Here is a 55,668-nt window from a genome sequence, read left to right as displayed (position 1 = left end):
AGCGAACACGGTGAACGGGCCTGCGCCTTTCAGCGTCTCGACCAGGCCTGCGGCCTTCACGGCGGCAACCAGCGTGGTGTGATCGGCCGAGTTCACGGCGTTGTCGATGATGTCCTTGGTCTCGAGCATCGGTGCGCCGCCGACCATCGGGTTTTCTGCAAAGGCAGCGCCGGAAATAGCGGTGGCCGACAGCATGGCGGAGACGGCAACTACGCGGAGAGTGGAGAGCTTCATTATTTGGGTTCCTTCCCTGAGTGCCGTCGTCATTGTTGTTGCGACGGGACACGATGAGAGACGGATAGCGCTGTCATCTAGTTGCGGATCATTTTCGTGATTGGTGCGCTTTATTCGTGCGATCTTGCGAAACTATTTTGCGACCACTGCCGTACCGACTGGCTGCGAATTGCTGATCCGGCGCCGTGGAACGCTTCCTCGAGGCAAAGCTCGCCGAGTAGGCGATCGGGCCTCCGCAACCGGCGGATGCTAGCCAAGTTGTCTGTCGCAATGGAGGCCGCGATGGACACTCAGCTACGCAAGCATGAACAAGGACGTGGACGGCACGCTGACGCTCCATCGGAAATGACGTCGAAGGCGTGGAAGGACATCCTTTGGCGGACGTGGGGTGAAATTTCGGATGATCGGATCACCCTGATCGCGGCCGGCGCTACTTATTACCTGCTGCTGGCACTGTTTCCGACCGTGGTTGCCTTTGTCTCCCTTTACGGACTGTTCACTGACGCCTCGACTGTCAATCAGCACGTCGCCCTGCTTGCCGGGATCGTACCGGCAGGAGGAATTCAGATCATCGACGAGCAGCTGACGCGACTGACCCAGCAGGGTCCGGCTGCACTTGGCTGGGGCCTGGTGATCTCGGTGGCGCTCGCCTTGTGGAGTTCGAGTTCCGGCGTAAAGACCTTATTCGAGGCAATGAACATTGCCTATGACGAGCGTGAGAAGCGCTCCTTCCTGAAGCTCAACGCCTTGGCTCTGCTGTTCACACTCGGCGGTCTGGTCGCGGCGATCGTTATGATCGGCGTCGTCATACTGATGCCGGCGGTCCTTGGAGCACTGGGTTTGTCGCGCGGCTTTGAGTGGCTGGCACAGGGGCTCGGCTACGGGCTGGTGCTGATCTTGTTGTTTATCGGCGTTGCAGCTCTTTACCGACTGGGGCCCAGCCGGCAGCAGGCCAAGTGGAGATGGCTTACACCCGGCGCGATAATGGCGGTCGCCGTGATCATCGCCGCCTCACTATTGTTCTCCTGGTACAGCGCCAACTTTGCGAACTACGAAAAGACCTATGGCTCGCTGGGGGCGTTGATCGGTTTTCTCACCTGGATGTGGATTTCGGTGATGGTGGTGTTGGTCGGTGCCGAGCTCAATGCGGAAATCGAGCACCAGACCGCCGAAGATTCAACGGTTGGCGCAGACTCTCCCATGGGCAGTAGGCACGCAACCATGGCGGACACCATCGGCAAATCGACCGCTCAAGGCGGCGACACTTCAGACCAGGAAATGACCCCGGAGTGGCGTGCCGGTTATGCGGCTGCAAAGGACGAGAATCGCCGGCCCCGTCGGCCACTGAGCACCGGCGGTCTGCTACTTGCTCTCCCTATTGCTACTCTGCTCGCGATGCGAAGTCGGCCGCGTTCCCACAAGTGAGTTTACGGTTCAATGGTGCGTCCCCGATCGTAGGCCCTGGCTGCGGCTGCATTGAGTTAGTAGGCGGAGGGAGGTAACCGGGGCTGCGCTGGTTCGCGGCAGCGTCTTCATGATGGACTGCCCGCGCGGAGAACGGGCTCGATCACTGCGACTTAACCGGTTTTCTGCCCCATGCGATGGGGCAGAAGTTCGTCCAGTGTTTTGTGACCGTCGAGGTAGCTTCTCAGCACTTTGCCGGCGGCAAGCGCTTCCGCATCAGCGGGCCCGAGCTCCATCAGAGCACGCCGTGCCTCGGCGATCGACAGGTGATGGCGCCTGGCAAAATGCGGCACCAACAGCCAGGAAAGCGGCAAAGCGGGTGTGGGTCTCCTTCAACAACGATTTCGATGGCTACGCGATCAAGAATGCCACCATGCTTGAGAGGCTGTTGCGCGACTAAGCCGACGGGAAAGGTGAAAGGCGGCGGTCCGTTAGGCCCAGCCGCCTTTCCATCCTGGGAGCGACCCACAGGACATCAACCGAACCTCGTTCATGCATTTCAGTTGCACGGGTGGATGGCGAGAGCAGTGTCCTTAGCGCCTGCCCTTGCGGGATGCTCTGTTCGCCGGGTCGAGTACTCTGCTGATAGTTAGCCCACGACTAACTCAGCATTCTCTAGGAGATTAACCCAGGTTGGTGCCAACTGTCCGTTGACGACATACCAATGTCGGACCGGATGCGGGCACACCGCCAATGCGGGTGCGAGGCGTCTAGAGCACATCAGCCTAGCCTCCACTGCCGGTGGATGGTCTTCAGGCCCAGCCAAAAGAAGCGTCAGGTCCCGAGTCTGCACGCACGGCCGTGGCGGTCGCGGCAGACTATTCGATCGCTTCTGCAATCGAAGGCCACTTGAGCCTCAAATCGACGGAGATACTTCCTGTGCAAAGTCATGACCCGATGCGCCATCGCGCCTCTCAGCTAAGCGTTCTGGCGCGGCGGCAGGCCAACGAAACGCTGCGGCCGTTTATCGGGGCACTGCAAAGCTGGCATGTCAAGGCGGCGCGCCTGCGCGCCATCGCCGGTTCGTTCTACAGCAGCAACGAGGACAAGGCCCTCGCCCGTCTCGAAAGCGGAGCGCTTCTCGCCGAAGTCCGGCGCCGGCACACTGAACTGCATGCCGCGATGAAGGGTCAGCCATCGCACAGCCGTCTTGACGATGTCGACGCAGCCTTTCGCCGGCTGATCGATCAACTGAGCACGATCTCGGCCCGCGATACCGTCAGCGTAAGTGGAGCTGTGCCCCTAGTGACACGGGGTGTGCACCAGCAGGATGAGCAGCATTGACCCGAAGCGCACCCCTCTGGTGAAGACTTGTTGGTTTCTGGTGGTTAAGGCACGTGGCGAGTGGTGGGTAGACTGTGAAGGAAAGTCATACGGTCCGTTCGAAAGTGCCGATCTCGCCACTTCGAATGCTATCCGGTTCGGCGAGGTCTTTGGCGACGCAGGACGGCAGTCCCAGGTCTGGGCGCCGGACGATACCGGGCGAATGCAACATATCTGGAGCGGGGACGCTCCCGAGCGCGCGTCTTGAGATATCGCGCGCAATTGCACCAACCTTAGCCTGCCACCTGGTGCCGGAACCTCCTTGATGCAGGCAGGTTGGACACGGGCGGAGGAGCCTCCGCTTAAGGGGACTGCATGCCGCTCATTCTCATCCTGCGCTTTTTGTTCAGCCTGCTTTCCTTCGCCATCCTGGGCGCTGCCGGCTATTTCCTTTGGCGGTGGTACAATGGAACAGTGGTGATCGATGCCGATGGTGTGGTCCACCGGATCCGCGAAGATTGGACGCTATGGCTGGGTATCGCTGGCCTGGCATGGTCGTTCATAGGCGGCCTGCTGCTGAAGCCGGTGCTGGCGAAACGCGACGTGAGACTATTGAAGCCGGCGGAAACGTCAGAGGTTCGCACGCTTGAGAGCCCAACTGGGTCGAGCCTTCATGTCGAGGCGCATGGTCCTACCGGGGCTCCCGTCATCATCCTGACCCATGGCTGGGGGCTCGACAGTACGATCTGGGGCTATACCATCGAGGATCTCAGAACGCGTTTCCGCGTCATTGCCTGGGACCTTCCCGGCCTCGGCCGCTCCAAAGGCAAGATTGCGCTCGAAACGTTTGCCGCGGACCTACGGTCGGTCATCGGTGAGGCCGGCGGAAAGGTGGTTCTCGTGGGGCACAGCATCGGGGGCATGACCATTCAGACCCTGGTGCGCGACGATCCCGCCTTCGTCGAACGACGGGTCGCGGGTATCGTGCTGCTCAATACGACTTACACAAATCCGCTTCGCACCATGATCCTCAGTCCGCTCTTGCGTGCCCTTCGCTGGCCGTTGATCGAGCCGTTGCTGTGGTTGGTGATACCGCTGCAGCCGCTTGCATGGCTCAGCGCCTGGCAGAGCTACCTGAGTGGGTCTGCTCACGTCGCCAACCGGATCGGTTTTGGCAATCACGTGACGCGAAGCCAACTCAACGCTGTCACGCTTCTCGGCACGCGTAATTCCCCGGCGGCCCAAGCTCGCGGCAACCTTGCCATGTTCCGTTGGGACGCCACCGCTGCGCTTTCGCAGACTAAGGTTCCTGTGCTGGTGGTTGGCGGCCAGGTGGATATTGTCACCAAGCCCGAGGCTAGCCGGACGATCGGGGAGAGCGCCGTAGCTGCGCGTACCCTCATCGTAGACGAGGTAAACCACATGGGCTTTCTCGAGCGCTATGAAACCTACAACGCAGCAATCGACAAATTTGCCGTCGAGGTATTCGCGCCTGGCGTCCGTGGCGGCTAGCGTCGTGCAATGTTCCCGCGTTCACCGTCACCACCATGGACCAAGCCAGCGCCATGGCGAGCGTCAGTAAGTCTGCATCACTCGGTTGTAGACCTCTAGAGCTTCAGGGCCGTCCAAAATGTCGAGAAGCAGATCGAGCAACTCATCGCGGCTGATCCCGCTGTCCGGCGGCGTGGCCGCCTGCACGACTGCAATAGCCTGTGCCAGCACGTGCTCAGCCTTGGTGACCGGGCGCGCTTGAAACTGAAGCAGCCGTTCCATGCTACTTTTCCTCTAGCCATGGCGCTCGCGGAGCCGCTTCTTTAGCGACACCGGTAGATCGAGCTTCGCGATCATGTCCCTGACCACCTCTTGCTGCGACATGGGCCGCTCCTCCTTCGACAGAGCTCGTGCCCGGCCGATCGCATCGCCGATGGTCATCCGCACGCTGGGTGCCGGTGGCTTGGGACGGAACTTCGGCATGGGACGCGCCTCACTGCTGCAGAGGCGATTCAACCCCTTCCGCCCTGCCCGGTTCCGCGGAAACGAATCAGTGATCGCGAGTCGACTCGGATTCGTTCGGCACTCGCACTAAATTGCCCGCATGCTCCTGGAACGCCCAGCCCTACGCTACATCCAACCCATGAAGCCGCGCCTGGTCGAGACCGCGCTGACTGGCGACGGCTGGCTGCACGAGGTGAAGTTCGATGGGTATCGTACGCAGCTGCACGTCGAGGCCGGCAACGCCAAGGCGTTCAGCAGTTCAGGGGCAACCTGGACGAGCAAGTATCCGCAGATCGTCGCGGCGGCGGCCCAATTGCCATGCACCTCAGCCATCCTTGACGGCGAGGTCTACCTTCCCGACATCCATGGAGCCTCGGACTTCACCGGGCTGCCCTCAGCAATACGCTGGCACCCGGAACAGCTGATCTTCGTGGCCTTCGACCTGCTGCACCTGGATGGGGAGGACATCCGTGGCAGGCCGATAGAGAGCCGGCGCGCGATGCTCGCTGACCTCCTGCAGAGTGCGCCGGCTCACCCGATTGCCTTCAGCGCCGAGCTGGAGGCCGATGGCCCCGCAGCCTTCGCCGCGATCGACGCCATGGGCCTCGAGGGCATCGTCAGCAAGAAACGTGGTAGCCGCTACAAGAGCGGCGAGGCCGACACCTGGTTGAAGACCAAGACTTTCACGGTCAGTGAGCTTGAGGTGATCGGCGCCGACGTCACGCCATCGGGTGCACCGGTGGCGATCCTCGCGCGACGCGACGAGCATGGACTGCACTTTGTGGGGGATGCCTTCATCACGTTGAAGGCGGCCGACCGTGAGGACTTCTGGGCCTATGCCGAGGCCAACACAGCCGAAGCCCCTGCCCTGCCGCTGAAGCGCCGTGGCACCTGGTTGCGCCCGGGGCTGATCGCCAAGGTTCGGCACCTGCGCGGCGAAGGCATGCTGCGCCACGCGACACTGAAGGGGCTGCGCCATGACCACCGTTAAGATGCCGGTGGGCGATATGCCTGGACCCGGCATGCCCACGGTAGAGTTCCTCGAGCCCGACTTTGCCCGCTGGACCTTTCTCACCGACGATCCCGCTCTGCAGCGCGCCCAGTTCAACTACTGGCGCGGATGGTTCGGCTTCGAGGAGACAGACGAGCCGCACTCGATCGAGGGACGGGTTTGGCTCGTCCGCCGGAACGGCTCTTAATTGGAACTGCTCGGCGGGTCGTGAGTTTGAGGCGCCGAAAGGAGCCCCACGATGTACCAGGAAAACTCGCCACGATCGCGCGTAATGAGCCCGGAGATCACGCAACGGAAGCTGGCGAGAACCCGTGTGGCTCCGCACCTTTCCGACCTCAAAAAGTGGCAAAGCGAGGCTCTTCGGCTAAGTCCCCTGCACAGTTCTCGCCACCAGCCGGCGGAGGCGCTATTGGAGGGCGAACGTCAACTCGAAGCTTTACGGAAAGAGATCGAGATGGCGCGACAGGCCTTAATCCTGGAAATGGATGACATCCGCGACGCCCCTGCCGTCGTCCACTACCTTGCGGCGCTCGATAGCCTGCTTAAGCGCTATCCCCCGAACACGCGGGCCGCGTTGCCGACGAGATAGATGCCCGCTGCGAGAAGGCCGACGATTGCCAGCCACGCGAAGATCATCCACTTAATGCCGTAGCGCCCCCTCAGCATGATGCCCCTCCCGGGGGCCGGATCATCAGTTATCTGCTGGCCCCTATGCATCGGGCCGAACCATACCGCTCTTTTCCTCAGGTGCAAGAGTTCGTGTTCACCCTACGGAGGGCAAGTTTGCAACCATGCCTCTCGTGCCACGTATTCCGTGACTGGCGGAGGCTATCATGCGGTATTACTTCGACATTTTCGATGGCACCGGGTGGGCACGAGATGACATCGGCGTCGAGTGTGCCAGCGACCAACAAGCCCGGTACCAAGCCGTGCTCGCCCTAACAGAGCTCGCTCGGGATCTGCTGCCGCCTGATGGGTCCACCAAAGAGCTTAACATCCGGGTCCGGCTGCACGAGGAGCTGGCTTTTTCCGTACGGCTGAGCTTTGACACATCGGCTGGTCCGGCGCTGGTCGATCCCTCTGTTATGAGGTGACGCTGCGGGGGTTGGTCCGCTGCAAACGCCGCAATGACTTCTCGACGCCTTGTCCAAGCCCCGGCATCTCAACGTGCCGGGGCTTTTTCTCACCCCCGGAACGGCCAATTTGCCCGTCGTCATCGAGAGCCCACACCAACTGCGAGCACGAGGGCGATCGATCCGCGGCCTGACTCCGCATTCGAAGTTTGGTTTCGGCAATTCCGCTGACAGCTGCTGTCAGCGAGGTTTCAGACAGCAAAAAGCCTAGAAATTCAGGGAACTCAGCCCATTAAAGTACGTTCTCGAACAAATAGAACACGGAGCTGAAAATGGCCCACTTGGTTCTTCCTGCCCTCATGTTCGGGAGTGTCGCCATTCTGTCTGGCGTGGCAACTTACGCGGGAGCAACTTTCACTCTTCACAAGGTCGCCGAGGCAGCGGCTTCTGCACCGGTGAAGTCAAAACTGAAGCCGACGTATATCGCCGCACTGTCGGCGGCAGATGCTAAGGCACTCGATGTCGCCCGGTCAGTGAAAGTCGTCTGGCAGCCGCCCGAGGCGCTGCAGGAGACGCGAGTTGCACCAGCCTTTACCCACACCGTGGCGGTCGAGTCGCTCCGGGTTCGCGCCGGTCCCAAGAAGGCCGCACGACAGGTGTTCGCCCTCAAAGGCGGCTCGCGTGTAACGGTCATCCAGGAGGACCGCGGCTGGGTACTGATCGACGCTGGCGACGGTCGCAAGGGGTGGGCCTACTCAAAGCTGCTTCGTCCCGCCGAGAAGCTGGTCGCGTCGCAGGACTAAAACGGGCGCTGCCCGCCAATGCTCGCGAGAGCACCTCAATGGCGGCGGTTGGAACTCACTGGGTGGTGGGTCCGGTCGCTGTCGACTGCAGCAGAACAACAAAAGGAAAAAACATGAAACCGCTTCTGCTATCTGGCTTGTTACTGATGACCACCTTCGCGGCGGTTCCCGCCGTCACCGCCGCCGAAGCCATCGGGTCGGTCAATGTCCGCTCAGGGCCCGGCACTTCCTACCGCGTTGTCGACCGCCTTGCGCGGGGTGAGAACGTCAACGTTCAGCGCTGCCGCTCGAGCGGCTGGTGCTACATCACCCACCCGGGCCCGGATGGCTGGGTGTCTGCCAGGTATCTCGTTTCGAACGAGGTTCGCGACGACTATCCGTCCAGCAGCCGGGTACGCCCCAACCTCAGCTTCAGCATCATCATCGGCGGCGGCGGCTTCGGCGGCGGTGGCGGTGGTGGCGGTGGTCCGCGCGAAGAACTCGTTTGCCTGGTCACCTTCTTCGACCGAGACGATGTTGAAGCCGGTGCAGACGCCAATGTCGAACGTGCCAGGGTTCTGCCGCGCAGCGAGGCTGAGCGGCGCGACGGCCCGAACGACCGGCAGGGGATCTTTGATTATGGCACAGATCGCCAGACCCGCGAGACGTGCGAGTATTTGGACAACCTGAACTAGCGCGACCTTCCCGGGTCGGAGCTTTCATGCTCCGGCCCGCTCTCTTCAGACACTACCTTCAGGCACTACTTATGCTCAAAGCAATCACCTTCCCACCCGAGCAAGCGGAAGAGGCCCTCGCAACCCTCGGCAGTCTCGTGGACCTTTCCACTCAGCAACTCGAGATGTGCACTCAGGTGCTCGAAGAACTGGAGTTTTCCGGCGAGTTGCAGAAGGACTTTATGAGACGGCTGGTCCGCATCCAGAGCGACGTACGCAACGCGCGCGCCCGGCTGAAGGATCTGGCGACAGCGCCACCGAAGGCCGACCGGTGAAGACCTGTTGGTTCCTGGTCGTGAAGGTACGTAGTGAGTGGTGGGTGGATTGTGAGGGAAAATCCTACGGACCGTTCGATGATGCCAATCATGCTACGGCGAACGCTATTAGGTTCGGAGAAATCTTTGGTGACGCGGGGCGGCAGTCCCAAGTGTGGGCACCAGACACCGACGGACGAATGCGACAGGTTTGGAGCGGCAAGGCGCCTAAGCCCTGAGCATCAGCTGAAAGGGTAGCGTTCCCGCGTGCACAGAGGTGAAGGAGTAATGATCGGGGTCTCGATCTACCCGCTAGCAGTCGCTGTCGCCTTTTGAGGGATTATCCTCCTCGCTCTGCTATGCCTTCCCTGTTCCAAAAGCGCGCAGTTCCGGACTGGCTGTCTTGGCCACTGGAGCAGCTATCGTCCTTGTCGGAAGTGTTTTTCGATGGGCACCGGCCATTGCCCGTGGAGCTAGCCTGACCGCGAATAACGCTTTCTCGCGAATAAAGGAGGATCCGGAACAAAGGAAGTGCGGCGAGGTTAATGAAACATGAAAGACCTTTTGCCACCGCCCCTGTGGTCCCATCCAAACTGCAAGTCAGGCTCCTTCTTGGCACTTCGGGAGGTAAACCTCTGGCACTATCGTGAGACCCAGTTCGCTTCTCGACGCGCCACACTGGCGGCGGAGTATGCTCGGCGCCAACAGATATGGTGGACTAAAGAGGCAGGGCGGTTTGAACGCGACTACAACGAGGAAACCTCAGCACCACCGCCTCATTGACTAGCCGCGTCGTCTCTATGGCCGCGGCAGTTTCATCTCCAAAGAGGTGCCCAAGGTTGGTATCCGATAAAGGTGGCGTAAAAAACCGAAGCCGTGTTCCCGAAAGTGAAGACCGTCAGGTGAACGAATTCGCAAATAAACATGCGCTCGAGGTAATCGCCGAGGCCGCCGGAGATCGCGATCGGGCAGAGGCAATCATGGAGTCGGGTCGGGCGAGCCACGACGCGGGCGTCGCGCTTAACAAAGTGAATAGCACCAATCCCGAAGCTGGTTAGACTGGGTTTCTCTTGGGAGGAGAGCCCGTCGCGATGGCCTTGAGGCCACCCAAGTTGCCGTCGCGGCGGTGTAACTCGGATGCAAAGACGGGACATGTCATATTTGCAAACGGATCGTCACCAACTGGTGTATGGTGTCGATTGACTGGACGAGCAGATGCCCTGCGGGCACCCTTAGAATTGCTGTGTCCGGGCGTCTTAGCAAAACGCATTGAAGCTGCCGATCCATCAACCGATGGACGGTCCTCCTGCGTTCGAAACGTCCATGACATCCCACTCGACCAAACCCACGGCTCTCGTCGTGGAAACGAACTACCTCATTGCATCGGTGATAGAGGCTCCGCTACTCGACGCCGGCTACCAGGTGGTGATCGCAGCAAATCCTGATGAAGCGTTTGCGCTTCTGGAGGCACGCGAGATCAGTCTGGCGCTCATCGACTTCCGGCTCCAGCACGCTGAACCCGAGGGACTGGTTGCCCGCCTGAGACAACGCAGCGTCCCATTCGTCTTTTGTACTGCCGCAACCGTGGAGGAAGTAGCTGAGCACTTCCCGAACGCGAGAGTAATGCTGAAGCCCTTCAGCGACCAGGAATTGCTCGCAGCAGTAGCCGCCATCGTGGCGGCCAGCGATCCCTCCAAAGGCGCTTGAAGCCTAAACATGCCAAATGACCCGATACGACATCGCAACTCTCAGCTCAGCATTCTCGCGAAGCGACGGGCTAACCAGACCTTGGGGCCATTCATAGGCGACCTGCAGGGCTGGAACGCCAAGGCCGCCCGCCTCCGGGCTCTGGCAGACTCATCCTACAGCACCCCCGAGGACAAGGCACTCGCCCGCCTCGACTGTGGCGAGCTCCTCGCCGAGGTGCGTCGTCGGCACGCTGAACTGCAGCTTGCAATCAAGGGTGAGCCGCCACACAGCCGGTTTGACGATGTCGACGCATCCTTCCGGCGGCTCATCGATCAACTGAGCCTCAGCGAGGCCTCGGGGTACGCCGTCCCACCATCGACGCCATGAGGGGCCAGGCCGAACCCCGGTATCTGACACGACGCTGAGATACCATGTCAGGGGAACTGCAGTGCTAGAGGCGTATCGGGTGGGGGCTCGCGTTTCTTGCGAGTGAGGAGAAAAAAATGCGACTTTCAATAATCGCTCTCTTGGCACTTTCTGTGTCTGTCGTCCCGGCGCTTGCCGCAAAGCCCTCTGATCCGGGCGGGTTTGGCAAGGATCGCGCCGCTTACATCCATGACGTTGCGCAGACATCGGATACCGCTCCGGGTGCGTCCGAGATGGGCCATATCATGTCGGACCGAGCCGGCGAGAACGGCACCATCAATAACGACTACAAGTGCGCGGAGGGCCAGGTGCCGGCCAGCGCATCTTTCTGCTGATCGGCTGAAGAGCCACCCAGAACACGCGCGGGAACGAGTATCGGGCATGGTCCCGAATGCTTCCGGCCTCCCTTGGTCCGGAATGCACCAGAGCCGACGGGCATCGCTGAATGCAGGATGACCGTCGGGTCGCTTGGAATGGGTGCCATCGGGCAAACCGCTACGCCTAGCCTTGGTCGATGACGCTCAGGGTGCCGGTGGGTCCGCCGCACGGAGCCGCCGGCACTTCGCCACCTGCGCTCCCTTCACTTCCCTGTGGGAATAAGGCCACGGCGCTGCAACCAGCTTTTGCCACGTTGCGTGATGTGGCAGCGCTTTTTGTCCCCACCCATCACTAACCGCTCATCCCACAAGATCTGAAACTCAGGCCGATCCTCAATCGGGCTGCCTATTTCTTTGGCGAGGCGGATGAGTTCGTCGATCGCGATCTGAGGGAGGTCATAGTCCTGCATGGCCTCACGCCTAAACAGATTCCCGAAATGCAAAAAGCCCCGGCCTCAGGGTTCATCTGAGGCATGTGGGGCAGGCGCCGCAACTGCGGCCTCGGCGCCTGCCCGAGCGAGGGCCACCTCGCTCACCCACGTAATGCCTCCCGCCTGACAGCTGGCTGAGCGTTGACGGACCGGCGGACGGGCCGCCCATGATCAGCCGCTCGTCCCAAACGAGAATTCAGGTCGACCCTTTCGATTGGGTAGATCGTGGCGTTTTACAGAGTCGCGTAGACGAGCGTTCCGCGCAGCCTTGACATGAGGGCACACAGTGGCCCGGCGCTGCGACAAGTCTATTGCCGCCGCAATCGTTATTTGGTCTCTTGCTATTGAGTTTAGTGTTTGGGGGGCGTCATGGCCGATATTTTCATCTCGTACAAGTCTGACGAGCGCGCCGTTGCTGAGAAGGTCGCGCAACGGCTCAAAGACGCTGGGTATGATGTCTGGTGGGACGAGCATCTTTACGTTGCTGAGCAGTTCGGCGCGAAGATCAAGGCTGAGTTGAAGGCTGCGAAGGCAGTGGTTATCCTTTGGTCCCGAGCTTCGGTCAAATCGGTCTGGGTCCAGTCTGAGGCTCAGGACGCACTTCGAAGGCAGATTGCCGTAGGGGTGATCACAGATGATTTGCTCCACGAAGAACTCCCGATCCCTTTCGATCAGATCCAGGCGGCCAGTCTCCGTGGTTGGAATGGCAGGGCAGACGACCCGGGATTCAGACTTATCCTCAGTTCAATCGATAGGCTTATCCGCACCCCTAACGTTCCTGCCAAAGGGGGGCAAAACTCCACCGATGCCAGCGCGCCCGCCCCACGGCGGCCCAAAAAGATCGACCGGCGGTATTGGTATTCCGCCGCTATCGCGCTTGTCGTAGCCGCAGTAGGGCTATTCCTCTTGCAGCGACCGGATCAGCAATGCTCGGAGAAGTGGCTAGACAGAGATGCCTACTCGGATTGCTTCGAAAAGATGAAGGAGGACTTCGTGCCCTACGTTGTTGAGGGTCGCCGTTCTTGGTTCGGCGCCGGCGACAACGAGTTTCGCGCTGGCTGGATCCCGGAGTCGCCGGTACCCGAGTGTTGGGAAAGTCGGTCGGCTCTGAACCGAACACAATTTAGCGGGAGAAACAGTGAAATGGTGGCGGCCGGCTTCATTCCGGTTACCGTTCGTCGCTTCTTCGCAGCAAACAATACCGAGCTTTTTCAGGCCACATGGCTAAAGGAGAGAGATTCGACAGCGAATCCATGCAGCTATCCCGAATACACCCCACCGGCACTTTAACAGTCACCCTCACTTGACGAAGCCGCGTCTTTGCAGCCAGCTCTTGCTGCGCTGGGTGATGTGCACCCGCTCCTTGTAGCCGCCCATGATCAGGCGCTCGTCCCACAGGATCTGGTATTCGGGCCGATCCTAGATCGGCGTGCCGACCTCTTTGGCCAGGCGAATGAGCTCGTCGATCGCGATTTGTGGAAGGTCGTAGTCCTGCGTGGCCGCACGCCTAAACAGATTCCCGAAATGCAAAAAGCCCCGGCCTCCCGAAGGAAGCCGGGGCCGCACTCGCAGGGATGTTCGCTTACATGCGATCGTCTACGTAGACCGTGAACGAACCATCCGTCTCAGTCGTGACGGCGACGATCTTATCGATCGGACAGCTGCTGGTCTCGAGCTTGGTCTTGAGATCCGCATTGCCCTCGATAGAGGTCTTGAGGCTGGCGACCTGAGCAGAGTTCTTGGTCAAGGCGTTATCTAGAGCTGTGGCGTCGGCGGACGCGTCACCCTTCAGGGTCGACACCTTCACGCAGCTCACCTTCGATGTTGCGGTGTAGGTGCCGAGATCGGTCATCTTCCCCGCGTTGAGGCTCGAGATGAGCGACCCGTAGTTCATATTCCCGCCCGCCGTGGCGTCCGACGAGGTGGTCGCAGTCGTCGTCGCATTGGCATCCTGGGCAACGGCGACAAACGGTGTGCCCGCCAAGGCTGCTGCGATCATCAGAGTGGCAATGGCTTTCATCGTGTTTTTCTCCTCTTTTGCCCTCGGGTCCGACAACTTGCGTTGAAAAATCCGGTTCCGAACCAAACGCTAAAAAAGACCCGACATCGAAGGATGCCGGGCCAGGCGCCACAGAGAGGTATCACCAGGCGAACAACCTGTTGAGGTTCGGGTCTTTAGAGCAGGGGCGCCTGATCTGCGTCCACACTGCGACGGGGCTGGCAGGCCTCCGTTCGCGGTTCGAGACGCCCGCCACCAACCCGTATTGGCATGAATATAGAAGCTGAGGAGTCAGAGTTCGATCGGGTCGACCGAAATGCGCTGATCGACCTGACAGCGGCTCTGGAAACGCTCGCCAACCGGCATCCCGCTGGCTCCCAAGTCGCTCTATACCAAGCAGGACTACCTCAGGACGCTCACTGGCGTCGTTCTGGATCGTCTAGGGCCCCACGCATTAGGAGCTGCAGCCTCGAGCGCCACCGCTCACACCGCCAAGCTCTTCCCGGGCAGCGCTGACATCATCGCCATGTGCCACGCTCACTTTCTCGAGGAGCACATCAAATAGATGCGCGCGCCCTTAGCTCCGCGCGCCGCTCTATCATCGCGGTCTCGGGGAAATGCCGATGGTAAAGCGGCCGGCGCATCTCCAGGGGATGGACGCGCCAGCCGCTCTTTGTCCGCCGCAACAGGACGATCCCGCACCAACAATTTAGCGGTTGGCGGTGCAGTGGGGAGGTGAGGCCTCGCTGCCTGTCCCATTCGTGGGGCGTCACCTCCCACCCGCATCTCTCAGAATATCTGCATCTCCGTCAGCGTTTGCCCGCTTCCTGCGACCGGCGGTATGCCCGGACCTTACGGAGCCGGCGCCGTCGGCGATCAACGAGGCGCGCTGGCTGAACTAGCTTCGCCGCCACCTCCCAACGCCTCATCAAATTGGGTTTGCCACTCGGCCCGCAGGCTGGCTATCTCGCTCGGAGGCAGGACGCGTGCCTCGGCGACGCTGAAGGCCCAAGGCTCTTCATCAGGGCGATGATCTAACTGCCGGTATACAGCTTCGAAACCGTCTAGCGCGGAGTAGTAAAAGTCGCTGTGGCCAGGAGCCGCCTCCGTCGCGAAGTCTTCGGGGTAGGCCTGGCGGTTGCGCGGTAGCCAAACGATGGCAAGCTCAGATGACCAATTCATGCGTTGTCTCCTGCTTGTCACCAAACCCGGATGTCTGACTTTGGTTCGATCAAAAAGCTGCAACGCGCGTTAGCGACTTGCTACGGCGCATGAACCTTCGCTACAACTCTGAAATGACTGAAACTTCTCCCCCTCGTAGTTCCCCGCACTCTGCGATTGAGCGTAAACGGCTCAGGGAGGTCGCGCGTCCCTTCACCAGGGACACCATGAAGTGGCATGCCGGGCTCGCCTTCTACAGGACCAGCCGCGACGGAGCCAAGTCGTCCATCGAGGATGGTGTTCGGACCGGCGCCGGCTTGGGAGACTTGCTCGCCGAAGTGCAGGAAGCCCAGCAACTGTTCTCCACAGTCACTGCCGAAGAGCCGCTGGAGGGAGCGATTGAGGACGCGGCACGCGGCTTTGACCGCCTGATCGAACAGATCTCCGCGGAGCTGCGCTGACCCTTTGGCCTTCACCGTCTATGTGACCGACGACGGCTCCGCAGCGGGCTATGTGCCGGTGCTGATCGTGACCAACGATTGGCCTGCCGGACCACCCGCACGGCCAATCGTGGCGTTGGGCGGCTTTCACTTCGACAGAAGAGCCGCATAAAGCTCTCATCGGCCGCGAAGTGGTTCGTCGGTTGAAGGTGCCCGGTTGGGTCATTAAGCGCTCCCCGCTCGACCATTTGTTGCGTGTTCGGGCCGCGCCCGGCCCCTCGCCGCGTTACGACCGCTGAAAGCGGTGCGTCTCCCACTGCAGGTGGGTTTCCCATAGCGGGTGTCCTTGGGCGAGTCGCACCACTACGCGGAAGTCGCGACTCTGGCTGTTGCTCGCCAAGGTGTCTCGCGTAACCTCGGAAAGGATGGCTGCAGCTTCCCTGCGTGCAGCAGCCTCATCCCGCAGTGCCTTGCCCTGATTATCAACCGCGAGATGGGACCCATCATACAGGTCGAAGAAGTATTGAGGCATCGGCCCACCCTCCCCCGCAAGGGGCCCCCGTCGAAAGGGGCGGGCGACGGGGGCGCGATTCACAAGAAGACTGGAGTGAACGTCGCTAACCAGGCGACGATCAGTAGTCGAACCCCGAAGTCGAGCGTCGGTTCCCCGGAGGCCCGAGCCGCTGAAGCAACAATCATCGGCGGAAACGATAAAAGGCCCAACCTCCGCAAGGGAAGCCGGGCCAGTTGGAGTGTCAGGACGGGGGACCTTACGCCCTCCGCGCGCCTATGAACACAACTCATGCCGATAGCGGTGCCGCCCGCCATCCTAGCCGCGCAGCAAAAGGCCCTGGTCCTGAGGACGATAGCGATCGCAGCGGGCGACTCGGCCCCAGGCGCCCGCTTTCGGGAACCGTTGCGCGCGAGGCCGCAAAGTGTCAGGTGGCGAGATCAAGTGACAGCCAGCGTCAGAATCTGAATGCGGTCCGCCGCCCCGCACCACTCGACGCACACCTTCGCGATCCCCTGCACCGCACGCTTCATTTGATCTATCGCAAGGCTAGTGGATGTGACGCTGCAAATGTAGGGACATGGACATTCGGATCGAAGTGCTGAGATACCGAGGACTATGGGTCGTTACCCAAAGCGGCCCTGGATTTGATGTCCACAGCACACCGACCGAGGCAGTTGCGGCAGGCATCGAAGCTGCCGAAAGACATCACAGTGAGACTGGCGGCCGCGCCACCGTTCACATGTGGAGCGACGGCACCGAAACGCTCGTTTTCGACTCGGCTGGTGCGTCGGTGTCAGATGAAGCAGCACCACGACACTGACACCGCTCATCGGCTTAATTCCGGCGGATTGGGATGCGCGTGATCGGCGCCCCGTTTCCTATCCGAGAGTTGTTGTGTTGGACCGCCTTCTTCCTTCCGTCGGTCTGGTCGCCGTCCTCGTTCTGGGTGGTTGCGCGAGCACCAGTCGCCCGCCCGTTCACTCGCTGCCGGTTGTCGACTGCGGCGCGTCCGAGGTGAAGAAGTTCATCGGACAGCCGGTCAACGGCAAGTCCGCCTCCGATGTTAGGATCGGCAACAATCGCGTGCGGTCCAAGGGGGAGGTTCGCGTAATTGCGCCCGGGCCGATGTCGATGTTCAGCGCGCCCGGGTGCTGCCTCGCCGGGTGGCCGAACGGCAGGATGGACCGAACGATCGCCGTTCAATCTTTGACTATGGCTCAGACCGCCAGACCATCCGGACCTGCCGGTATCTCGACCGCGTGAACTAGCTTTGCAGCGGCGTCTGGAACCCGCTGTTGCTATCGGCATTATTAGAGTGCCCATGGGTGGTTCCCACATCACCTTGGACGTTTCCTCGGACCCCGGTGAAAGCCGGGGTCCGATCCATTTGCGAGCCGAAGCTACGGAATTCGAAAAGCTCCAATCGCGTTCCAACGTAGACGCAAGCCGCTAGGGATTGTGACCGGCAACGTATGCGGCATACTGGGCCGGCGACCGCGAGGGCGACCAATGTGCAATCTCTACAGCGTGACCACGAACCACGAAGCGATGGTGAGGCTTCGCGCCGAGTGGGAGAAGGCCATCCGTAACGTCCCGCCGCTCTATGGGGTCTATCCCGACTACTTCGCCCCGATCTGCGCAATGGCCGACGACCGACGCGTGATGAAGCTGGCACGCTGGGGACTTCCCTCGCTCAAGGATGAACCAGGCGACAAGGTCAACAAGGGGACGACGAACGTCCGACACTCGTGGTTCGACGACTGGAAAGGCTACCTCGGCGTCGAGCATCGGTGTCTAGTGCCGTGGAATCGCTTCTCTGAGCCTACCAAGCTCGAGGATGGCAAGACCGGTTGGGCTTGGTTCGCGCTGAACGAGGATGCGCCGGTCGCCTTCTTCGCGGGTCTGTGGACCCCATGGCATGGTGTCCGGCGGAAAGATGAAGGCGCGATGCAGCACGACGTTTTCGCCTTCTTCACCACCGCCCCCAACGCGGACGTGAGGCCGGTCCACGAAAAGGCCATGCCAGTCGTCCTCACCACCGAGGAGGAGTTCGATGTCTGGCTCCGCGCACCCTGGAGCGAGGCCAAAGCACGCAGCGGCCGTTGCCGGACGGGTCACTAACCGTCGTGGCGGAGAAGCCACTGAAATGGCTGCCGGTGCTCAAGGGGGAGCCGGAAGGCGGTGATCCCCTTCGGCTGCCGATGCAGCCCTCACTGCTTTAGCGGCTCAGGGGCAAACCCTCATACATTATGAGTTGGAAGATGGTGGGGGTCTTAGTTAGCGAGTAGAGGAGATGAATCGTGACCCAGATCAAAGTTCTTATGGTCGCTTGCCTTGCGGCCCTGATGTCGATCGGCGGGGTCGACCATGCCAACGCCCAGGTTGTGCAGGGAGAAGAGCATTGTGTGGTGAACGTAAGGACGACCGACGTCCTGAACATCCGCGCCAGAAATAGTGCTGCCAGCAAGGTCGTCGCCACGCTCCACTATGGAGAGTGCGGAATTGTCGTGACTGGCTCCTGCAAAAACTCTTGGTGCCCGGTGGAGGACGGTCACAACGCCGGATGGGTCAGGAGCAGCTTCATCTCCATGGTGTCGCCCGCCCTCTACTGCGTGACAGGCGTCGGCGCCGGCGACGGATTGAATCTTCGAGCGTTCCCGTCTGCAAGCTCGCGCATAGTCACCGTGCTGCATCGACGCCAGTGCGATATCGCTTTCCTGCCATACGCCGTCAACGGCTGGCAGAAAGTGCGTGCCGACGGGTATGAGGGCTGGGTGAACCGGAAGTACGTTTCAGGGGAATAGACGCCTGCCAAGTCGTTAGATACGAAACTTCAGCAGATCACCCTGAACCTAGTGGGGTGATGCTCGTTATCCGTCGACATCGGGGAGATGAGCATGCAGATCGAGGCTGGGTTTACAATTGCCTATGACTGTCCAAGACCCACCCCGATGCTCTTGACCCTCAAGGTGCACCCGACGCGGCGCGCCGACTTCCTGACGACGGAGTTGCTGACATTTTCGCCATTCGTCGAGACGTGGGACTACAACGATGGCTTCGGCAACGTCTGCACTCGACTGACAGCGCCTGCTGGCCGGCTCACGATTTCGACCGCGTTTGAAATCTACGACAGCGGACTACCCGACGTTGTTCCTCACGACGCGGCTCAGCACAACATCCGCGATCTGCCCGACGACACCTTGGTGTACGTTCTCGGCTCCCGCTACTGCGAGACGGACCTCCTTTCGGACATCGCCTGGCAGCTCTTTGATGGGACCCAGCCAGGGTGGCCACGAGTGCAAGCGATCCTGGATTTCGTGCATAATCACATTCACTTCGACTATCAGCAGGCGGACAAGACCCGTTCGGCCTATGGAGCATATCTGCAGAAGGTTGGGGTCTGCCGCGACTTCACCCATCTCGCGGTGACTTTATGTCGGTGCATGAACATCCCTGCCCGATACTGTACGGGCTACCTTGGGGATATCGGGGTGCCCCTGTCCGCGGCGCCCATGGATTTTTCGGCATGGTTCGAGGTTTACCTTGGCGGGCACTGGTATACGGCCGACGCACGACACAATACCCCGCGGATAGGGCGCATTCTAATGGCGACGGGACGCGACGCGACCGACGTCGCGCTGTCCACGCAATTTGGTCCGTCGATACTGTCTCAATTTGCGGTGGTTACCGAAGAGGCCGGTGCAAACGGGCGAGTGAGCGGTCGCACTTAGGAACATCTATGCTCCCTAAGAAATCGATCTCAGACCTGCGGAACAAAGCTGTTAGCTCAGGGTTACTCGCTCGCGACCGCCGTTGGTCGGAGGTCGCCGAACTTGGAGGAAGACATGGCTTTCGATGGAGTTGGCTGGCTTGCAGCAATCATTATCGGTGGACTGGCGGGATGGCTTGCCGCGATCATGATGAAGTCGAATACCGGGATCTTTATGAACATTATCCTCGGCGTCGTCGGCGCCATAGTGGCGAGTCTGCTACTTGGCTTGCTCGGCATTGGCTTCGGTGGCTGGCTCGGGTACCTGATCGCGGGCTTTATCGGCGCATGTATTCTCATAGCGATAGGGCGCGCCGTCAGTTCACGCCGAGTGTGAGGCCAGGAACAAACCACTCCCCTGTAGGTTGACGCATGTGTCACATAGGTTCGCCCCCGAGTGGCACTGACTAGGGCCGCGCTCTGAACCCTCGGAGCGCGGTCTTTCACGCGAGGGAACCTAGTGAAGAGATTGGGATTGTTGTCGTCGAAAATCGCGGAGCCAATATGCTGCACATTCCCTCACACGCCCAACCCAGCCCCGTCGAGAAGGTCGCTTTGGCTCGCCTCGCCCTGAGCCCCGATCTCTGTCCGCCACCACATCTACGCGACGAACTGGAGGCGAAGGGTTGGCTCCGGATCACCAAAACTGGTGAACCGAGACTGACGGGTCTCGGTCAGGAGCTCGTTGATCGCTATTGAATGCCTGGCGCCTACATCTGCTTCTTTTGACGAGTAGGTAAGACGCCCTTCAAGTGATCGTCCGCGACTGGCTTCAGGGTCAGGGTTCGCCTTCCCGAAAGTACCAGATGCCTGAGCCCATCAAAGACGCGATCGTCTCCATCGCCACCCTACGCGCTAGCTCCCTTGAGGCTTGGCTACTTAGCCATGGCTTTACCGTGCACCATCAGTCCGAGAGCGCCGACGGCGCTGTGACCTTCTACGCGGTCGAAGACCTTTCGGCGGAAGGCCGGGAGGAGTTGCGAGAGATCGGCGCCGAAATCGTAAGCGAATGGAAGCAGGGCGGGCCGCAGGACAAGTGAACGCGACGGCCACGGTCAAGTAGCCATTTCACCTGCGAGGTCCGAACTTTCGTACACTCTCACCACCGCTCAACCAGTCAACCGGCTCTGACCACCTTAACAACGCTTGTGGGGGCCTCCCTATCAAGCTCCGCATCTCCATGCCGGCTCCATGGGCGCCAGTGTACGTAGCAGGTCGGTCCTTCCAACCGAGACGAAATGTCGGGTGATAGGTGCCACAGACAGAGCAGAACACATGGGCAGCCAAAAGCTCCCGACCCGCGTAGAAGTCGAATTCCCAGCCGAGACGCTGCACTGCCATCTCGAGGCGCAACTGCCCGGTATGCGAGCACACCCAGTAGTTCGAGCAGTCGCAGTCTATAACCTGATCGCTATCGAGGAACTGCCGCAGGGTGCGAACTTCAAACGTTGGCATCGCGGCCTCAGTGGAAGTTGCGGCCTGATGGAAGCGCGTCTCGGATGCGCCTCCGCTCCGACTCGCGCTCGTGCTGCTTGTCGGAGCCGCGGGCACTGCCATGCGGGCCGGTCTTGCCTTCATCAGCTCGGGCGATGACAGCGTCACCCATGTCGTATCCGCTGGCGAGGTCGATCAGCATCGGAGTGAAGTCGTATACCTCACGGGCGATGACGTGGACGACGAGCCCCTCCTTCTGAACCTCGCCGCGAACTGCCATCAACCGTGAGCCGAGCACGAAGCGCCGATATTTCTCGAAGACTTTGGGCCAGACGATAATGTTCGCCAGCCCAGTTTCATCCTCAAGGCTGGCAAAGATAACACCGCTCGCCGTGCCCGGGCGCTGGCGCACCAGGACGACGCCGGCTGTGGTGACAATGCGACCGGCCGGAACGTCGCGCAGTGAGCCAGCCGGGACAATCCCTTTGCCTGTTAGGCTTTCCCGCAGGAAGCTAACCGGGTGCGCTTTCAGCGAGAGACTGAGCATCCTATAGTCGTGGACTACCTGCTCCCCGGGCGGCATAGGCGGCAAGTCGGCGTCGGGTTCTGGCTGGGAGCTGGGTCGACCGGCGGCGACAAACAGCGGTAGGTTCTCGGCCCCAATCCCTCCCCTTAGGCCGCCGACAGCCCATTTGGCATCCCGCCTGGTGAGCCCTAGCGACTGGAAGGCATCTGCGTCGGCCAGCGTCTCCAGCGTAGATTGCGCCAGTCCGGTGCGCAGCCAGAGGTCGCGTACGCTGTCGTAACCCCTGCCCCGTCGGGCCACGACTAGATTGGCGTCATCGTCGCTGAGTCCCTTTACGAACCCCAACCCGAGCCGAATGGCATTGGTCGCTTGGATGTCGTTCCGCATGTCAGCGTGTTGCCGCCAGAGTCGATCTGTACCCGGCGTGCCCGGCTCGAGCACAGAGGCGAGGTCGGACTGGTTGATGTCGACGTTCCGAACCTCTACCCCGTGCTCCTGCGCGTCACGGACGATCTGCGATGGCGCATAAAACCCCATCGGCTGACTGTTCAGCAGCGCGCAGGCGAAGGCATCAGGATAGTGGCACTTCAGCCAGCAAGACACGTAGACCAGCAGCGCGAACGAGGCCGCATGACTCTCGGGAAACCCATAGGAACCAAAGCCCTCGATCTGCTTGAAGCAGGCCTCGGCAAACTCCTGCTGATATCCGTTCTTCAGCATGCCGCCGATAAACTCCGCCTTGAACTTTCCGACCCCGCCAGTCCGCTTGAAGGTCGCCATCGATCGCCTGAGCTGGTCTGCCGCGCCCGGAGAGAACCCAGCGCCAACGATAGCGATTTTCATCGCCTGTTCCTGGAACAGGGGCACGCCGTAGGTCTTCTTGAGGACGGCCTCGAGCTCCTTAGACGGATAACTAACCGGCTCCAGGCCCAACCGGCGCTTCAGATAGGGATGCACCATGCCGCCCTGGATTGGGCCAGGACGAACAATAGCCACCTCGATGACGAGATCGTAGAACTTGGCCGGCTTCAGCCGCGGCAACATGGACATTTGCGCGCGGCTTTCTATCTGGAAAACGCCAATCGTATCGGCGCGCTGGATCATGGCGTATGTACGTGGATCCTCGGCGGGCACCGATGAGAGCGTCAGGTCTTGTCCATAGTGGGTGTGCAGCAGTTCGAACGTGCGGCGAATGCAGCTAAGCATGCCCAGCGCCAGCACATCGACCTTGAGGATGCCCAGAGCGTCGAGGTCGTCTTTATCCCATTCGACCGTAGTGCGGTCGACCATCGCCGCGTTCATTACCGGCACGAGGTTGTCGAGGCGGTCGCGGGTAATGACAAAGCCGCCGACGTGCTGTCCCAGATGCCGGGGAAAGCCCATCAACTCCCCGACGATAGTCAGCACATGAATGAGTGCGACGTCGTCCGGGTCGAAACCATTCTCGCGCAGCCGCTCCGGCGTGATCCCGGTGTCGTTCCATCCCCAGCTCATCCCGTTGAGGCTCTGGATCATGTCGTCTGACAGGCCGAAGACTTTCGCTACCTCGCGGATTGCGCCCTTGGCGCGGTATGTCGTGACGGTGGCGGTAAGCGCGCAGCGATGCCGGCCATACTTCTGGTAGAGGTATTGCATCACCTCTTCGCGGCGCTCGTGCTCGAAATCGACGTCGATATCGGGCGGCTCGTCGCGCTCTGTGGAGACGAAGCGCTCGAACAAAAGATCCACCAGCATTGGGTCAACTTCGGTGACGCCGAGGCAGAAACACACGACGGAATTGGCGGCCGATCCTCGTCCTTGGCAGAGGATGCCACGCTCTTCCCGCGCAAAGCGCACCATGTCGTGGACGGTAAGGAAGTAAGCCGCGTACTTCATCTCGCCAATGAGCTGCAACTCGTGCTCGAGGCCCAGCCTAACGCGCTCTGGAACACCACTGGGGTAACGCCGACCGGCGCCTTCCCAAGACAGCCGCTCCAGCGTCTCCTGGGCGGTCTCGCCGTTGCCAATCGTCTCTTCGGGGTAGTTATACTTCAGCTCATCAAGCGAGAAGTGGATGAGGCTGGCGAAGCGTTCAGTCTCGGCGATGGCCTCCGGGTAACGCTCGAAGAGGCGCCGCATCTCGGTTTCAGGCTTGAGGTAACGCTCAGCGTTCTGCTGCAGCCGTCTGCCTGCGTTCTCCAGCGTCAGATGCTCACCGATGCAGGTGACCACATCGTGCAGGATCTTGCGGGTGGGGTGATGGAATAGCACGTCGTTGATCGCTATCATTGGCACGCCATGCCGCGTCGCCATGTCTGCGGTGCGCGCCAGGTTGGCCGTGTCCTTTCCCTTGAACTCGCACCGTCCGGCCAACCAGACCCGACCAGGTGCCATCATGGCGAGCCGCCCGAGCGCCTCCTCGCCAGCTTCCGAGAATATAGGGGGCATGATTAGGATTTGGCCTTCAGCGAAGCTCGCCAAGTCATCGATCGTTAGGTGGCACTCGCCCTTCGGCGCGCGTCGGTTGCCCGTCGTCAGCAGCGCACAGAGGCGGCCGTAGGCGGTGCGGTCTGTCGGATAAGCCACAATATCGGGCGTCGTGTCAGTGAACGACAGGCGCACGCCGACCAGGTAACGGAACGTCGGGTCAACCTTCCAGATATCTCGCGCGGCTATGTGGCCACGCACCACCCCGGCAAAGGAGTTTCTGTCGCAGACGCCGATTCCGCGGAGACCCAGCGCCGCGGCTTGATGCACGAGCTCGCCAGGGTGGGACGCACCGCGAAGAAAGGAGAAGTTGCTGGCTGCAACCAGCTCGGCATAAGCCACGAGTGCACCTCATTTACGTCTGAGGTGAGGACTCATATACCCACGAACGAAACGAGAACAAGCCAAAAGAAGGAACTGGGGAGGTCGAAGCCAGTTATCTCAGCGTTGGGCGCCTGGGGTATCCGCACACGGGCGAGCGCGCCGATCGAGTGTCTCAAAGGCGACCGTTCAAAAGCTGGTAGCCATAAGCCAGCCCACGCTGGGAGGATGCTCAAGCTTCGACGGCAGAGGTGATGTCAGCGAGCAACTGATCTGCGCGCTTGGTAGGCTTTCTAGCGATGGTATCAAGCAGGGCGATTGTGGCCCAACTCTCCAACATCGCGTTCGCTATCCATACGGGATCCCGCCTGCTCGAGGCCCCCTTTGAAAGAGCCAAGTTTCGTTGATGGCCAAACTCTTGGATCCAATTCTGGAGCATCGCAGGATTGCGACGGCCCAACCAGAGCACCGGCACCGCCTGGTTTAGAGTCCTGAGCGCTGTGAAGCGATCTTGTGGACTGAGCGACTTGGCTGCTGCCAAATTTGATCGCACTTCACGCAGATGAAACCACGTCGCCAGCCAACGCCTCATTTGTGCAAACCCCGCTCCATAACGAGCACTATAGTGCGTAGCACGAAAGTGCACAATTTGGCCGTCTGCATTAATGGACGTGCGGCGTACAGTTGGGGAGAATGTAAGGGCGTTCAGGCTGGCAAGCGGCCTGTCACAAGAGACGATCGCCGAGCGCATTGGCGCCGATCGGGCCTACATCAGCGCTTTGGAACTTGGGAAGCGAAACCCGACAGTCCTCACTCTGTGGCATGTCGCCCAAGCGCTGGCCGTTTCGCTGAGCGAATTGGTTGCGGAGCCCCCTGCCCCTCACTCTGACCCGCCAGCTCGGCGGCGAGCTCCCAAGCGTTGACTGCTATGTATTGGCTGGGGTCGATGGCGGGAGAAGCGCCGCCGCATGAATACGCTGTCTGTTTGCCCAGGAAGCAGGTGGCCGCTTGAGCCCACCACCAAAACCAGACGAGCCGGGCTTGGAGAATATATCTGCCCCGAACCACCATGCACAGCGAGCGTGAGGTATGCCGAAAGGCGGGAACTGGCCTTACTGAGTACGCTTGCTGAGGTCTATCCCAATGACGCGCAGCTCGTCGACGCCGGGGTACTTGGGTGACAGCTCGAGCCAGTGGTCCTGCAGCGCGCGAACGAGGCCTTCGAAGTTCGCCAGCGTGCCGTCGGGGAGCTGCCACCGGTGGCGTTCTTTTCCGCGATTGACGAGCAGGTAGATGCCCCGTGACGACCGACGATCGCGCATATAGTCGCCCGAAAGCTGGTTCTCGAACCGTTCAAAAAGCTTAGGACCGGTCCATCTGTCGGCGATCTTCAGCTCAGCTGGCACGGGCGAAGCGATGCCGACACCGTGGAAGCGAAGGTCTGTGCGCTTCTCGTCCGCAAGCTCTTCCTCTTGCGGTATCTGGTATCGGCCGGCAGACATGCGTTCAAGCTCGTGAGCGAAATAGTTGCGCATCACTTCCTCCTGGTCGATGTCCAGAAGCACGCTAGCAACGCTGGTGTCCCCGTTCTCCATATCGTCCTTGACGTCGAGCAAATGGTTTACGGCGAGATCGAACAGTTCCCGATGGTTGCGAGGAGTGCGCTCTTGCTCGTCGTGGAACTCCCGCACCTGCTCGGGCGTCCACGCATCCATGTCGGCATCTTGCGTGGCGCGTTGCAACGCCCGGTGTGCGATCCATCGGCCGGTATCGGCATCGCGTTCCCCCGCAGCAATGCTTTTCATCGCGATGTAGGCCTCCTTACCGCTGGTGGAGTTCAGGAGGTTGAAGATGGCATCCCTTGAGTTTTGAGCGCGGTCCCGCAGCGTCGGTGAATAGGCTTCCCCGTTTGCGCGGTCGATGTCTTCGGAACGGTGAATATGCCTGTGTAGTAGCCTATAAAGCTGTTCCAGGAATTGTGGCTCCTTGAACGCCGTTCGTCCCATGGGAAAGTCGCTACGCCGGTCGCCGAAAAGATGCGTCGCATAGCTCATGGCGACGTCAACGGACTCCCGGTTTTCGGAGAGCCCGTCCAGATATCCCGAGAAGGCCGGAATAGCTGTTGCGGGCTCAATCCCTGTCCAAACCGCATACCACTGTACGGCATGCTTCGTGTCCGGATCGGCAGCGCGCTCCTTCGCCAAAGCGAGGATGTCTTCATCAGGCACGCCAGAGGCGAGCACGATATGGAGGAGCTTGGAGAGCGTCTCACTATTCGTCGGCTCGCGGCGGCGGAGTAGGTCGAAGATTGCCGGACCGAGCTCCGCCCATGCCCATTTTCCTGACCAGGCGAGATCGGAAATTATGTAGTGCATGCCACCCTCCGGCTCGGAGGCGATCTCGAACTCCACCTCACGCATTATGAGTGCGGCTAGCGCTCCCTTGTGCTGCGCGAACAGATCAGGGAACCAGTCTGGAAAGCCGTTGAGCTCATGTGACGCAAACAGCCAGGCTCGCTTAGCATCTTGCTCAGAGGCATTCTTTGCCCAATCAGGGGTTTCACGGGCTTCAATCGCCAGACCTGTTAGTCCGATGATGGTCGAGGCCGTCGTCGTATTGGCCTCTGCTCCCTCCGAGCGAAGTTTCGGGGAGGCCCTGTGAGCATGCAGGATGACACCGTCCCGATAAGCTCTCGCAATGTCCTCACCGAACTCTGGAATGAGCGAGCGCCAGTCACCAGAGGTCCATTTGCCTTTCTGTTCCGCCTTGTTGCGCGTCTGATGGTGCAAGTACCACTGCGTTCTCGAAATGTCGTTGGGGTCCGGAAATCCCGGATCGCGCAGAGTGTCCAGATGCTTACCGATATTGTCCCGCGACTTTCGCAGGTTGTCCTTCTCACGGCGCGCGCGAGCCCTGGATTGCTTCTTCCACTTCTGGTTTTGCCGCGACAGTTCGTCATCACGTCTGGGTGGATGCAGAAATAGATCGAGGCGCGCGGTCAGCTCCGCGATGCCCGTGACTGCGCTCTTGAGCTGCTTCAGCTTGGCCGCGCCGCGCCCGCCCTGAACGTAAGAATCGAGCGCACCCGACAAGGCCACCAGCTTGTCGTCCATCAGATCGCGAGCGGCTATCTCACCGATGAAATAGTCGAAGTCGCCAGCAGAAAATCGCCAGAAGGCTTCGAAAGAATTTGCCTGCCATATGTTGGTCACGGGGCCGAAGTTTGTGCCCTCGTGATCCCTGCGGGCTCTTGCTACCTCGGCCCAGAAAAGCGTGCGGTTCAGCTCCTGCCATTCGGGCACCAATTTAGAGAAGTCCGCTTTCAGATCGCGGATGTCGCTGTCAAATCTCTTCGACACCGGGAGCATACCTAGAACGCTTAACGCGACTTCAGACATCGCGGCAGGGTGTCGTTCACTGACGAGCCGCTCCACCGCTGCAGCAGCAGGGTGCAACAGCCATCCGAACCGCGTCGAAATCTTGCAGAACCGCGCGTCGACGAAAGGCGCGACAGACAAAAGCTGGTGCAGCCCATTCAGAAGCCTGGGCAGATTCTCGATCGGCATCTTCTCGGCGACCTTGGTAACGCCGTGCTGAAGATGATCGACCGTGTACTTTGCGACCGCGCCCGTTCTTTCCAGCTCTTGGAGGAGCCAGTCTATCTCTTCCCCGCTTCCCTCCAGCGTATCGCATAGCTCGTTGAGCCACTCTCTGTTCGGAGGGGCGGGTTCACGTGCGATCGCGTCGCGCACGTCACGCATATCGTCCTTTGAGCCGACAGCGTTCACTGCCCGAATGGCGGCCATACGTTGATATTGTCCTGCAGTTGCAAGAAGTGCCTGCGCTTTGGCCTCAGGCAGTGCGTCCTTGATATCGCCGAGCCAGATCATCCGAAGCAGAAAACTCGCCGCCTCCTGATCCCCTGCATGCTGCTGCAACAGCCGGCGAATGTCGTCGCTCAGATCAGCATGGGCAAAACGCTGGACTGCGGCGTAGTCGGTCGGCGCTCTGGGGGAGTGTCCCGGCACCAAATCCCCGACCACTTCACTCAGAATCTGCTGGCGCGTCGGAAGTGGCAGAGACGGAGGATCGCCACCTTCGAACAGCACTTCTGGCGCAAGCAGGCGCACCCGCTCGCGAATGCGATCGTCGTGCAGTGCGACCCAGGGGAGTATTGGCCTCATAAGGGGAACGATCACGTCGACGCCGTAGCTCGTCTTGAAGAACATGTCTTCGATGGCACGGCGCGAGGCCGGATGTTGGAGCAGCTCTCGAAGCCATTCGGCCGTCAGATACTCCCGGACCGTCCGGTGATGAAATCTCACCGCGCCATAAATGGCGGCGTCGAAGATCGGACGCTCAAGCAGCGTTTTTCGCTCCGCAGGAGACCAGTCCGAGAGAACCTTGTCGACCGCGATGCCATCCAGTCCGTCTTGTCCATCGGGCACTTGAATGGAGGCATTGCGTCCAAGGGTGGCAGCCGCTGCAAGCAGCTTCGCTCCGAGCAGGGCCTTTGCTTCCGTTAGGGGGGCAACGTCTGCACGTTCCTGATCGCGCTCCTTTAGACGGCGCTCCACGCCATCTTCCATGATTGTGCGGCGTGTACCGATCGCACCGCGCTTCAACCACGACGCGACAAGATCTTCGAGGTCTTGCGGCAACGCCGCGAATGACCAGGCGTCCGCCCGCTCAATCGCATCGCCGAAAGCCTTTGTGTCATTCACCCCGCGCGCAGCGGCGAACGTCTCTACCTGCTCGCGTGACAGGCCTTCCAGGGTGACAATTCTGAATGGCGCCGAAGAGCTCGGCTTATCTTTCCTGACGCTGGATACGGACGTATCGGTACTAGGTTCATCGCCATCGCCGTCGTCTTCCATCAGCCTGTCAATCAGCTCATCAGCCGATGACACGCCATCTGGGGAAACGTCGTTCGCTACTTTGGTGACCGGGGTGAATGGCAGATAGGCCTTGGCACGATCAAGGTCAGTCTTCGGCCGCCATGCCGACATGCGTCCGCTGAGGAACACGTGCGTCCGATCAAGCGCGAGCTTCAGTTTTTCTCCGAGCAGCCGGAGCGCCAATTCGAAATCCTTCGGGTGGCGCAGGCGTGCTTCGTCAACGGAATCTAAGAACAGCCAACCTTCCGCGCCTGATGCCAGCCACTCGTCGAACTCGTCTTTGGAGCCAACGTCAAACGCGGTCGAGAAATGGTCCGGAATGTTCTCCAGCCGCAAGAAGAACGCGGCCCTACCCTCCGATCGCAACTGCTTGGCAATCGTGCGAAATTCTTCCGTTTTCCCCGAGCCCGCTTCCGACAGGACAACCACCCGATAGTCCTGCAGTAGTTCCGCCCATTGGATGCCGTTCGAGACGTAGAAAGCATTGGACAAATCGGACTCATCGCTCTCGCTGGCATAGCTGGAGAGCTCCCGAAAGCTCCGGCCCAACGGCACGTGCTCAAAATCATCAGAAACGGGCATGAGGACGCTCACCCTAAGGGTTCTTAAATTCGCGCAGCACTGTCATGAGCTGATGCATGTGGGTGTAGCGGACTGCGGGCTCAACGACGATGGTCCGGCCTGACCTAAGCGCAGATTGCCACACTGGGCGAAAGCGGCAAGCGGCTAGACGAGGCCCGCTGGGTTCGCCATCGCCAACGACATTCTCAACCTCAACCACGCCACTATGCGACGTCAACTAGTCCGGGAGCGGGTCGCGGTTACGGATCCAGCTTCCGGCCGCTTGAAGTCCCCCCACCGGTACACGCCACTTCAGACACTGCGTCCGCTTGAACCCACCGCCAAATGCGGACTGCAACTGCCATTGTATACCGGAACCGTACCAGCGGCGGTTCAGTACCTACAACCACGACGCCTTTATGAGGTCGAACGGGTTGAAGCGCCACGTAACCCGATGGACCCTAGATGCCGCCGCAACGTGCGGGTGAGGCGCGAGCAAGCTTCAATATCTATCGTTTTCGGAGCCTGGCGCAACCACAGTTCGTCAAGCTCCTTGAGTTGCACCTCGAGCGCACTGGCTTGCCGGATGACGATCCTCTCTCTCTCCGACGGCTCGCGCCCGAGTGCCGCCGTATGACCGACGACAAGTTCACGGAATCGGCGCGCCGCGGCTAAACCGACGTCGCGCAACGGCGACTTGTACGGTTGCAAATGGTTATCGTAAGGCGGCATTCGAGGCGCATTAATCGGTCAACTCTTGGACAGATTACAACGGACGACCTCACAAGGCACTGTTTTCGCTAGTCTATCTCTATCCAACTACATCCAAGTTTCTGCCTTAGGTAGGCAGAGGACTGGCACACGCGTGCCGTACAACTAATCTGTTGCGTAACCAGTCGGCTACCAACGCCCGAGCGGATCGTCCATAGGAATCGCGGCGCCGGGACCTTCATAGTCGCCCCTTAGCGGTTCGATCGGCGGGCTGAAGCTGTTGTCGGTAGGCCCTCCCTCAACGCTTTCCTCCGGGCTGCGCACCTGGCCAACGGCCCCACGGGCCCCCTCCACAGGAGCTGGCACTTCGACAGCCTCGAACAAGGCTCTTGCCTCACGGGCCGCGCGGCGCGTCTGCTCGGCCGCTTCAACAGCCTCCCGAGCCCGTAAAGCGACCTCCAATGCGACAAACGCGCCACGCCCCTCCTTTAGGGACTGCATAAATTCCGGCGCGTAATTCCTTTGCCGATACATCGTGGAGCGGTCCACGCCGAAGTGCTCTGCGATTTCGAGCACTGTGAAGCCGGCGCCAACTAGCGTTCTCACCTCGACCAGGAAGTTGGGAGGCAACTGTCTGGGTCGTCCTCGGATCGCTCCTGGTATCGCCTTAGCGGGATGCGTAGCCATCCGCATATTCCCAACGCTGCAGGGTGCCCGCCGCAGGGTGCCCCTGAAGGGGGCCAGGCCGCCCCCAAGGCGGCCGCTTGGCCCCAAGGGGGTGTGGGGGATTGTGGAGAGAGGGGGGATTGCAGAGGGATCGCAGGGGGGTTCGCGGTGGATTGGAGGGGCGTGATCGCAGGGGGTTCGTAGCCCTCGCCTGCCGGGACTGCAGGGGGATCGCACCCCCCGTATGGGACTCTGGCAGGTGCGTCACGCGGCCACCTCGACAATCTTCTTCATGCCCCTTGACGGCGCCCCGACGGGTACGACCGTGATCCTGTTCTGGTTGAACAAGCGCGTCATTGCTGCAAGCCATCGCTGGCGGGTGACTGTTCCATCGCGCTGTTCGAACATACTCGGCGCGTAATATGGCCCACCCGAGGGATTGACGTGCAAACCTTGCGCCGCGACCTCACGCAGCAACTCGAGGAAGCGTGTGTCATCTCGCTGGTTCTGCGCCGCCCAGTCCAGCGGCACTGCGGTCGACGCCCCCACGAGCTTGAAGACGCCGCCTTGGTAGCGCAGCGTCATCTCCAAGCTCATCGGGCCGTAGTTCGCCTTCTTGGGCGTCAACACGCGCAAGTCGGGATCGGGATTGCCCACCGCGGGGGGACGATCGAGGTAGAGGCGACTGCGAATGGAGTTGTTCCAGCCGGTCGAGCCCGACTGCCCGCTGCCGTCGTTCATCCCGCTCCGCGAGGGGTGTGACAGCAGCAGTACTGCGAGGTCCCTCGTCAGGCAAAGCTGCCTGAGGCGCTGAACGAAGGTCCGTACCTGGGCACGGTCGTTCTCGTTCGCAGAGTACACATCCGCTCGCGTGTCGAGGACCACAAGCTTGGGCCTCAGCTTCGCCACAGCGGCGACCAGCTGATCGAACACGACCGTCATCGTGAGCGTCTGGTGCTCGCCAGTCGCGGCGAGAGCAGTCGTGAGCGCGACAGTCTGGTCGATGAGGTGAAGCTGCGACAAGTCCTTAAGCGTCAATCCCTCGCTATGGGCGATCGCAGCGGCGCGACGATGGATTTCGTCCTCCTCGTCTTCGCAACTGTAATACAGCACGGGCGCCTCTGTAACTGCGTGCCCGAGCCAGTCACCGCCGGTCGCCATTGCGACGGCAAGTTGGAGAGCCAGCAGAGATTTGCCGGTGCCGCCATCGCCGCCGAGATCGCTGACAGTACGGTCAGGGATCAGGCCCTCGACGATCCAGCGACGCTCCGGAATGGGCAGGCCCTCGAGCGTATCGAGGCTCACTATCTCTAGCGGCCCCGGGCCTAGTTCATCGTTCGCGGCGCTTTGCCCGCTACCGGCTTCCTGTACGTCAGCAGTGGCTGTAAGCCGTGCTAGGTCACGTTGTACCATCTCGCTCCTCGCTGCCTCTGCTCGCTCGCGCCAACCAGGGGCGGCTTCGTTCGCAATGCGGATAATCGTACCGGCGCCGATGCGGTCAGGCGGTGACCTCGCCAGGGTCTCCCACCGCTCGCGCGTGCCGCCATAATTTTGCCCACGCTGCGACCACCGGTCGAACAACGCGAAGCCGTGCTCGCTGCCATCGGTGGCACGGAAAAGGGCCATGGCGACGCGGTTCCACTGCTGAAAGCCTGGCGGTGTCGGGATAACCGCCAAAGCCGCTGACAGCAGCCAGAGATCGGCATGCGGATTCTCGCCGGCGCGATGGTCACCACCGTCGTTTCTGGTCGCGACCGATCTCTCGACGAGCGTCCAATCGGAAGGCGCGATGCTCTCAAAATAATCGGTGAGCTGGAACCCCTGTTCCCGGGTCAGCTCCGGCAACGTGCCTACTGGCCTGCCGGTGAGTTCCCCCTTTGGCCAGCTGTAGGGTCTGCCGGTGTCCGGGTGGATGGCGTAGGCCGCGAACTGCTGCCCCGCGCCGAGTATTTCAATCTGGTGCGTCTCGCCATCCGTCGAGGTGAATGCTCTCGACTGCGTTTTCCGGAAAGGCACGCTCGTCTGGAACACCAACAGCGTTCTCGGCGCCCGGCCAATTCTCTCGACCGTCGGCCCGATTTTTTGCTCACACCAGGCGACCATCTTTGCCACCACCCCGGTATCCGTACTGTCGATGTCGACAGCCACCACCGACCCGGTCTTCACGCCAACGCCATAGCCCGTGAACATCCGGCTACGGTCCATGCTGTTGTAGTCGACGTTCTGCCAGCCTTTCTGGGCTGGGCGTTTGGTGCCCGGCTTGATCGGTACGATTGGATACCCCTGCTCAACGAGCGGCGGCCCGTGCGAACGGATGAAACCGCCAAGGTGCGAATCGATCGCAGCGGTCGCCGCACCGGCGCCGAGTGCCTCGGCAGACGGGGAGAGCGTCGCGATGTTCATGAAGCACGCCCTTTCTCGAACTCTGCGCGCACCTCCGCAGCCAAGGCCGACCGTTCTCTGTCGAAGCGGCGGCGCTGGGAGCGCGGCAACTGCGAGCGCGCTGCGTCGAGCAGGAAGTCGCTCACGTACTCAAAGGTCACCCGGCGGCCCTGAGCACGGGCTTGCGCGATCAGCGCCTGGTAAGTGCGTTCGCGATCAGGGAAGAAACGAGCCGGCGACGAGGAGGCGCCGTCCATTGACGGGCGCGGCATTCTGGAAGTAGACATGATTATATTCCTAAAACGCTATGATTTGCCGCGCCCCTTCCCCGGGTGCGGCAGCTGTTTTCAGGCGGCCTCGACGACGCGCGCCGCGTGTTCGGCCTCGCGCTGGCGAACCCATTCGGCCTCAGCTTCCTCGGAAATCCTGACTAGCTTGCCCACGCGATACTCGCGCGGGCCAGTGCCCTCGGCGACGAGGTTATAGTAACTCGAACGTGAGATTTTTTGCCGGAGGCAGAACCCGTGGATCGACGGGTCTCGATCGGTATTCATTTTCAGCATCTCCTTCAGTTGTCCGTACAGGCGTTAGTGCTCCCGCTTGGACAAGGTTGATGCTGCTTGTGTACATCTGCGTCGCACGCTCCTCATAAGCGTGAAAACACGATCAGATTTTCACTCCACCTCTGGCTTCCGCCGATACAGCCGGACATTCGATTGGTAGTCTGGTTCTTTCTGCCAGCCTCGCACCGTGGCTTCCGCCCCCTTCGGCGAAGGCTGCATACCTTGGCGTTTACCAGCATCACGCACGAGCAGGCCGCGTTCGATCAGGTGCCGCGCGATGGCAGACGGCAGTGCATCGGGGGTGGCGGCCTCGAACATGATCGCCGCCTGGTATGCTTCTTCGCTCCCCGAGTGGACGGGCGAGGTGCTCGCGCTTTGCCTTGGGCGGATAAGCGCTCGGATAACTCGCGCCAACTCGTACGGAATGGGCTCTTCCACATCGGCATAAGCATCAGTGAGCCAGACCACCGCCGACTTGATGGTTTCCTTGGGATACCTCTTGGCCGGGGTTCCACCTTCGCCGCTGAGCGCTTGCCACTGCTGCCACAGCCCGCGCGCGTAAGCCCCCAGCACTTCAGGATCGTCCTCTTGTATCAGCGCCTCCCCATCCACACGCGGCAGGCGTGCTTCTGGGCCGCGCTGCAACATCTGGAGCAGTTCCTTCTGCTTCTTCAGGCCGTGAGGCGATTTTTCGGTCATCCCGGTAGTCCTTCCAGCCCCATCTGATGGCGCTCCGTTACGCCGCATCTACTTGCGTAAGGGGCGCCACAGGCGCGCTCAGCAGCGGCACAACGGCACGGCCCGCAAGTTCGTCCATCGCATCTACGATGTACGCCGCGTAGTGCTTCTCGATCATCGCGGACGATGTGTCGTGCTGAGCCGCCACCAGCCGAACAGGCAGTCCCTCGCGCAGGCCTCGCACGATGGACGAATGCCGGAAGGCATAAGGCACAACGTCGGCGGACAGTTCAGCCTTGATCCGAACGGCCCTCCAAGGACGGCTTAACTCGCTCGCATTGATCCATGGCCCGCGGCTGTCCTTGATCCAAGTCGCCGGGCCCGTCTGCCTCCACCGGGGGCGGCGCAACAACGGCTCGTGCCCTTTGCGTCCGGCAAGAGCTGGCTTGATCAGCGCGAGTACGTCCGCCCCTACTCTGCGTGCCGTATGTGTAGTCGCCTTTTCACCCTGCCCTTTGAAGGACACCGGCACCATAATGCGCCCCTGCTCCACTTGCACGTCGGCCACAGTGAGCCGCGCAACCTGCGAGAAACGCGCACCTGTCGCCGCAAGCATCACGAAAAGCATATGGAGGTCGCCGCCCCAATCGCCTTCTGCGTCAACATCAGCGCTCGCAGCCAGAACGGCCCGTATGTCGGCATCCGGAAGAACCTGCAAAGAGCGCGCGGCCGGCGCCGCGGCTCTCAGCGCCCTCAGCCCATTCTTAACCTCCAACGGGAAGTTCCCTGGTAGCCTTTTTGAGTGCCGTACGATCGCGGCGTTCAACGCGGCTTTGAAGTCGGTTGCGATCCGGACCACCGTCGCCGGCTTAAGTCCCTTTGTTCCAAGGTTCGCACGCCATTGCGACAACTCACTACCGTCGAGTTTTTCGAGCAGTCGGTCCGCAATCGGCAACGATAGAACGTGCTGCTTCAGCCGATAGCCGTCATCACGGAGGTTGGCGGCTTCTCGGGCTGCTAGATATTCATCGAGTACCAGTCGGACAGTCAGAGCGGGGCCGGCGCTCGTCTCCGACACACGCCGATGCATTCCGCGAGCCCACTCTTGCGCCTGCCAGAAATTGAGCACGCGTTCGCCGTCGGCATCGAGCTTGTCGTCAGCGTGGGCGATGGTCTCGACCTTGTATTCTTCGTGACCAACGTATTGCCGTACGACCCAGTTACCGCCCGTCTTGTTCTTCCGGTACCCGAGATGCAGCCCCTGAGCGATGCTCCGGTAGTACGGTTTCCCGCGAGCCTCGAGCTTTTCTCGTGAAGCTCGGCTTTCCAGCTGAGAGTCTCGAACTCGCTTCGCCATGGCACCCTCACTTGTCCAATATTTTGTCCAATATACGAGGGCAGATTCAATTGGACAAGCCTGAGCGTTGCCACATAAACTCCCGAAACGCTTGGGACTCCTGTAGACGCGGGTGGACATATATAGACAGAGTGAACGCTCTCTCACGGCGGGAACAGGGGTTCGATTCCCCTTGGGCGCGCCAACTCCCCTCCTTCCTCCAAGACTTGTGGGCCTCGGCATTCGTCGCGGACAGCTCTCGTCAGCTTCGCTATCCTGTGCAGGATAGCGATCGTCCCCGGAGGGTCTGGTGACTTCGATCATTCTGCTGCAACTCGGCTGGTTGGCGGTCGGCCTCACGGCGGCGGTGCTGATTCAGATTGCTGGATTGAGCTTGATCTCGCGGCTGGTGAACCGGCTGAGCGCACGACCGGACGCCGTGGCGCAGACGTGGCAGATCACCATTATGGGGCTCGTGGTGTATCTGCTCTTCGTGCTGCACCTCGTGCAGATCGCTGTCTACGCCGCGATCTATGTCGTCACCGGGGCGATCACGTCGGTGCACACGGCGCTCTACTTCGCTGCGGCAACGTTCACGACGATTGGCGGCGGCGTGGTGCAGACCGAGGAGCCGTGGCAGTTTTTCGCGGCGCTTGAGGGGCTCAGCGGCATCATCATGGTCGGCTGGTCGATCGCCTTCCTCGTGGCGGTGACGCACCGGCTCGGAATGTGGACGCAGAAGCAATCGGGCGACTAGCCATGGACCCGGGGGTCGCTTCGCACACGCCTCGCCGGTTCAGCGCATTCCACCCCGAAAATCCGGGCTCGCTTCGATCTCAAAGAACGTGCCGCACGTCAGACTATGTTCGACCTGGAGTAGAGCCCGAGCTTGCCGGCCACGGCAAATCCGCTTCGTCGATAGAATTCCGATAGTGGACCTTCGCGCTGCGACACCAGCCAGACGCCGCTGCATCCTTCGGCCGCTGCCGTTTCAACAACCGCCGAAAGGAGCGCAGTCCCTATTCCGCCGCTCTGAGCCTCGGGCAACACCGAAAGCTCATCAAGGTGGATCACCGGGACGGCATGACGCCGCTGCCGCACACCCAAGGCGATGCCTATCACCTTACCTTCATGAAGCGCGGCAAGCGCAATCGACCTCGGCGTTTCAAGCACATAGCTCACATTCTCGATGGCGGCCTCATGCGACCAGGTCTCGTTCCACGGCGGCGCGGCGTAGGCTTGTACTATGACATCAGCAGCGCCCTCGAGATGGCTCGCGGTTATGCGTTCGACCTGAAATGACATGTCTCGTCTCATCGTGAGGGCAACGATCCTTGCCGCACCGTCGGCGACACCGCAATGGGCCCCGAGCGCCGCGTAGAGTTCATTGACCCGCGGCGTAGAAGCCTTGTCGGTCGCTCCGCGTCAGCCTCCCCGCCAGCTCCGCGCACTGCACCCGGATATCCGGGATCGCCTCGATCTCGAAGAAGGTGCCGCGGGTCAGCGGCCCCACCGCCAGCAGCCGGTCGGATGGGGTGCCGAAGCGGTCGATGGTGCGGCATTCGGTGTCGACTTCGAGCCCGATGTGGAGGGGATCCGGACGGATGTCGCCGCGGGCGAGGAGGGCACGGATGGCCGGGTTGCTGGACTGCTCGACGTCGACGCTGATGCCGCCGCAATCGTAGACTCGGGCGACATCGAAGAAGGTAAGATTGCTGGCGCCTTTGCGGCGCACGGTGGCGCGGACCTCGGCGCCGCGCCGCTCGATATCGAGATAGGTGCCGGCGACGAGGCGGACCTGCCCTGCCCCCACTGCCTGTTCCAGTCGCGCGTGGAGGTCCGGCGGCAGGCGGTGGCGGTGGATGTTCCAGAACGGGCGGACATGGCTGAGGAAGCGGCGGCGGGAGCCGAGCGACCAGTTCTGCCAGATCCGCTGGTTGAACGGCCTGAGCGCATCGACGACACTGCGCCAATCCTCGCCACGCTCCGCCGCCTCCTCGACCAGGTCGCGGAACCAGGCGGTGAAATAGTGGAGCTCGGTGCCGAACGGCACGTCGGCCGCCTCGAGCGGGATCGGCGCCACCTGGCGGTGCGCCCTGGGCAGGAGACCGTGACGGGAGACCACGGTGATCGGGCCGCGATGCTGGGCTTCGGCCAGCGACAGCCAGGCATCGACCATCGAGAGGCCCGAGCCGAGCAGCAATACGGGGGCATCGGGATCGAGCGGCGTATCGGCGTCGGAGCCGACGCGCACGGCAATGCCCTTGGCGCGGGCCGGGTTGGTTTCGTGCCCCACCGCGAGTACGGCGGCATGCGCCATCAGGCTGGCGCCGCTTCCAAGTCTGGCTTCCACCCCTGCCCCGGTCGTCAGGACGTCGATGCACTCGTCGTGGACGATGTGGAGCCGGCCGGGCGCCGTGGCTTCGACTTCGGCCAGCACGTCGGCGAGGTAGCTGCCGTAGTGGCGGCGCGGCACGAAGACGAAGCGTTCGGCTTCGGTGACGAGTTTCCGGTCGCGCAGCCAGCGCCAGAAGTGGTCGGGATCATCGGCATAGGCGCTCATCCCGGGCGCGGCGACATTCAGCACGTGATCGAGCTGGCGGGTAGAATAGGCGACGCCGCGGCCGAGGCTCGGGCGCTTCTCGACCAGCGTGACGCGGATATCGGCGGCGCTGCGTAGGAGGTGCGCGGCGAGCAGCACACCGCTGGCGCCACCGCCGATAATGAGTATGGAGAGGCGTGGATGCGCTTCGTTCATGCGTGCTTCCTTGCGGGTTGGTCACGACGCAAAACGTCCCGATTGAAACGTCCGTCCTAAGCTGACGTTCTCCGAGGGCAGGTTTTTTCGTCGCCTGCGACCGGCGCGCTGCCGGAGTTCCTCGACCGGTTCCGGCACATAGACTACTAATCCAGTCGATTTAATCAACACTGTATCCTTCCCGGATGCGGCGGGGGCTGGGCTTGACGCAACTGACGCTAGACATCGCCGAACAGGGCAGTGTGCCGCTCGAGGATCGACCGGTGGAGCGTCCGCGTTCGGGCCACTGGCATCGGGTGCGGAGCGGCCTCGTCTGGGCTGTGGCGGGGCTGATCGCCGCCTATGCGGTATCGGTGGTGGCCACAAACCCGGCGATGCGCTGGGATTCGATCGGCAAGTTCCTGACCGCGCCGATCATCCTGCAGGGCCTCGTCACGACGCTGCTGATCACCTTCCTGTCCGCTGTCATCGGGCTCGTCGGCGGGCTGGTGATTGCGCTGATGCGGATGTCGGCCAACCCGCTGATCAAGACCATCGCGGTGGGCTATCTCGGATTGTTCCGGGCGGTGCCGCTCCTGGTGCAAATCCTCATCTGGTACAATCTCGGCACCTTCTTTCCTGAGCTCGGTTTCGGCATCCCGTTCACCGATATCGGGCTCTATGGCGATACCAACGTGCTGCTGAGCCCGGTGGTGGCATGCCTCATTGCCATCGGCTTGAATCAGGCCGCCTATATGGGCGAGATCATTCGCGGCGGGCTGCTGTCGGTGCAGCCGGGCCAGGTCGAAGCGGCGATCGCGCTGGGGATGACGCGGGCCAAGGCGTTCCGCCGGGTGATCGCGCCGCAGGCGGCCAAATCGATCATCCCGCCGCTCGGCAACGACATGATCAACCTGTTGAAGGCCACCTCACTGGTCTCGGTGGTGGGCGTCGGCGACCTGATGACCCGGGCGCAGGGGATCTATGCCAGCAACTATCAGGTGATTCCGCTGCTGATCGTCGCCAGCATCTGGTACCTGGCGCTGACCATCATCTTTACCTTCATCCAGGGCCTGTTGGAGCGGCGTTTCGCGGCCGGGGTGGCGCGATGAACTACGCCCCTCCCGACCTCCACGTCGCGGCGGAAGTGCCGGCGCTGATCCGTATCCGCAACGTTACCAAAAGCTACGGCACCAACCTGGTGCTGGACGGGATCAATCTCGATGTCCGGCAGGGCGAGGTGCGCTGCATCATCGGGCCTTCCGGCTCGGGCAAGAGCACCCTGCTCCGCTGCCTCAATGCGCTCACCGATTTCGACAGCGGCGCCGTGGTGCTGGACGAAACGCGGGTTGGCTACACCGAGCGCAACGGCGTGCTGAAGCCGTGGACCGGGCGGGAGGCTGCAGCATTCCGCAGCCGGGTCGGGCTGGTGTCGCAACATGTGAACCTGTTCTCGCACCGCACGGTGCTGGAGAACGTCATCGAGGGTCCGGTGCAGGTGCTCGGCGCCAGCCGCCAGGCGGCGGTGCGGACGGCGACGGACCTGCTGTCGCGGGTCGGGCTCGCCGACAAGCACGACAGCTACCCCAGCCAGCTCTCGGGCGGGCAGCAGCAACGCGCCGCCATCGCGCGGGCGCTGGCGATGACCCCCAGGGTAATGCTGTTCGACGAGGCGACCAGTGCGCTCGACCCCGAACTGGTGGGCGAGGTGCTGGGGGTGATGCAGGCCCTCGCCAGCGACGGCATGACCATGGTGGTCGTCACCCACGAGATGCGCTTTGCCGAGGAGGCAGGCGACCGGATCGCGGTGATGGATGCCGGCCGCATCATCGAGGACGGACCGGCAAGCGAGATCTTCAGCCGGCCGCGCCAGCCGCGCACCGCCGAGTTCCTCAAGGATCATTTCAGGTTCGCTCCGGCCGAGGGCCGGCGCGACCGCGCCTGAACAACCGGGCAAACGCCCATCATGCAAGAAAGAGACTGACTGTGACCAAGCTCTCATCACTCGTAACCAAGGGGCTACGCGCCGCCGGCCTGACGCTCGCCGTGGCGGCGCCGCTGTTCGCCGCTCAGGCCGTCGCCCAGGATGCCGCAGCCGAGGCGGCCCGCGCCCTGCTGCCGGCCAAGTACCGCGATGCCGGGGTGCTCAACGTCGGCGCCTCGACCGTCTACGCGCCGCACTCGTTCTTCAAGGAAGGCACCACCGAGTTCACCGGCTACGAGATCGAGCTGTTCAACGCGGTGACCGAGATCCTCGGGGTGAAACCGGTCTATACCGAAGCGCCGTTCCAGCAGCTGATCGCCGGGGTGAAGTCAGGCCGCTCGGATGTGTCGCTCGGCGATCTCGGCGACAACGACCTGCGCCGCGAGCAGGTGGATTTCATCGACCACACCCGGCTCACCTTCCAGTTGCTGATCGACGAAGCCGACAAGGACAGCATCAAGACGGTGTTCGACCTCTGCGGGCGCGATCTCGGCGTGGTGCAGGGCACCACCAACATCATCTTCAAGGCGCTGTCGCAGTGCGAGAGCAAGGGGCTGAAGCCGGCCAGCTTCATCGAGTTCCCCGATGCCACCGCCAAGGACCAGGCGATCCAGTCAGGCCGGTTGCCGCGCGCCGATATCTCGGCCACCGCCGTGGGGCGCTTTCGTGAGGCGGCCGGGCTGAACCCGGGCCAGATCCTCGTGCCGGCGCCGGAACTGGGCGACCTCTATATCGGCTTCATCGTCGACAAGGGGAATACCGAGCTTGCCAGTGCCATCGAAGCCGCACTGCAGATCCTGTTCGACAACGGCAAGTACGCCGAGATCCTCGCCGCCTACAACATCTCCGACCTCAACCTCGAAGCGCCGGGCGTCAATATCGGCCAGAACGCCTCGAACTGGGTGCAACCCAAGCCGAAGAGCTGATCGCCGGATCGATCCGCATGCGGGCGCCGGCAGCAGCCGGCGCCCAAGCCATTTCCACCAGGACCTCGATGATGCCCAGCGCCCGGCCCTCCGGCCATGACAAGATGAACATCGCCGTGCTCGTTTCGGGCGGCGGCAACCACCAGGGCGCCTGGCGCCGAGCGGGGAGCAATATCGAGCTCGCCAATACGCCGGGCTTCTACGTGGCGTTCGCGCAGGCAGCCGAGGCGGCCAAGATCGACGCGATCTTTTTTGCCGATATCCCCTCGCTCGACCCCAAGGCGCTCGGGGTAAACCCGGTTCTCAACGCCTTCGAGCCGGTGGTGCTGACCTCGTATCTCGCGGCCTTCACCAGCCGGGTCGGACTGGTGTCGAGCGTTTCGACCAGCTTCTCCGAGCCCTATACGGTGGCCCGGCAGTTCGCCTCGCTCGATCGCGTTTCGGGCGGCCGCGCCGGCTGGAACATCGTCACCTCGGCCACTGGCGAGAAGAACTATGGTGCAACGCCCCTGCCCGACCAGGATGTGCGCTATGCCCAGGCGGCCGAGTTCGTCGAGATTGCCAAGCGCCTATGGGACAGCTGGGACCAGCAAACGCTGAAGATCGACCGGGCCAGCGGGCAGTTCGGCGACATCGCCGACATCCGGCCGACCGATTTCCACGGCAAGTTCTTCGACGTGGCCGGGCCGCTCAATATCCAGCGCCCGCCGCAGGGTTGGCCGGTGCTGTTCCAGGCCGGCGCCTCGCCGATCGGCCGCGGTTTTGCCGCCGAGACGGCCGAGGGGGTGTTCACGGCGCAGCAGACGCTGGAGGACAGCCTCGAATTCGCCCGCGACATGCGGGCCCGCGTCAGCGCCGCCGGCCGCGATCCGCGCCGGGTGAAGCTGCTGCTCGGCATCACCCCGATCATCGGGGCGACCGAGGCGGAGGCAAAAGCTACGGAGCGGGAGCTGGGCGAGTTCATCGACATCAAGGCGTCGCTGAGGAAGCTCAACAGCTATATCCCCGGCGTCGACCTGTCCGGCTTCGATCTCGACAAACCGATCCCGCGCGAGGCGCTGCCGGATGTGTCGGCGGTGCAGGGTCGGCAGAGCCGCTACAAGATCTTTGCCGATCTCACTCTCAATGACGGGTGGACGCTGCGCGAGCTGGTAAAACTCACCGGTCGCTCGGATGGGCACTGGACGCTGACCGGCAGCCCGGAGCAGATCGCCAACCAGATGGCTGAGCGCTTTCTGGCGGACGCCTGCGACGGCTATGTGGTGATGCCGACCTACCACCCCGAAGGCTCCGGGCTGTTCTTTTCGGATGTGGTGCCGATCCTGCAGCAGCGCGGGCTGTTCCGCACCGAATACGAGGGCACGACGCTGCGCTCGCATCTGGGACTCGATATCCCGGAACGCGGTGCGCGAGGCATCTGACGGCCTTTGCCGCCCCGCCCCTCCCCGCTATAGAGAGCGGCAAACAGAGGGGAGTATTCGATGTCGGCTGTGGGTCATCTGTCGGAGGGGGATCGCGGACAGGCGCGGATCACCGCGATCAAGGCGTTGCGGCTCGACAGCGGCTTCTGCCTGATCCGCATCGACACCGATGCCGGCATTTCCGGCTATGGCGAATGCGGCGACCTCGATGGCGACCTGGTGCGGGCGGCGCTGCTCACCCACGCCGAGGGCGGTGCACGGCTGCCGCATCTTCAGCTGATCGGCAAGGATCCGCTCGATATCGGGGTGCACCACCACAACCTGTTCTACGCCTACCGGCAGCGCCCGGCGCACATCATGATCTGCTCGGGGCTAGACATGGCGCTCTGGGATCTCGCCGGGAAACTGCTCAACCAGCCGGTGCACAAGCTGCTCGGCGGCGCATTCCGCACCGAGCTCGAACTCTATTCGCACTGCCCGCATTTCGATTTGACCGATGCCGGCGCCTGGGCCGAAGCGGCCGCCGACCTGAAATCCGATCCGCACGGCTTCAAGACCTTCAAGGTCGATATCCACGACGCCATCGGCATACCGATGCAGGAATACGCGCCGAGCCTGTCGCCCGGCGATATCCGCAAGATCGGACGATCCTACGAGCTGGCGCGCGAGCACCTCGGCGAGGAGATCGACATCATCGTCCACTGTCACAACGAGCTCGACGCGCCGAGCGCCATCGCGGTGGCCGAGGCCGTGGAGGCGATCAAGCCGATCTACTACGAAGACCCGCTGCAGCCGGGCTTTTCGGAGAACTGGCTGGCGCTCAGGCGTTCGACCAACATCCCGATCATGACCGGCGAGAATATCGAACTGCCGGAGGGGGCGCTGCCGTTCCTCCAGCACCAGGCGGTCGATTGCCTGCAGCCCGACATCATCAGCTCGGGCGGCATCACCGGCACCAAAAAGATTGCCGACCTCGCGGCGCTCTATCGCACACCGATCACGCTGCACAATGTCAGCGGGCTGCTGATGAATGCGGCGAGCCAGCAGCTGGCGGCATCAGTGTTCAACTGTCCGCGCATCGAGTGCACCCGGCGGGCGGATAGTCTCGCCTGGGCCTCGCCCAATCCGCTGCAGGTCAGGGACGGCAAGATGCAGGTGTCGATGGCGCCGGGGTTGGGGGTGGAGCTGGATCAGGACTGGATCAGCGGGCACCGGTTTGCCGGGGAGCCGGACTGGAACTGAGGCGCCGGCCTCTCAGTGATCCTCCCCCGCSWSGCGGGGGAGGATTACGGCACCGCCGGTGATTACGGCAGCCGCTGCGTGTGCGTGGGCTCCAGCTCCGCCTTGCCGAACGTGCCCGGCAGATTGGTGTCCATCCATTCGTAGGGGTAGCCGAGCTTCAGCGGCATGGCGTCGGTCAGTTCCCGACGCACCTCCACCGGCAAGTCGAAATCGCCGGCGTCGAGGTTTTCGGCGACCTGGTCGACGCGGCGGGCGCCAATGATGGCGGCGGTGACCCTGATATCGCCGAGCAGCCAGCTCAGAGCCACCTGGCTCGGGGTGCGGCCGAGGCGGCCGGCCACTTCGACGACCTTGTCGATCATCTTCAGCGAATCCTCGAACCAGTAGCGCGGCAGGGTGATCGCCGCCTGCTGGCCGATGCGGGATTTCTCGTCGGGCTTATCCTCGCCGCGGTACTTGCCGGTGAGCATGCCGGCGGCGAGCGGGCTCCAGCAGATCATGCCGAGGCCCTGATCGTCGCAGGCCGGCAGGATCTCGCGCTCGATGTCGCGGCGGACGAGGTTGTAGAGGTGCTGCGCCGAAACCAGGGGCTCATAACCCTTGAGGGCAGCGACGCCGTTGGTCTTGGCGATCTGCCAGCCATAAAAGTTCGAGCAGCCGAGATAGCGGACCTTGCCGGCGCGGATCAGGTCGTCGGCGGCGCGGAGGCTCTCCTCGATCGGGGTGTAGGGGTCGGGCCCGTGGAACTGGTAGAGGTCGATATAGTCGGTATCGAGCCGCTTCAGGCTCTTCTCGCAGGCCTCGACGATGTGCTTGCGGCTCAGCCCGCGCGAGGTCACTGCCGGGTCGGCTGGGAACCAGCATTTGGTGGCGATCACCAGTTGGTCGCGGCTGTGATCTTTCAGCGCCACGCCGAGCATGGTCTCCGATGCGCCGCCGGAATAGCCGTTGGCGGTATCGATGAAGTTGCCGCCGCCCTCGACGAAGCGTTTGACGATGGCGCTCGAGGTCTCCTGGTCGCAGCCCCACTGCGAATTGCCGAACGTCATGGTGCCCAAGCAAAGGCGCGAGACCAACAGGCCGCTGCGGCCGAGATAGCGATACTTCATCAGTTTCCTCCGAATGCGAAATCGAACAGGGAAAGGCGGATCACTCGGTCGGGTATTTCAGCCCGATCTGCTGCCGGATGGTGTCGAGGCAGGCCATGATGGCGACGCTCTCCGAGGGTGAGAGGATGGTGCCGGCGGTCTGCTTCTCGGCGACGAGGCGTTCGAGCTCGGCGGCCTGGTACTGCATGCCGCGGCCTTCGACCTTCGAGATGTATTCTTCGACCACGCTGTTGCCGGCATCGTAGCGGCGGAAGCTGGTGGGGGTGTACCAGACCTTGTCGATCTCGATGCGGCCTTCGGTGCCGTGGATGGTGGCGATATTGCGCCCGGCAGTATCGCTGCCGGACAGCGTCAGCGCGATGGCGCCGGACTCGTAGGTGAACATCGTCGCGACGGTGCCATCCGCTCCGGTCTGTTTGAGCCGCGCAGTCGCGGCGATAGTTTTGGGCGCACCGAGCACGTCGAAGGTGAATGAGATCGGGTAGATGCCGAGGTCGAGCAGCGCTCCACCGCCGAGCTCCAGCGCGTTGAGCCGGTGCTTGGGGTCATCCGACAGGTCCTGCGTATGGTCGGCGACCACCGAGCGGATCTCGCCCAAGACGCCCGAGCGGACGATCTCGCGGATGCGCAGCATATGCGGCAGGAAGCGGGTCCACATCGCTTCGAGCACGACGAGCCCCTTGCCGGCGCCGAGATCGACGATCTCCTGCGCTTCACGGGCGTTGACGGTAAAGGCCTTCTCGATCAGCACGTGCTTGCCGTGGTTGAGCGCCAGCCTGGCGTTGTCGGCATGCATCGGGTGCGGCGTCGCGACATAGATGGCGTCGACATCGGGGTCGGCGCAGAGCGCCTCGTAACTGCCATGCGCCTTGGGGATGCCGAACTCGGCGGCGAATTTGTCGGCGCTCTGCTGGTTACGCGAGCCGACCGCGGTCACCTTATGGCCGTGCTGGTTCAGGTCCTTCACGAACTGCTCGGCAATCCAGCCGGTTGCCAATATCCCCCACCTGACGCTGCCGGCCATTCTCGTGCTCTCCCGAAGTCCGATTGTTGCGGCCCCGAGGTGTAACGACTTGGTCCGCCTGCGCAATGGTCCGGAAGGCTAATTCTGTCCGGCAAGGCTCGCTGCATTGGCCTCGCGCAGCCGCCGCCCCGCTGCCTCAGCCTCGACCTGCACTTTGTGACGCCCACCATCGGCAGTGACGTTCACCTGTACGTCCATGCCGAGATAATCCGCACGGTCGCCGATGAAGCTGCCGCTGAGCGGTTTGGCCTGCCTCGGCTCCCGCGCGACGCCAACCCGGATCAGATCCTTGTTGCCGATGATGCCGTTGGTCGGGTCGAACTCGACCCAGCCGGCGCCGGGGAGGAAAACCTGTACCCAGGCATGGGTAGCGCCACCGCCACGCATGGCCATGCCCGTATCCCGCGACGGCACATAGATGTAGCCGGTAACGAAACGCGCGGCGAAACCGAGGCTGCGGCAAGCTTCGATCATCATCAGTGCGAAGTCGCGGCAGGTGCCGGTGCCAGTGGTCAGCGTCTGTAGCGGCAGCTGCGTGCCAGGGTCGGTGCGGCGGGAGTACCTGAAACTCTCCCGGATGCCGGCGGTCATGGTCATCAGCAGGTGTCCGGTCTCCATCGCCACGCCGGAATGGGCGAACTTTCTGGCAAACGCCTCGACTTCTGGCGCCGGATGGTGCGGCCGCATGTAGGGAGCAAGGTCCGGCAGCGTCTCGGCGTCATACTCGAACGGCCACGACTTGGCCCGCTCCTCAGTCTTGAACCGCGGCACAGTCAGTGGCGTGTGGTCCAGCATGATATCGGTCTCGAAGCGCAACTCGCTGGCCGCCTCGCCGAACTCCGCGACGGTGATGCAGTTGCCGAACACGTCGTGGATCCAGTGGATCTCTGCGTCCGGAGACACGGTGATCGCCGAGCTCAGCAGCCGCTGGTCGTGGCTATCGCGCGGGCGGAACAGCACCCGGTGCTGGCCAAAGCGCACTGGCCGTGCGTAGCTGTACGTCGTGGTGTGGCGTACTCTCAGAACAGTCATCGCCGCTTCCGCTTTTGTTCCCCTGGTCAGAACAGTCGAACTGTCGCGGCGGTTCCGCGGAACTTCCCGACCTGCCCCGAATTGAGGCGCATACAACTGGGTGGTGCGATGAAGTTTTCCGTGAACTGCAGCCTGCAATACGATGTGGCGACCGATACGACGCTGATCCTTAATATCGAGGCGCAGCGCAATGCCGGCCAGAATATTCTTGCCGAACGGTTCAGCATCTCGAGCGGCGTGCCGACCGACTCGCATGTGGTGCCGGAGACGGGCAATCGCTATCGCCGCATGGTGCTACCTTTCGGCCAACACCAGATCAGCTACACGGCTGATATCGAAACGATGCCGTTCGTCGGCGACCCCGGCCAGATCGCACAGGTACCCGTCGCGGCACTGCCATTCGACGTGTTCGGCCACCTGTCGCCATCGCGCTACTGCCAGTCCGACAAACTCGGGCGGTTCGCCTGGCGCACATTCGGCGACATCGCCAACGGGCACGAAAAGGTGACGGCGATCTGCAACTGGATTTTCGAGAACGTCGACTATCTCGAAGGTTCCAGCGACGTCAGCACCTCGGCCTACGACACTTTTACGCTGCGGGCCGGCGTGTGCCGTGACTTCGCGCATCTAGGCATCACCTTCGCCCGGGCGCTGGGCATCCCTGCCCGATTTGTCTCGGCCTATGCGCTCGATCTGATCCCGCAGGATTTCCACGCCGTGTTCGAGGCCTATCTCGGCGATCGGTGGTACCTGTTCGACGCCACGCGGCTCTGCCCCATCGACGGCATCATGCGGATCGGTATCGGTCGCGACGCGGCGGACTCCGCTTTTGCCAGTTACTTTGGCCAGTTGAGCGGACCGCCCAAGCTGATTTCGGTCAAGCGTATCGATGACCAGCCGCCCAGCGCCTGGACCGTTCAGGCCGTCAGCATCTCAGCCAACTAGACACTTAAGCATTGACTTAGGTATTGACAGCGCCACTGCGTCAAGATACTTAAGATCATGCTTAACCAAGAGACAGAGCCCCTCGATCTCATGTTCCAGGCATTGGCCGACCCGACCAGGCGGCGAATGATCGAACGACTGAGCCGGGGATCCGCATCGGTCAGCGAGCTGGCCGAGCCGTTCAAGATGAGCCTGCCCGCCATCGTGCAGCACCTGCAAGTGCTGGAACAGAGCGGGCTGGTGACGACGCAGAAGGTGGGACGGGTGCGGACCTGCACCATCGACACGGGAGCGCTCAGCATGGCCGAGAAGTGGATCAATGATCGACGCATCGGCTGGGAGCACCGGCTGGATCGGCTGGGGGCGTTCCTCGACGCGCTGCCCAGCGGCCCGGACAAGCCGGTGAAGTAGCGCCCCACCAGCGCGTCATGGACGACAGAACTGAGACAATCGGCCGGAAGCAGCGTTTCCGGTAACGGGCGAGCTTTGCCCAGGAGGATCGAATGGCCAAAGTCGTGTTGAGTTTTTCGATGTCGCTCGATGGCTACATCGCAGGCCCGAACGTCTCGGTTCGCGACGGTATGGGAGTCGGCGGCGAGCGGCTGCACGAGTGGATGTTCGCCAGCAGCGGCACCAAGGCGGGTGATGGCAGCTACAGCAGCACCGAGGCCCAGGACGCGGCCGAGATCGATCTGGCTTTCAGCACGGTCGGCGCAACGATCGTCGGCCGTCGCACCTATGATGTGGGCCTGCAGCACTGGAACGACACGCCCTACCCGGTGCCGTCGTTCGTCCTCACCCACAACCCCAAGCCCGAACAGCAGATGAAAAGCGCCAGCTTCCGCTTCGTCACAGACGGAGTGGAGAGCGCCGTGCGGCAGGCCTGCGAGGCGGCAGGCGACAAGGACGTGGTGGTGATGGGCGCTTCCGCCGCTCAGCAGGTGCTGCGCGCCGGCCTCGCCGACGTAATCCGCGTCCAGGTGGTCAGTGTGCTGCTTGGCGGCGGTACGCGCCTGTTCGACAGACTTGGCGATGCTCAGATCGAGCTCGCCCGTACCCGGGTGGTCACGGCTTCGCCCGGCGTCACCCACCTCGAATTCAATGTCATCAACCAAGCCTAGACAGAGGAAACCCAAATGACCGAACGTTCCATCGCCCACGGCAGCTTCACCGTCGAACGCAAGTACAAGCATGCTCCGAGCAAGGTGTACTCCGCCTGGTCCAATCCCGAATTCAAGCGCCAGTGGTTCGGCTCGCCGAGCCCCGACAAGCCGAAGGACGTCATGGACTTCCGCGTCGGCGGCCGCGAGTTCAACGAGGCCGAGATGGGCGGCGACACCTATGTGTTCGACGTCACCTATCGCGACATCGTGCCCGACAACCGCATCATCTACACCTACGAGATGCTGAAGAACGGCGCGCGCATTTCGGTGTCGCTGGCGACCGTCGAGTTCTTCCCGGAAGCCGCCGGCACCCGCATGGTGGTGAAGGAAGACGGCGCCTTCCTCGACGGGCTCGACAAGATGGCCGATCGCGAGGCGGGCACCAACTACATCATCGACCTGATGGGAAAGTGGCTCGACGAACAATGAGCGCCAAATCGCATAGCGTGATGATTGGCGACCTCGAGGTGCACTACCTCGAGGAAGGCCGCGGGCAGCCGCTGCTGCTGCTGCACGGGGGCACGGCGACCGCCGACTCCTGGGGCGCGGCGATGCCGCGGCTGGCCGACCGCTATCGCGTCTTCGCGCTCGATACCCGCGGACACGGCAGGACCAACAACCCCGCCCAGAAGATGAGCTACGCGCAGTTCGCCGATGATGTCGCCGGCTTCATCGCAACGCTCGGCCTCAGGAAGCCGCTGATCATCGGCTATAGCGATGGCGGGCAGACGGCGCTGGAATTCGGGCTCCGGCATCCGGGCAAGGCGGGAGCGCTGGTGCTGGGCGGCACGATCAGCCGGCCGACCGAGGCCTATCTGGAGGGGCTGCACGGTTGGGGGTTTCCGGCGCCGGGCAAGGTCGATTTCGACCGTGTTGCGGCCGAGTACGGTCCGTATTTCGAGCAGATCAAGGTGACGCACATGCATCACTATGGTCCGGATTACTGGAAGGCGTTTCTCAGCCAGATCTCCGAGCTGTGGCTCACCCTGCCCAATTACAGCGAGCGCCAGCTGGCCTCGATCTCGGCGCCGACGCTGGTGATCATGGGCGACCGCGACCACCTTGGTGGCGCTGAGGAAGCCAACCGGCTTTACCGGCACCTCGGCGCCGGCGAGCTTTCCATCATCGCCAATGTCGGCCACGAGGCCGTCAACAAACCACTGTTCTGGGACGCTGTGCGCGAGTTCCTCGCCCGGCGCGACGAGCGCCAGGACTAGCTGAACGTCCGGCTGACGCAGCCCCACCCCACCCTTGATCCCTCCCCATCAAGGGGAGGGAGACGCCAACTGAGGATGCAGCGAACTCGATCTGCCTCCCTCCCCCTTGTGGGGAGGGAATGAGGGTGGGGGTGGCCCCACGCTGCAGCCCCCGCCCTACTCCGCCGCCGCCTTCAGCCGCGGCTTCACCCGATGCCGTCCGACCGGCACGATCATCGGGGTGTGCGACACCGGGTCGTCACACACTTCGGCGTCCATGCCGAATATCGACTTCACCAGCGCTGCCGTCACCACTTCGGCCGGCGGGCCGGAGGCCGCGATCTTGCCGTCGCGCATGGCGACGATGTGGTCGGCGTAGCGACAGGCGAGGTTGAGGTCGTGCAGCACCGCGACCACGGTGCGGCCGCGCTGCTGCACCAGATCGGTCAACAGGTCCAGCACTTCGACCTGGTGGTTGATATCGAGGAAGGTGGTCGGCTCGTCCAGCAGCAGCAGCTCGGTTTCCTGCGCCAGCGCCATGGCGATCCAGACGCGCTGGCGTTGCCCGCCGGAGAGCTCGTCGACGGCGCGGCCGGCGAGATCGAGCGTGTCCGTCGCTTGCAGCGCAGTGGCGACCGCTGCGTCATCGGCGGCGACCCAGTGGCGGAACCAGCCCTGGTGCGGATAGCGGCCGCGGCCGACGAGGTCCGCAACGGTGATGCCGTCAGGCGCTACCGGGGTCTGCGGCAGGACGCCGAGCAGCGTCGCGACCTCGCGGGTCGGCATCTGGTGGATGGCGCGGCCATCGAGATAGACCGTGCCGGCGCTCGGGGTCAGCAGCCGCGCCAGGCCGCGCAGCAAGGTGGACTTGCCGCAGGCATTGGCGCCGACGATGACGGTGAACTTGCCGGGTGGGATGTCGATGCTCAGCTTGTCGACGATAGTACGATCGCCATAGCCGAGCGTCAGGTCGGCGGCCGAGAGCTGGTGGTTCACTGTCATCTTGGGCCTCCAATCAGCCGCCGCGGCCCGAACGATGGGCAGCGGCAAGCAGGTAGATGAGGAACACGGCGCCGAGTGCGCCGGTGACGACGCCGACCGGCAACTGGTTGCGGCCGAGCATGTGCTGGGCGACGAAATCGGCGGCGTTGGTGACGAGCCCGCCGACCAAAGCCGCCGGCAGCAGCACATTGCCGGAGGGTCCGAGCAGTCGCCGCGCGATCGGGCCGGCAATGAAGGCGACGAACGATACCGGGCCGACGGCGGCCGTGGCGAAAGCAGCGAGCAGCACCGCCACGAGGATCAGGCCGAGGCGGGAGAACTCGACCCGGGTGCCGAGCGCCCGCGCCGCGTCGTCCCCCATCTGCAGCGTGCGCAGCGAACGCGACAGCACCGCCGCGAGCGGCACCAGCACGAGGAGCGCGACGGCGAGCGGGGTGAGGTTCTCGAAGGTCGAGCCGTTGAGGCTGCCGGTGAGCCAGCTCAGCGCTTCCTGCACTTCCATGATGCGGGCGCGGGTGAAGAGATACGACACCACTGCGCCGGCCAGCGCCGCCATGCCGATGCCGATCAGCACCAGCCGGTAAGGCGTGACGCCGTTGCGCCAGGCGAGCCCGTAGATCAAGAGCGCGGTCAGCACTGCGCCGCCGCAGGCCATCACCGAGACGCCGAGCCCCGACCACTTGAAGATGATGATCGCCAGCACCGCGGCGGCGCTCGCCCCGGTGGTGATGCCGACGATGTCGGGGCTGGCGAGCGGGTTGCGGAGGATGGTCTGGAAAACGATGCCGGATAGCCCGAACGCCGCCCCTGAAAGCAGCCCGGCCATGACGCGCGGCAAGCGCACGCCGAGGACGATGAAATCGTTCGCCGCATCGGCATTGCCGGTGAAGGGCGAGAGCAGCGAGCGCACCACGTCAGCGAGTGGCAGCGGATAGTCGCCGATCGACATCGACAGGCTGGCCACCGCCAGCGACAGCAGCGCGAGGCCGAGCACGACGAGGCCATAGCGGCGCTGCAGGCGCCTGCGCACCGCGACGACGGCGCCAACCGGGGCAAAGCTCGAGGCGGCGCTCACAGCTCAGCCAGCTTCCTGCGCCGCACCAGCGCAATGAAGAATGGCGCCCCGAGCGCCGCCGTAACGATGCCGACCTGCAGCTCGCCCGGCGGCACGATGATGCGGCCGACAATGTCGGCACCGAGCAGCAGGATGGGAGCCAGCAGCATCGAGTAGGGCAGGATCCAGCGGTAGTTCGGGCCGGTGAAGGCGCGGGCGAGATGCGGCACAGTGAGGCCGACAAAGGCGATCGGTCCGGCGGCAGCAGTGGCGGCGCCGGCGAGGATCACCGCGGCGAAGCCGACCATGGCGCGACCGCGCTGCACCTTGAGGCCGAGACCGCGGGCCACATCGTCGCCCAGCGCCAGGCCATCGAGGATGCGCGAGGTGAGCAGCGCCAGGACGATGCCGGCAAGGATGAACGGCGCCACCTGCATCAGGATGTCGGTGGTGCGGCCGGTCAGTGCGCCAACCTGCCAGAAGCGGATCTGGTCGAGGGTTTGGACATTGGTGATGAGAATGGCTGATGTGACCGAGGTCAGCGCGGCGGTGACTGCGGCGCCGGCCAGCGCCAGCTTCACCGGGGTCGCGCCTTCGCGGCCGAGCGAGGCGACAAGGTAGACTACCAGCATCGCCGCCCCTGCCCCGAGGAAGGCCAGCCAGACATAGCCGGAGAGCTGGGTGACACCGAACACCGAAATGCCGAGCACCACGCAGAGCGTTGCGCCGGCATTGATGCCGAGGATGCCGGGGTCAGCCAGTGGGTTGCGGGTCGCGCCCTGGAGGATCGCGCCGGAGAGCCCGAGCGCCGCGCCGACCAGGAGGCCGACCAGGGTGCGTGGCAGGCGCAGGTCGAGAATGATCTTGTGGTTGGTCTGCGTGGGGTCGAACGCCGTCACGGCGTTCCAGATGTCGCTGAGTGCGATCGGGCGGGCGCCGACGGTGATCGAGAGCGCCAGCACCACGACGAGCGCCACCGCCAGCAGCACGAAGCCGCCGGCGCGGGCTGCCGGCGGCAGGCCCGCCGATGTGCCGCCCGGCGACATACTCTAGTCGCCGATGCTGACGTCGGCAGCGGCGATGGCGGCGCTGAGCTTATCGAGCTCCGTGGCATAGGCGGCGTAATTGCGCAGCCAGAACGCCGGCCAGTCGGTCACCTGCCCTGCCGCGGCGGCGCGCAGCGTGGTCCAGGTGGCCTGGGCCTTGGCGGTCTCCATGGTGATCTTGGAGCGGTTGTCGACGAGGATCAAGTCGGGCTGGTACTTGTCGATGTTCTCCCAGCTCAGCGTCTCCCAGTAGCCGCGGTCATCGGCAATTACCGGGTCGATCAGCTTGAGACCCCAGGAGGCAAAATCCATCAGCTCGGACGAACCTTCGGTGGCGGCGACATAGAGCGCGTCAGTGCCGGCCCAGACCGCAAGGGCCGAGAGATCGGGTTTCGTGGCAACGGCCGCCTTGAACTTGTCACGCGCGGTCTCGAAAGCGGCCTTGTCGGCGGCGACCTCAGGAGCCGCGAGATCGGCGCCAAGGCTCGCCGCTAGCTTCTCGTAATCCTCGATCAGGGTGACGATCGAAGCGCCCTGCTTCGGGCCGGTGATCGGCGCCAGCGGCTTCAAGGCGTTGACCACGTCGGCCCCACCGCTCCAGGTATTGTCGAGCGGCCACCATTCACCGACGATCAGGTCCGGCTTCAGGGCCGCGGCCTTCTCGATGCTGACCTCGCCCCAGGCTTCGCCGATGATCTCGATGCCGGTGAGGTCAAGCCCTTCGAGCGCCTTGGCATCGGCGATGGCGCTGTCGGCATAGATGCCGACCGGACGAATGCCGAGCGGGATCAAGCCGGCAGCCGCGTCCTGGCTGGCGATGATGCGCGTCGGCACGTGGTTCACAGTCACAGTGGTGCCTGACCCATCGGCATAGGTCCAAGCCTCTGCGAAAGCGGCGCCGGGCACCGAGAGCAGGAGTGTCGCAAAAGCAGTTGCGGCAAGCGTCTTGAGGGACATTGGCGGGACCCAGATATGTTGATTGTTCGGGTCACCTATCAGCGCGCTATGCTGATTAGTCAAGTCATGTTTCCGGCTCACGACCGTGAGTCATGCGGGTTTCACCAATCGGTGCTATGGCTTAGCCGCCAACACGCGAGACCGGGACGTGATCGAGCTGCCGCCGGCCATCGAAGAATACTGGTACGCCTTCGATTGGAACGTCGAGGCGCTGTGGGCGCTGGACCTGCCGTCCGAAGCGTTTCCGATCGACAAGCTGCTCTGGCACCTCGATGTGCCGCTGTGGGAACTCGACGGGCACCGCTATGCGCTGACGCCCCGCCAGGTGCTGCGCTCGCCCTATCGCTATGACAAGGAATATCGGCGGGTGCGGGCGGCGAGCCTGGTGTTCCCGATCGAGATCACCCGGCTGAAGGGCCGCTGGCTGATCCTCGACGGCGTCCACCGGATGACCCGGGCGCACGAGGACGGGCACGAGGAAATTTTCGTGCGCAAGGTGCCGCGGAAGCTGATCAGGTAGGGGTTGGCGCAGCGTGCTTGGCGCCCCTCACCCCGGCCCTCTCCCCAGAGGGGCCTGTTGCATAATTCTGCAGGTGTGATTCCGTGACTATGGAGAGCGGAGTTGATGACCGATGGCGATCAAGCGGACAGGGCAGTTGGGTTTTGCCGCC

The 55,668-nt window shown here is 62.5% G+C and carries 58 protein-coding genes (1 of these 58 only partly in view); 33 read left to right on the top strand and 25 right to left on the bottom strand.

Annotated features, from left to right (window positions below; translation table 11 throughout):
* Window positions 1-234, bottom strand: the beginning of a protein-coding gene (locus ASC89_RS05115; RefSeq protein ID WP_055995458.1) for a fasciclin domain-containing protein. It extends 330 nt beyond the left edge of the window; only the first 234 of its 564 coding nucleotides appear in the window; it begins with the start codon at window positions 232-234; the stop codon falls past the left edge of the window.
* A gap of 282 nt (window positions 235-516) precedes the next feature.
* Between ASC89_RS05115 and ASC89_RS05110 the strand changes: the two genes are divergently transcribed.
* The gene (locus tag ASC89_RS05110; RefSeq protein ID WP_082533245.1) at window positions 517-1,659 is read left to right on the top strand and encodes a YihY/virulence factor BrkB family protein; all 1,143 of its coding nucleotides are present in this window, start codon (window positions 517-519) and stop codon (window positions 1,657-1,659) included.
* Window positions 1,660-1,811: 152 nt separating this feature from the next.
* Here ASC89_RS05110 and ASC89_RS05105 read toward each other — a convergent pair whose 3' ends face one another.
* On the bottom strand, window positions 1,812-2,012 hold the full coding sequence (locus ASC89_RS05105) for a hypothetical protein (RefSeq protein ID WP_055995455.1): 201 nt from the start codon (window positions 2,010-2,012) through the stop codon (window positions 1,812-1,814).
* A gap of 487 nt (window positions 2,013-2,499) precedes the next feature.
* Between ASC89_RS05105 and ASC89_RS05100 the strand changes: the two genes are divergently transcribed.
* Both ASC89_RS05100 and ASC89_RS05095 read left to right on the top strand, forming a co-directional pair.
* On the top strand, window positions 2,500-2,982 hold the full coding sequence (locus tag ASC89_RS05100) for a hypothetical protein (protein ID WP_156384514.1): 483 nt from the start codon (window positions 2,500-2,502) through the stop codon (window positions 2,980-2,982).
* Between the two features lie 354 nt (window positions 2,983-3,336).
* Window positions 3,337-4,473: an alpha/beta fold hydrolase gene (locus tag ASC89_RS05095; protein ID WP_055995449.1), complete on the top strand. Its 1,137-nt coding sequence runs from the start codon at window positions 3,337-3,339 to the stop codon at window positions 4,471-4,473.
* A 63-nt stretch (window positions 4,474-4,536) separates the two neighbouring features.
* On the opposite strand, the gene ASC89_RS05090 is transcribed toward ASC89_RS05095, so the two are convergent.
* Window positions 4,537-4,734: a hypothetical protein gene (locus ASC89_RS05090; protein ID WP_055995446.1), complete on the bottom strand. Its 198-nt coding sequence runs from the start codon at window positions 4,732-4,734 to the stop codon at window positions 4,537-4,539.
* A gap of 12 nt (window positions 4,735-4,746) precedes the next feature.
* Window positions 4,747-4,935, bottom strand: a complete 189-nt coding sequence (locus ASC89_RS05085) for a hypothetical protein (protein ID WP_055995443.1) — start codon at window positions 4,933-4,935, stop codon at window positions 4,747-4,749.
* A 160-nt stretch (window positions 4,936-5,095) separates the two neighbouring features.
* Between ASC89_RS05085 and ASC89_RS05080 the strand changes: the two genes are divergently transcribed.
* The 10 genes from ASC89_RS05080 (at window position 5,096) to ASC89_RS05035 (ending at window position 11,261) form a co-directional block, all read left to right on the top strand.
* On the top strand, window positions 5,096-5,947 hold the full coding sequence (locus ASC89_RS05080; protein ID WP_055995440.1) for an RNA ligase family protein: 852 nt from the start codon (window positions 5,096-5,098) through the stop codon (window positions 5,945-5,947).
* Window positions 5,934-6,155 (top strand): hypothetical protein, encoded by a 222-nt coding sequence (locus ASC89_RS05075; RefSeq protein WP_055995437.1) that lies wholly within the window; start codon window positions 5,934-5,936, stop codon window positions 6,153-6,155. Before ASC89_RS05080 ends, ASC89_RS05075 begins: the two co-directional genes overlap by 14 nt.
* 51 nt (window positions 6,156-6,206) lie before the next feature.
* On the top strand, window positions 6,207-6,557 hold the full coding sequence (locus ASC89_RS05070; RefSeq protein WP_156384513.1) for a hypothetical protein: 351 nt from the start codon (window positions 6,207-6,209) through the stop codon (window positions 6,555-6,557).
* 244 nt (window positions 6,558-6,801) lie between these two features.
* Window positions 6,802-7,062 (top strand): DUF6894 family protein, encoded by a 261-nt coding sequence (locus ASC89_RS05065; protein WP_055995429.1) that lies wholly within the window; start codon window positions 6,802-6,804, stop codon window positions 7,060-7,062.
* A gap of 311 nt (window positions 7,063-7,373) precedes the next feature.
* Window positions 7,374-7,844 carry an SH3 domain-containing protein gene (locus tag ASC89_RS05060; protein WP_055995426.1) on the top strand — a complete coding sequence of 157 codons (471 nt, stop codon included), beginning with the start codon at window positions 7,374-7,376 and terminating at the stop codon, window positions 7,842-7,844.
* 113 nt (window positions 7,845-7,957) lie between these two features.
* A complete protein-coding gene (locus ASC89_RS05055; RefSeq protein WP_162247903.1) occupies window positions 7,958-8,518 on the top strand; it encodes an SH3 domain-containing protein in 561 nt (186 codons plus the stop codon).
* Window positions 8,519-8,589: 71 nt separating this feature from the next.
* Entirely contained in the window at window positions 8,590-8,832 is a 243-nt protein-coding gene (locus ASC89_RS05050) for a hypothetical protein (protein WP_156384512.1), read from the top strand.
* Between the two features lie 1,248 nt (window positions 8,833-10,080).
* The gene (locus ASC89_RS05045) at window positions 10,081-10,518 is read left to right on the top strand and encodes a response regulator (protein ID WP_055995417.1); all 438 of its coding nucleotides are present in this window, start codon (window positions 10,081-10,083) and stop codon (window positions 10,516-10,518) included.
* A 9-nt stretch (window positions 10,519-10,527) separates the two neighbouring features.
* Window positions 10,528-10,887 carry a hypothetical protein gene (locus tag ASC89_RS05040; RefSeq protein ID WP_055995414.1) on the top strand — a complete coding sequence of 120 codons (360 nt, stop codon included), beginning with the start codon at window positions 10,528-10,530 and terminating at the stop codon, window positions 10,885-10,887.
* Between the two features lie 116 nt (window positions 10,888-11,003).
* A complete protein-coding gene (locus tag ASC89_RS05035; protein WP_055995411.1) occupies window positions 11,004-11,261 on the top strand; it encodes a hypothetical protein in 258 nt (85 codons plus the stop codon).
* Between the two features lie 245 nt (window positions 11,262-11,506).
* On the opposite strand, the gene ASC89_RS05030 is transcribed toward ASC89_RS05035, so the two are convergent.
* Entirely contained in the window at window positions 11,507-11,713 is a 207-nt protein-coding gene (locus ASC89_RS05030) for a hypothetical protein (protein ID WP_055995408.1), read from the bottom strand.
* Between the two features lie 390 nt (window positions 11,714-12,103).
* On the opposite strand from ASC89_RS05030, the gene ASC89_RS05025 reads away from it, so the two are divergent.
* A complete protein-coding gene (locus ASC89_RS05025; RefSeq protein WP_156384511.1) occupies window positions 12,104-13,024 on the top strand; it encodes a toll/interleukin-1 receptor domain-containing protein in 921 nt (306 codons plus the stop codon).
* 292 nt (window positions 13,025-13,316) lie between these two features.
* On the opposite strand, the gene ASC89_RS05020 is transcribed toward ASC89_RS05025, so the two are convergent.
* Window positions 13,317-13,754 carry a hypothetical protein gene (locus ASC89_RS05020; protein ID WP_055995403.1) on the bottom strand — a complete coding sequence of 146 codons (438 nt, stop codon included), beginning with the start codon at window positions 13,752-13,754 and terminating at the stop codon, window positions 13,317-13,319.
* A gap of 855 nt (window positions 13,755-14,609) precedes the next feature.
* On the bottom strand, window positions 14,610-14,915 hold the full coding sequence (locus tag ASC89_RS05015; protein WP_055995400.1) for a hypothetical protein: 306 nt from the start codon (window positions 14,913-14,915) through the stop codon (window positions 14,610-14,612).
* A gap of 206 nt (window positions 14,916-15,121) precedes the next feature.
* Here ASC89_RS05015 and ASC89_RS05010 point away from each other — a divergent pair, with 206 nt between their 5' ends.
* Window positions 15,122-15,355, top strand: coding sequence for a hypothetical protein (locus ASC89_RS05010; RefSeq protein ID WP_055995397.1), 234 nt, complete (start codon window positions 15,122-15,124; stop codon window positions 15,353-15,355).
* 265 nt (window positions 15,356-15,620) lie between these two features.
* Here ASC89_RS05010 and ASC89_RS29230 read toward each other — a convergent pair whose 3' ends face one another.
* The gene (locus ASC89_RS29230; protein WP_055995394.1) at window positions 15,621-15,866 is read right to left on the bottom strand and encodes a DUF6894 family protein; all 246 of its coding nucleotides are present in this window, start codon (window positions 15,864-15,866) and stop codon (window positions 15,621-15,623) included.
* 1,491 nt (window positions 15,867-17,357) lie between these two features.
* Here ASC89_RS29230 and ASC89_RS04995 point away from each other — a divergent pair.
* The 5 genes from ASC89_RS04995 (at window position 17,358) to ASC89_RS04975 (ending at window position 20,657) form a co-directional block, all read left to right on the top strand.
* The gene (locus ASC89_RS04995; protein WP_055995388.1) at window positions 17,358-17,969 is read left to right on the top strand and encodes an SOS response-associated peptidase family protein; all 612 of its coding nucleotides are present in this window, start codon (window positions 17,358-17,360) and stop codon (window positions 17,967-17,969) included.
* A 179-nt stretch (window positions 17,970-18,148) separates the two neighbouring features.
* On the top strand, window positions 18,149-18,652 hold the full coding sequence (locus tag ASC89_RS04990; RefSeq protein WP_055995386.1) for an SH3 domain-containing protein: 504 nt from the start codon (window positions 18,149-18,151) through the stop codon (window positions 18,650-18,652).
* A 93-nt stretch (window positions 18,653-18,745) separates the two neighbouring features.
* Window positions 18,746-19,579: a transglutaminase family protein gene (locus ASC89_RS04985; protein WP_055995383.1), complete on the top strand. Its 834-nt coding sequence runs from the start codon at window positions 18,746-18,748 to the stop codon at window positions 19,577-19,579.
* Window positions 19,580-19,693: 114 nt separating this feature from the next.
* Window positions 19,694-19,954, top strand: coding sequence for a GlsB/YeaQ/YmgE family stress response membrane protein (locus ASC89_RS04980; protein WP_055995380.1), 261 nt, complete (start codon window positions 19,694-19,696; stop codon window positions 19,952-19,954).
* Window positions 19,955-20,369: 415 nt separating this feature from the next.
* Window positions 20,370-20,657, top strand: a complete 288-nt coding sequence (locus tag ASC89_RS04975; RefSeq protein WP_156384510.1) for a hypothetical protein — start codon at window positions 20,370-20,372, stop codon at window positions 20,655-20,657.
* Between the two features lie 422 nt (window positions 20,658-21,079).
* Here the strand turns inward: ASC89_RS04975 and ASC89_RS04965 are convergent, their stop codons facing one another.
* On the bottom strand, window positions 21,080-24,385 hold the full coding sequence (locus ASC89_RS04965; RefSeq protein ID WP_055995371.1) for an error-prone DNA polymerase: 3,306 nt from the start codon (window positions 24,383-24,385) through the stop codon (window positions 21,080-21,082).
* 644 nt (window positions 24,386-25,029) lie between these two features.
* On the opposite strand from ASC89_RS04965, the gene ASC89_RS28075 reads away from it, so the two are divergent.
* Entirely contained in the window at window positions 25,030-25,287 is a 258-nt protein-coding gene (locus ASC89_RS28075) for a helix-turn-helix domain-containing protein (RefSeq protein WP_082533187.1), read from the top strand.
* A 189-nt stretch (window positions 25,288-25,476) separates the two neighbouring features.
* On the opposite strand, the gene ASC89_RS04955 is transcribed toward ASC89_RS28075, so the two are convergent.
* From ASC89_RS04955 to ASC89_RS04920, 7 genes are all read right to left on the bottom strand, one after another.
* Window positions 25,477-29,844: a hypothetical protein gene (locus ASC89_RS04955; protein ID WP_055995365.1), complete on the bottom strand. Its 4,368-nt coding sequence runs from the start codon at window positions 29,842-29,844 to the stop codon at window positions 25,477-25,479.
* An 879-nt stretch (window positions 29,845-30,723) separates the two neighbouring features.
* On the bottom strand, window positions 30,724-31,221 hold the full coding sequence (locus ASC89_RS29225) for a helix-turn-helix domain-containing protein (protein WP_407065056.1): 498 nt from the start codon (window positions 31,219-31,221) through the stop codon (window positions 30,724-30,726).
* Window positions 31,222-31,464: 243 nt separating this feature from the next.
* Window positions 31,465-33,603 carry an AAA family ATPase gene (locus ASC89_RS04940; RefSeq protein ID WP_055995356.1) on the bottom strand — a complete coding sequence of 713 codons (2,139 nt, stop codon included), beginning with the start codon at window positions 33,601-33,603 and terminating at the stop codon, window positions 31,465-31,467.
* Complete coding sequence (locus ASC89_RS04935) at window positions 33,600-33,869, bottom strand: hypothetical protein (RefSeq protein WP_156384508.1); 270 nt, start codon at window positions 33,867-33,869, stop codon at window positions 33,600-33,602. The genes ASC89_RS04940 and ASC89_RS04935 overlap by 4 nt, the downstream gene beginning before the upstream one ends.
* A gap of 60 nt (window positions 33,870-33,929) precedes the next feature.
* Window positions 33,930-34,136 carry a hypothetical protein gene (locus tag ASC89_RS04930; protein WP_055996685.1) on the bottom strand — a complete coding sequence of 69 codons (207 nt, stop codon included), beginning with the start codon at window positions 34,134-34,136 and terminating at the stop codon, window positions 33,930-33,932.
* Between the two features lie 120 nt (window positions 34,137-34,256).
* Complete coding sequence (locus ASC89_RS04925; protein ID WP_055995350.1) at window positions 34,257-34,844, bottom strand: hypothetical protein; 588 nt, start codon at window positions 34,842-34,844, stop codon at window positions 34,257-34,259.
* A gap of 37 nt (window positions 34,845-34,881) precedes the next feature.
* Window positions 34,882-36,180 carry a site-specific integrase gene (locus ASC89_RS04920; protein WP_055995347.1) on the bottom strand — a complete coding sequence of 433 codons (1,299 nt, stop codon included), beginning with the start codon at window positions 36,178-36,180 and terminating at the stop codon, window positions 34,882-34,884.
* A gap of 289 nt (window positions 36,181-36,469) precedes the next feature.
* Here ASC89_RS04920 and ASC89_RS04915 point away from each other — a divergent pair, with 289 nt between their 5' ends.
* Complete coding sequence (locus tag ASC89_RS04915) at window positions 36,470-36,916, top strand: ion channel (RefSeq protein WP_055995344.1); 447 nt, start codon at window positions 36,470-36,472, stop codon at window positions 36,914-36,916.
* Between the two features lie 98 nt (window positions 36,917-37,014).
* Here the strand turns inward: ASC89_RS04915 and ASC89_RS04910 are convergent, their stop codons facing one another.
* The gene (locus tag ASC89_RS04910; protein WP_055995341.1) at window positions 37,015-37,464 is read right to left on the bottom strand and encodes a GNAT family N-acetyltransferase; all 450 of its coding nucleotides are present in this window, start codon (window positions 37,462-37,464) and stop codon (window positions 37,015-37,017) included.
* A 79-nt stretch (window positions 37,465-37,543) separates the two neighbouring features.
* Window positions 37,544-38,917 carry an FAD/NAD(P)-binding protein gene (locus ASC89_RS04905; protein WP_055995338.1) on the bottom strand — a complete coding sequence of 458 codons (1,374 nt, stop codon included), beginning with the start codon at window positions 38,915-38,917 and terminating at the stop codon, window positions 37,544-37,546.
* A 203-nt stretch (window positions 38,918-39,120) separates the two neighbouring features.
* Here ASC89_RS04905 and ASC89_RS04900 point away from each other — a divergent pair, with 203 nt between their 5' ends.
* From ASC89_RS04900 to ASC89_RS04880, 5 genes are read left to right on the top strand one after another with little or no spacing between them, the layout of a single operon-like run.
* Window positions 39,121-40,008 carry an amino acid ABC transporter permease gene (locus ASC89_RS04900; protein WP_162247902.1) on the top strand — a complete coding sequence of 296 codons (888 nt, stop codon included), beginning with the start codon at window positions 39,121-39,123 and terminating at the stop codon, window positions 40,006-40,008.
* On the top strand, window positions 40,005-40,841 hold the full coding sequence (locus ASC89_RS04895) for an amino acid ABC transporter ATP-binding protein (protein WP_244488400.1): 837 nt from the start codon (window positions 40,005-40,007) through the stop codon (window positions 40,839-40,841). The genes ASC89_RS04900 and ASC89_RS04895 overlap by 4 nt, the downstream gene beginning before the upstream one ends.
* Window positions 40,842-40,882: 41 nt before the next feature.
* The gene (locus tag ASC89_RS04890; protein WP_055995329.1) at window positions 40,883-41,806 is read left to right on the top strand and encodes a transporter substrate-binding domain-containing protein; all 924 of its coding nucleotides are present in this window, start codon (window positions 40,883-40,885) and stop codon (window positions 41,804-41,806) included.
* Window positions 41,807-41,823: 17 nt separating this feature from the next.
* Window positions 41,824-43,227 (top strand): NtaA/DmoA family FMN-dependent monooxygenase, encoded by a 1,404-nt coding sequence (locus ASC89_RS04885; RefSeq protein ID WP_156384507.1) that lies wholly within the window; start codon window positions 41,824-41,826, stop codon window positions 43,225-43,227.
* 60 nt (window positions 43,228-43,287) lie between these two features.
* Entirely contained in the window at window positions 43,288-44,469 is a 1,182-nt protein-coding gene (locus tag ASC89_RS04880; RefSeq protein WP_055995323.1) for a mandelate racemase/muconate lactonizing enzyme family protein, read from the top strand.
* Window positions 44,470-44,531: 62 nt separating this feature from the next.
* On the opposite strand, the gene ASC89_RS04875 is transcribed toward ASC89_RS04880, so the two are convergent.
* The 3 genes from ASC89_RS04875 to ASC89_RS04865 form a co-directional block, all read right to left on the bottom strand.
* Window positions 44,532-45,578 (bottom strand): aldo/keto reductase, encoded by a 1,047-nt coding sequence (locus ASC89_RS04875; RefSeq protein ID WP_055995320.1) that lies wholly within the window; start codon window positions 45,576-45,578, stop codon window positions 44,532-44,534.
* A gap of 40 nt (window positions 45,579-45,618) precedes the next feature.
* Window positions 45,619-46,602, bottom strand: a complete 984-nt coding sequence (locus ASC89_RS04870; protein WP_055995317.1) for a Gfo/Idh/MocA family protein — start codon at window positions 46,600-46,602, stop codon at window positions 45,619-45,621.
* A gap of 78 nt (window positions 46,603-46,680) precedes the next feature.
* The gene (locus ASC89_RS04865; protein ID WP_082528078.1) at window positions 46,681-47,634 is read right to left on the bottom strand and encodes a transglutaminase family protein; all 954 of its coding nucleotides are present in this window, start codon (window positions 47,632-47,634) and stop codon (window positions 46,681-46,683) included.
* Between the two features lie 108 nt (window positions 47,635-47,742).
* On the opposite strand from ASC89_RS04865, the gene ASC89_RS04860 reads away from it, so the two are divergent.
* The 5 genes from ASC89_RS04860 to ASC89_RS04840 all read left to right on the top strand — a co-directional run bounded on the left by ASC89_RS04860 (window position 47,743) and on the right by ASC89_RS04840 (window position 50,959).
* Entirely contained in the window at window positions 47,743-48,579 is an 837-nt protein-coding gene (locus tag ASC89_RS04860; protein WP_055878786.1) for a transglutaminase family protein, read from the top strand.
* 57 nt (window positions 48,580-48,636) lie between these two features.
* Window positions 48,637-48,990: a helix-turn-helix transcriptional regulator gene (locus ASC89_RS04855; RefSeq protein ID WP_055878789.1), complete on the top strand. Its 354-nt coding sequence runs from the start codon at window positions 48,637-48,639 to the stop codon at window positions 48,988-48,990.
* Between the two features lie 92 nt (window positions 48,991-49,082).
* Complete coding sequence (locus tag ASC89_RS04850) at window positions 49,083-49,700, top strand: dihydrofolate reductase family protein (RefSeq protein ID WP_055995314.1); 618 nt, start codon at window positions 49,083-49,085, stop codon at window positions 49,698-49,700.
* Window positions 49,701-49,715: 15 nt separating this feature from the next.
* A complete protein-coding gene (locus ASC89_RS04845; RefSeq protein WP_055995312.1) occupies window positions 49,716-50,171 on the top strand; it encodes an SRPBCC family protein in 456 nt (151 codons plus the stop codon).
* A complete protein-coding gene (locus ASC89_RS04840; RefSeq protein ID WP_055878798.1) occupies window positions 50,168-50,959 on the top strand; it encodes an alpha/beta fold hydrolase in 792 nt (263 codons plus the stop codon). Before ASC89_RS04845 ends, ASC89_RS04840 begins: the two co-directional genes overlap by 4 nt.
* A 156-nt stretch (window positions 50,960-51,115) precedes the next feature.
* Here ASC89_RS04840 and ASC89_RS04835 read toward each other — a convergent pair whose 3' ends face one another.
* The 4 genes from ASC89_RS04835 to ASC89_RS04820 are packed head-to-tail and all read right to left on the bottom strand — an operon-like array spanning window position 51,116 to window position 54,997.
* Window positions 51,116-51,940, bottom strand: a complete 825-nt coding sequence (locus ASC89_RS04835; protein WP_055995309.1) for an ABC transporter ATP-binding protein — start codon at window positions 51,938-51,940, stop codon at window positions 51,116-51,118.
* A gap of 13 nt (window positions 51,941-51,953) precedes the next feature.
* Window positions 51,954-53,015, bottom strand: a complete 1,062-nt coding sequence (locus tag ASC89_RS04830; protein ID WP_055995306.1) for an iron chelate uptake ABC transporter family permease subunit — start codon at window positions 53,013-53,015, stop codon at window positions 51,954-51,956.
* The gene (locus ASC89_RS04825) at window positions 53,012-54,040 is read right to left on the bottom strand and encodes an iron ABC transporter permease (RefSeq protein ID WP_055995303.1); all 1,029 of its coding nucleotides are present in this window, start codon (window positions 54,038-54,040) and stop codon (window positions 53,012-53,014) included. The genes ASC89_RS04830 and ASC89_RS04825 overlap by 4 nt, the downstream gene beginning before the upstream one ends.
* Before the next feature lie 3 nt (window positions 54,041-54,043).
* Window positions 54,044-54,997, bottom strand: a complete 954-nt coding sequence (locus tag ASC89_RS04820) for an ABC transporter substrate-binding protein (protein ID WP_055995300.1) — start codon at window positions 54,995-54,997, stop codon at window positions 54,044-54,046.
* A 148-nt stretch (window positions 54,998-55,145) separates the two neighbouring features.
* On the opposite strand from ASC89_RS04820, the gene ASC89_RS04815 reads away from it, so the two are divergent.
* The gene (locus ASC89_RS04815) at window positions 55,146-55,517 is read left to right on the top strand and encodes a hypothetical protein (protein ID WP_055995297.1); all 372 of its coding nucleotides are present in this window, start codon (window positions 55,146-55,148) and stop codon (window positions 55,515-55,517) included.
* Window positions 55,518-55,668: the final 151 nt, after the last annotated feature.

The organism is Devosia sp. Root413D1, from assembly GCF_001425235.1.
GTDB lineage: Bacteria > Pseudomonadota > Alphaproteobacteria > Rhizobiales > Devosiaceae > Devosia_A.
This window is presented reverse-complemented; position numbering and strand designations above follow the sequence as displayed.

Excerpts from the sequence above, each read along its gene's own strand:
- ASC89_RS05110 (WP_082533245.1), top strand. The coding sequence starts at position 517 with ATGGACACTCAGCTACGCAAGCATGAACAAGGACGTGGACGGCACGCT.
- ASC89_RS05095 (WP_055995449.1), top strand. The coding sequence starts at position 3,337 with ATGCCGCTCATTCTCATCCTGCGCTTTTTGTTCAGCCTGCTTTCCTTC.
- ASC89_RS05090 (WP_055995446.1), bottom strand. The coding sequence starts at position 4,734 with ATGGAACGGCTGCTTCAGTTTCAAGCGCGCCCGGTCACCAAGGCTGAG.
- ASC89_RS05085 (WP_055995443.1), bottom strand. The coding sequence starts at position 4,935 with ATGCCGAAGTTCCGTCCCAAGCCACCGGCACCCAGCGTGCGGATGACC.
- ASC89_RS05080 (WP_055995440.1), top strand. The coding sequence starts at position 5,096 with ATGAAGCCGCGCCTGGTCGAGACCGCGCTGACTGGCGACGGCTGGCTG.
- ASC89_RS05075 (WP_055995437.1), top strand. The coding sequence starts at position 5,934 with ATGACCACCGTTAAGATGCCGGTGGGCGATATGCCTGGACCCGGCATG.
- ASC89_RS05070 (WP_156384513.1), top strand. The coding sequence starts at position 6,207 with ATGTACCAGGAAAACTCGCCACGATCGCGCGTAATGAGCCCGGAGATC.
- ASC89_RS05065 (WP_055995429.1), top strand. The coding sequence starts at position 6,802 with ATGCGGTATTACTTCGACATTTTCGATGGCACCGGGTGGGCACGAGAT.
- ASC89_RS05060 (WP_055995426.1), top strand. The coding sequence starts at position 7,374 with ATGGCCCACTTGGTTCTTCCTGCCCTCATGTTCGGGAGTGTCGCCATT.
- ASC89_RS05055 (WP_162247903.1), top strand. The coding sequence starts at position 7,958 with ATGAAACCGCTTCTGCTATCTGGCTTGTTACTGATGACCACCTTCGCG.
- ASC89_RS05050 (WP_156384512.1), top strand. The coding sequence starts at position 8,590 with ATGCTCAAAGCAATCACCTTCCCACCCGAGCAAGCGGAAGAGGCCCTC.
- ASC89_RS05040 (WP_055995414.1), top strand. The coding sequence starts at position 10,528 with ATGCCAAATGACCCGATACGACATCGCAACTCTCAGCTCAGCATTCTC.
- ASC89_RS05035 (WP_055995411.1), top strand. The coding sequence starts at position 11,004 with ATGCGACTTTCAATAATCGCTCTCTTGGCACTTTCTGTGTCTGTCGTC.
- ASC89_RS05030 (WP_055995408.1), bottom strand. The coding sequence starts at position 11,713 with ATGCAGGACTATGACCTCCCTCAGATCGCGATCGACGAACTCATCCGC.
- ASC89_RS05025 (WP_156384511.1), top strand. The coding sequence starts at position 12,104 with ATGGCCGATATTTTCATCTCGTACAAGTCTGACGAGCGCGCCGTTGCT.
- ASC89_RS05020 (WP_055995403.1), bottom strand. The coding sequence starts at position 13,754 with ATGAAAGCCATTGCCACTCTGATGATCGCAGCAGCCTTGGCGGGCACA.
- ASC89_RS05015 (WP_055995400.1), bottom strand. The coding sequence starts at position 14,915 with ATGAATTGGTCATCTGAGCTTGCCATCGTTTGGCTACCGCGCAACCGC.
- ASC89_RS05010 (WP_055995397.1), top strand. The coding sequence starts at position 15,122 with ATGAAGTGGCATGCCGGGCTCGCCTTCTACAGGACCAGCCGCGACGGA.
- ASC89_RS29230 (WP_055995394.1), bottom strand. The coding sequence starts at position 15,866 with ATGCCTCAATACTTCTTCGACCTGTATGATGGGTCCCATCTCGCGGTT.
- ASC89_RS04995 (WP_055995388.1), top strand. The coding sequence starts at position 17,358 with ATGTGCAATCTCTACAGCGTGACCACGAACCACGAAGCGATGGTGAGG.
- ASC89_RS04985 (WP_055995383.1), top strand. The coding sequence starts at position 18,746 with ATGCAGATCGAGGCTGGGTTTACAATTGCCTATGACTGTCCAAGACCC.
- ASC89_RS04980 (WP_055995380.1), top strand. The coding sequence starts at position 19,694 with ATGGCTTTCGATGGAGTTGGCTGGCTTGCAGCAATCATTATCGGTGGA.
- ASC89_RS28075 (WP_082533187.1), top strand. The coding sequence starts at position 25,030 with ATGGACGTGCGGCGTACAGTTGGGGAGAATGTAAGGGCGTTCAGGCTG.
- ASC89_RS04955 (WP_055995365.1), bottom strand. The coding sequence starts at position 29,844 with ATGCCCGTTTCTGATGATTTTGAGCACGTGCCGTTGGGCCGGAGCTTT.
- ASC89_RS29225 (WP_407065056.1), bottom strand. The coding sequence starts at position 31,221 with ATGGCTACGCATCCCGCTAAGGCGATACCAGGAGCGATCCGAGGACGA.
- ASC89_RS04940 (WP_055995356.1), bottom strand. The coding sequence starts at position 33,603 with ATGAACATCGCGACGCTCTCCCCGTCTGCCGAGGCACTCGGCGCCGGT.
- ASC89_RS04935 (WP_156384508.1), bottom strand. The coding sequence starts at position 33,869 with ATGTCTACTTCCAGAATGCCGCGCCCGTCAATGGACGGCGCCTCCTCG.
- ASC89_RS04930 (WP_055996685.1), bottom strand. The coding sequence starts at position 34,136 with ATGAATACCGATCGAGACCCGTCGATCCACGGGTTCTGCCTCCGGCAA.
- ASC89_RS04925 (WP_055995350.1), bottom strand. The coding sequence starts at position 34,844 with ATGACCGAAAAATCGCCTCACGGCCTGAAGAAGCAGAAGGAACTGCTC.
- ASC89_RS04920 (WP_055995347.1), bottom strand. The coding sequence starts at position 36,180 with ATGGCGAAGCGAGTTCGAGACTCTCAGCTGGAAAGCCGAGCTTCACGA.
- ASC89_RS04910 (WP_055995341.1), bottom strand. The coding sequence starts at position 37,464 with ATGTCATTTCAGGTCGAACGCATAACCGCGAGCCATCTCGAGGGCGCT.
- ASC89_RS04905 (WP_055995338.1), bottom strand. The coding sequence starts at position 38,917 with ATGAACGAAGCGCATCCACGCCTCTCCATACTCATTATCGGCGGTGGC.
- ASC89_RS04895 (WP_244488400.1), top strand. The coding sequence starts at position 40,005 with ATGAACTACGCCCCTCCCGACCTCCACGTCGCGGCGGAAGTGCCGGCG.
- ASC89_RS04885 (WP_156384507.1), top strand. The coding sequence starts at position 41,824 with ATGCGGGCGCCGGCAGCAGCCGGCGCCCAAGCCATTTCCACCAGGACC.
- ASC89_RS04880 (WP_055995323.1), top strand. The coding sequence starts at position 43,288 with ATGTCGGCTGTGGGTCATCTGTCGGAGGGGGATCGCGGACAGGCGCGG.
- ASC89_RS04875 (WP_055995320.1), bottom strand. The coding sequence starts at position 45,578 with ATGAAGTATCGCTATCTCGGCCGCAGCGGCCTGTTGGTCTCGCGCCTT.
- ASC89_RS04870 (WP_055995317.1), bottom strand. The coding sequence starts at position 46,602 with ATGGCCGGCAGCGTCAGGTGGGGGATATTGGCAACCGGCTGGATTGCC.
- ASC89_RS04865 (WP_082528078.1), bottom strand. The coding sequence starts at position 47,634 with ATGACTGTTCTGAGAGTACGCCACACCACGACGTACAGCTACGCACGG.
- ASC89_RS04860 (WP_055878786.1), top strand. The coding sequence starts at position 47,743 with ATGAAGTTTTCCGTGAACTGCAGCCTGCAATACGATGTGGCGACCGAT.
- ASC89_RS04855 (WP_055878789.1), top strand. The coding sequence starts at position 48,637 with ATGCTTAACCAAGAGACAGAGCCCCTCGATCTCATGTTCCAGGCATTG.
- ASC89_RS04850 (WP_055995314.1), top strand. The coding sequence starts at position 49,083 with ATGGCCAAAGTCGTGTTGAGTTTTTCGATGTCGCTCGATGGCTACATC.
- ASC89_RS04845 (WP_055995312.1), top strand. The coding sequence starts at position 49,716 with ATGACCGAACGTTCCATCGCCCACGGCAGCTTCACCGTCGAACGCAAG.
- ASC89_RS04840 (WP_055878798.1), top strand. The coding sequence starts at position 50,168 with ATGAGCGCCAAATCGCATAGCGTGATGATTGGCGACCTCGAGGTGCAC.
- ASC89_RS04835 (WP_055995309.1), bottom strand. The coding sequence starts at position 51,940 with ATGACAGTGAACCACCAGCTCTCGGCCGCCGACCTGACGCTCGGCTAT.
- ASC89_RS04825 (WP_055995303.1), bottom strand. The coding sequence starts at position 54,040 with ATGTCGCCGGGCGGCACATCGGCGGGCCTGCCGCCGGCAGCCCGCGCC.
- ASC89_RS04820 (WP_055995300.1), bottom strand. The coding sequence starts at position 54,997 with ATGTCCCTCAAGACGCTTGCCGCAACTGCTTTTGCGACACTCCTGCTC.